Here is a 57,671-nt window from a genome sequence, read left to right on the forward strand (position 1 = left end):
CTGTAAACCCCGCCGGTTTAGTGGAACTAAATGATGAAGATATGTCTTCTGTTTCTGGTGGTTGTACAACCTGTGGAGACCCTTTCCACACACCAATTCGCTCTTGTAAAAACCTCATTGGTGTGGAAGAAATTAGCATCTAATTAGGGATATTTCAGGGTATTCAACTTTTTTGTAAACTATAGGAGCAATAGGTGATACCATTTTCCAGAATTGGAGATTTGATTTGTAACTAATCACTATTTCTGTAAGTTGGTAGTGATATAAAAATAGTTGAATATCCTGAATAAACAATTTCATTGATGCGATCGCACAGACTACTTTACAATTTGTAAACTTGGTGAAGCTCCACATTACTACTGTGGTATATTCCACAGTAACGGTTCTGATGGGGAACAGCCATCAGAGGAAACGGGGAAAGCCTGGTGTGAATCCAGCACTGTCCCGCAGCTGTAATGAAGTTAACACTTCAAAGTCAGAATGCCCGCCGCAATGACAACCTACTCCCATCTGCGAGGTACGGATGAATAACACAATTAACACTCTCTTCATCAAACAGTATCACTGTCTCATAGAGTCAAATATAGGCGATACCATAGAAATTTCTATGAGATTGTAGAGTTTTTCCTACACATATCAATAGCTATTTAGAAGGTGATAGATACAAACCTTCACTTCGCATATTGACATTATCCCCTTCCATAGCCAGCTTTGCTCATGCTTGCACGAAGCGCGAGGCTAATTCATTGTTTTGACTTTTGACTTCCGCGAAGCGGTACTAGCTTGTAAAATGCGCCAAAAAATGATAATAATAATCATTATTATCTTCCTGCTGGCTGAAAATTTTTTGCTGACAAACAATTTTTATTTATACAGGGTCTCAATTACCAATGCGTACTCAGTTTATTGCCAGATGGGGAACTAGAATACTGGTTTCCAGTTTGACTGTTGCATCCGGGATATTATGGGAAAATTGCCCCACCATAGCCACAGAAGTTACACCAAATTCAGAAAATTCCGCCCAAGACTTGCAACAGATAGCACAAGCAGAAGAAGAAGAAGAAGAACCTGATATAGAACTGACAGTTATTGATACACTCCTCAACGAACCCGTATTTTCACCATTTCGTCGAGAAGGAACAGTCAAAGATTCTACCCGTCCGGTTTACGTCATTACTGGGGAAGAAATGGAAGCGCAAGGTGCAAGAACAGTTAGAGAAGCACTGCGATTTTTACCGGGTATTTTGGGTGATGGTACTGTTGGAACAGAAGTTAACGCTTTAAGTGGTCAATTTATTCGCGGTTCTAACACCGGACAAGTCTTAATATTATTAGATGGAAGACCAATTAATAATTTAGGTGGTGGAGGTTTCGACCTTTCAGAATTTACCAGTAATAATATTGAAAGAGTTGAAGTATTACCTGGAGGTGGTTCAACTCTCTATGGTTCAGATGCAATTGGTGGAGTAATTAACATTGTTACCCGTCGTCCTACAGATAAAATTACCACCACAACTAAAGTGAACATTGGTTCCTATGGACTCAACCAACAAAGCATTCAAAATAGTGGCAAATCAGGTAATATTTCTTGGGTTGTTGGTTATAACCGTACCCAAGCACAAAATAATTATCCCTTTAGCATTCCTGAAGCTAATTTTCAAGGAACAAGAGAAAATAATGATGCACTGTTCAACAATTTTAATATCAAATTAGAAGCCAATTTAGACAAACGTAATACCTTAGCTTTATCAACTTTATACTTAGGGAAAGAACAGGGAACAGCGGGAGGTGTACCCATTCCCACACCTCAATTTGGACAGGGATTTTTTAACTCTCTCACTAACAATAATCGTAAATACACAGACCAAGTTCTGACCGATTTAACCTGGAACTCTAAATTAGGAAAAGGAGATGATTCACTACTAACTGCGAGAGTTTACGCCGACTTTATCAACAATCGTTTTGATAATCGGACTGGTGCAATCACATCTCAAAATCGCTTTGATACTCAACAAGATTCCTATGGTGTGCAAATCACCCATAATTGGAATGTTGCCAAAAATCAAACCTTAGTTTATGGCTTTGATTATCGTAATACTAATGTACAAAATACTTCCTTTAATTACGGCACAAATACTTTACGAGTAAACTATGATGATGGTATCAGTCAAGGGGCAGTTTTCGGTAGATATGACATTCAGTTTTCTCCTAATTTGAGCGTAAATTTAGGAGTGAGGCAAGACTTTAGTAGTTTAGTCAATGGTTCATTTACATCTCCATCTGTAGGGGCAAAATTCGCAGTTTCTGATGCAACTACCCTGAGAGCTAACTACATCAAAAACTTCCGCGCTCCCACAATTGCCAATTTATTTAATAATAATCCGACTAATGTTGGTAATCCTGAACTCAAACCCGAAAAAGGCGATAGTTTTGATGTGGGGATTGACCAAAAAATAGGCAATATTGGCTTATTGCGATTGACTTTTTTTAGCAACCGTGTTTCTGACAACATTGCTTTTACAAGACTCACTCCACCTGTGAATGGTAATACAGGAACTTGGGAAAATATTGGTTTAGTCCAAACTCAAGGAATTGAAGCATCATTAAATTTACAACTGGCAAAAAACTTTTATACTTTTGTCAATTATACCGCCAATGACCCACGTATTTTAAGAAGTGGTAATCCCGCAGAAGTTGACAAAGAATTACGTTTTGCAGGTGCTGATAAGTTAAATTTTGGGGTGTCTTATGAAAATCCCGAAGGTTGGTATTTGGGGTTACTGATGAATTCTTTAAACGGATATCCAACCAATAATACAAATACAGAATTTCTGCCCGGATACACTACTTTTGATATGAAGATGCGTGTGCCAATTAATGATAGGCTAGTGTTGACTGGTAGCTTGGATAATTTGTTTAATCAGCGTTATCAGTTATTTCCTGGTTTTCCTGATGGGGGTAGGGTTTTTCAAGTGGGTTTGAGTTCTAGTTTTTAATAATTATCTCACGCAGAGGCGCAGAGGCGCAGAGAGAAATTAGAGGGTTTAATTATGAGGAGGATATGTTATGGCTGAGTTTAATTGTTGGGTGCAACCAGTTAATAAGGTGGAAACAGAAAATCTATCTACGGGTGGATATGTTGAGTATGAATATTTTGATTGTGGGAGTGATGTTTTAGCTTCGTTAATGTATACTTTATTTGAGCAAAATTGGCAGCAGGTGGGAATTGCCCATATTGTTCAAGGTAGTGTTTTAGAGTTGGAATTTAATGCACCTCCAAAACTATGTATTCTCTATGATGGATATTTGACGGTGGCGGCTGAAGGGTGGCATTTACACTTGTGTATTGATACTAATTTTGGTGGTCCTTTGTGTAAAACTCCTGTGGAGGTGAGGAAGCAGCGTCTAGTTTCTCGTGCGGCTTTTTATCGGCGGTTTAATCTAGAAGGAAATCCTAGAAGTTGGGGAATTCAATTTTGGAATGGTGCTGATGAACAATTGATGACGATTTTATTACCTAATCCTTTGGTAGATGGGGAAAATTTATTACCGGAGGGGAAACCTAATTTAGATAAGTTAGCACTTTATCAAGAATTGAGAGATATTTATGTGTTAGGGATTAAACCAATTCCCTTTAATAAAAATCCTCTCAAACATTCTTATATTTCAGTTTGTACTTCTACTCGCTGTCTTCCTTCTCGCAAATGGCAACCTACTTTTGAGGCGTTAAAATCATCTGTGGAAAATGCAGGTTTAGATATAGAAGTGAGAACTTCTGGTTGTTTAGAAGTTTGTCAATTAGGTCCTGTGGTTTTCTATTCTAATGATAAAACTTGGTATACTCGTGTTAACCCTAATGTGGCAGAAAATATTGTTAATGAACATTTAGTTAAGGGTAATAAGGTGGCTGAAAATTTATATCCACCGGAAAAGGTTTAATTCATTTTGCGATTTAGCATTTAGTAGGTTAGGTTTGATGAAATAAAGCCCAAAAAATGCCAAAAAAATGTTGGGTTTCACTTCGTTCAACCCAACCTACAATATTTCAATATTTAACTAATATTTAGCACGAATGAAATTTATCAAACTTCCTTATTCAAAGTTAATCTTTTTTTTCTGTCAAGTTTTTTTGATAGCCACGTTTATTATTGCCTGTCATAGTACGAATAATACTATAACTAACCAAACGACTAATAACGCCTGTATTCAAAACTATAACCCTAATCAAGATTATTTCCCCACCAAAGCTAAAATTAACTATGCTACAGGTTTCACGGTTGAATATCATAATCATTACAAATTAGTTACGATTAAAAATCCTTGGCAAAATGCTAAAACTCAGTTTCAATATGTTTTGGTTCAGTGTGGAACTCCCACACCTCCAGGTTTTAATCAAGCACAAATTATCGCAGTTCCTGTTAATTCTGTCGTGGCTTTATCTACAACTCATTTACCCCATTTAGATAAATTAGGATTGGTAGATAAATTAATAGGTATTAGTAATACCAAACAAGTGAATACTCCGGCTGTAATTGAGAGAATTAAAGCGGGAAAAGTTACCACAGTAGGTAATAATTCCAATGTGGATATAGAAAAATTATTAGAATTAAATCCTGATTTAGTAACAACTTTTGGTACAGGAAATTCTCAAACAGATAGTTACGGTAAGCTTACTGAAGCTGGTTTGAAAGTGGGGATAAATGCTGAATATATGGAAGATACACCATTGGGAAGAAGTGAATGGTTAAAATTTACTGCTTTATTTTTTAATCAAGAAGAAAAAGCTGAGAAGATATTTCAAGAAATAGCCGATAAATATACACAAATAGCTGAGAAAGCTAAAGCTGTAAAAAATCGGCCGACGGTATTTATTGGCTTTAATTTTAAAGGTACTTGGTTTATGCCTGGTGGTAAAAGTTATGTGGCTAAATATCTCAATGATGCAGGAGGTAATTATCTTTGGAATGATGATAAATCTAATGGTAGTTTACCACTTTCTTTTGAAGTAGTTTTAGACCGTGCAGCTAAAGCTGATTATTGGTTAAATTCTCGCCAAAGTTGGCAGAGTTTAAAAGATGTCGTTGCAGAAGATAGTCGCTATGGTGATTTTCAAGCTGTAAAAACTGGCAATATTTATAATAATAATGCCCGTGTCAATGCCGATGGTGGTAATGATTATTGGGAAGGAGGAATTAGTAACCCAGATATTGTACTGGCAGATTTAATTAAGATTTTACACCCAGAATTGTTGCCGGAACATCAACTATTTTATTATCGCAAACTACCAAAATAATGTTTATGAAAGCCGTAAAAAGATATTTTAATCTTCACTTATTGATTCCAAATAATCTTTCCATGAGAGGTTTATTATGGGGATTACTAATTGTAGCTTTGCTGTTAATATTTCTCTTAGATTTGGCTTTGGGTTCAGTCTCGATTCCTGTTGATGAAGTTGTCAATATTTTACTGGGAAAACAACCAGAAAAGATAACTCACGCCAATATAATTCTCAAATTTAGATTACCAAAAGCTGTAACTGCAATTTTAGCGGGTGCTGCTTTAGGTGTGAGTGGGTTACAAATGCAAACATTATTTAAAAATCCGTTGGCTGGTCCTTTTGTATTAGGAATTAGTTCTGGTGCAAGTTTAGGTGTGGCCTTGGTGGTGTTAACTGCAAGTGTGACTACACCAACTTTATTAAATAATTTGGGAATCATTACTGATTTTGCATTAGTGATAGCTGCTAGTGTGGGTGCGGGTTCGGTTTTGGGTGTGATGTTGGTTGTTTCTCGTCGGGTGCGAGATACAATGACGCTGCTAATTTTAGGTTTATTGTTTGGTTATGCTACCAGTGGAATTGTGAGTATTTTATTGCAATTTAGCACTAGAGAACGGATGCAAAATTATATTATGTGGACGTTTGGTAGTTTTGCTGGTGTGACTTGGAAGCAGTTAATTGTGTTAATTCCAGTGATACTTTTAAGTTTATTAATGGCGTTGTGGCAATCAAAATCTCTGAATGCACTTTTGTTAGGTGAATCTTATGCAAAAAGTGTAGGTCTAACAGTGCAAAAAACTAGATTTTCTATTATTACCAGTGCTTCGATTTTAGCAGGTGGAATTACAGCTTTTTGTGGTCCGATTGCTTTTTTGGGGGTGGCGATTCCTCATTTATGTCGGAGTTTGTTTAATACTTCTGATCATCGGATTTTAATTCCCAGTGTGATAATTTTAGGGGCAATTTTAGCTTTAATTGCGGATTTGTTTTCTCAATTAGCAGTAAGCCAAATGGTTTTACCTTTAAATGCAATTACGGCTTTAATTGGTACTCCTGTGGTGACTTGGGTAATTTTAAGGCGTAATTCCCGCAAGTCTTTTCCATCCTAATTAAGTAGCCATCATGAACTGCGTACACCAGGAGGGATGAAAATCTATTTTCAAGTCAGGTAAACAGAAAAATTTAAAGGTATGTGATGAAAAGTAAAATCGCCCAAAACTCTCTTCCTGTTCCCTGTTCCCTGTTCCCTGTTCCCTAACCCAACAGATATGAGTAATGCGATTTTAACAACCCACAATTTAACCATTGGTTATCAAACATCTCGAAAAAATTTTCGGTGTGTTGCGTCGGATATTTCTGTTTCTTTGCAAGTTGGGGAGTTGGTATGTTTATTGGGTCCTAATGGTGCGGGTAAATCTACATTATTGCGATCGCTGGCCGGAATGCAACCACCTGTAGCCGGGGAAGTGCGACTTTTAAATGATAATATTTACAAATTAGCACCCCAAGATTTAGCGAAACGGTTGAGTTTAGTTCTCACAGAAAAAGTTGATGTGGGAATGTTATCCGCTTATACTTTGGTAACTTTGGGACGACATCCTTATACTGACTGGTGGGGAAATTTGACTGCTGAGGATGAAGCGATAGTACACTGGGCAATTAAATCTGTAGGTGCATTAAATTTAGCCTCCCGTCAAGTTAGTGAACTCAGTGATGGTGAACGACAAAAAATTATGATTGCCCGCGCTTTAGCACAGTCTCCTATGGTAATGTTACTGGATGAACCAACAGCTTTTTTAGACTTACCCCGGCGAGTAGAAATTATGCAATTGTTGCGTAATTTAGCCAGGGAAACTAAACAAGCAATTCTCCTTTCTACCCATGATTTAGATTTAGCTTTGCGGTTAGCTGACCAAATTTGGTTATTAGATTCTCATGGAATTTTACAAGTAGGCGCACCGGAAGATTTAGTATTAAGTGGTGCATTTGCGAATACTTTCAAAAGTGAAGGTGTGGAATTTGATATGTTTTCTGGTGAGTTTAATTTATATACACCATTCAAAGGAGAAGTTCAAGTAATTGGTGAGGGTATAACGACTATATGGACTATTCGCGCTTTACAAAGGGTAGGTTTTCAGGTGAAAAAATGTGAAAATTTATCTCTTAATCAAAACGCTATAAAAACACAATTTTTCGTAGAAGTTATATCAAAATCTCAAGCACCTTTTTGGCAAATTACAGCTATCAATAATTACAAAGATGTGTATGTTTATGATTCATTATATGCAATGATTAAATTTTTATGTGATATAAATTAGTGTTAACTAAAATAATGGTGAATACTAAAGCTGTCTGTTTTAGGTTATCAATAGATATTTTTTAACAATATGAATCAAACAATTCCTACTTTTTTACCAACAGCAAAATCAGATGAATACTTACCTAACATTGGTATTTGGACAAGATTAGGAGGATTATTTTTAGTTGGTTTTGTTGGTGCTGCTGTGACTATTTCCGCTTTCACAAAATATCAGCAAACTGTCAAAGCATCTGCTATTGTTCGTCCTACTGGTGAAGTGCGAATAGTGGAAGCTGCCATAGAAGGAACTGTTAAAAAAATCTCTGTTAAAGAAAATCAAATAGTCAAACAAGGTGATGTTTTAGTAATTCTGGATGATACCCAATTACAAAATCAAAAAAATCAACTTCAAGGAAATATGCAAAAATCTCAATTACAATTTGCACAATTAGATGCTCAAATTCAGGCTTTAAATCGGCAAATTGCGACAGAAACAGAAAGAAATCAACGCCTTATTGCATCTGCTTTAGCTGAACTACAGGGTACAAAAAGAGATTATCAAGAGAGAAAAGTGGCTGTTAGAAGTGAATGGGAAGAAGCACAAGCTAATATAAAGATTTCTCAAAATGAATTACTGCGAGTAAGATTAGAATTGCAGTCAATTCAGGCTAATTTAGAAAGTGCAGAAGCAGGATTAAAAGCCGCAATAGTCAAACGTTTACGTTATGAAGATATCGCTAAATCTGGTTCAATTTCTCAAAATCAATTAGAAGAAGTTCAACTAGCTGCAACTCAACAAGCACAAATTGTAGAATCACAAAAAGCAATATTAGCAAGTCAAAAACAAGTTATTCAACAAAAACAACAAGCTTTAACATCTGCGATCGCTAGAAGCAAAAAAGCTGATTCATCTCTCAATCCTAGTAATGCAGTAATTTCCATAGCTGAAGAAAAAATAGCTACTGAACGTGCTAATGGTAAAACTAATTTAGCTCGGTTACAGCAGGAAAAAGAAAGTTTAGTTCAACGTCAAATTGAACTTCAAGATCAGATAAATAATACCCAAAAAGAACTCAAACAAGTTTTAACACAAATTCAAAAAACTGTAATTCGTGCAACTGCAACAGGAACTATTTTAAAATTAGATTTGCGAAATCCTGGACAGGTGGTAAATTCAGGTAGTTCTATTGCTCAAATTGCTCCTAGTTATACCCCATTAGTAATTAAAGCTCGTGTCACTGCTGCTGATATTAGTAAAGTCTTTGTTTGTGATGCTCAAGAAGCGGTAAATTGCCAAATAGGCAAAGTAAAAATGCGATTTTCTACCTATCCTTACCCTGATTATGGTATACTTGAAGGTGCAGTGAGGTCAATTACAGCAGATGCGATTTTACCCCAGGATAATAACACAGGAGAATCTTATTTTGAAGTGACAATTGAACCCGAAAAGCTGCATTTGCAAAGAGATTTACAAAAATATCCCATTCAAGCAGGAATGGAAGTTATGGCGGATATTATTGCTGAGGAAGAGACTGTATTAACATTTATTCTGAGAAAAACCAGATTACTCACAAACTTCTGAAGTTTTTACTACTGCACAAGTTTTCATAATTGCTGTATTCACATAAAGAATACTGATTTTACAGCAGCTTTGTAAGAATTTTTGGTAGTCAAGTTTAGGTAATGCTTATCCTTCTTTTATCAAACACAACTTCAATAAACCAAGCAATGCAATTGCTTGTTAATTCTTGCCTGTCAAGGGCTGCCTGTAGGGTAGGTGAGATAAGGATGTTCGCCTAATACAATTGCTCACTTTCTATCAAATATTTAGGGCTTGCGGAGAAAGTCTTTTTGTGGAGGCAGGCAAGAGGCAAGAGTTTGAGCTATCTGTTAGTAGGGTTTGCTGAAAAGGGGGAAAAGCGATTAGAAATCGCGGCTACACAGACAAAACCCACCTTCGTGGGTTCAAAAGTCAGAATTTTTAATTAACCTCTTCCCTATCCCCTTCTTACTGTCACCTGTCACCTTAAATTAACTATTTTTCCCAGTAGTAGAAAGTCCTTCTACTATTAACGAAGGAGTGTAACAAGGACCATTCCAATCTGCATCGCCACCGATTTTAGTGATTTGTTTGAGGGCTGTGTAAACATTACCAGCAATCATTGTATCTTTAACTCTGCCAATTATTTGGCCTTTTTTTACCAGATACCCCAAATCAATATTAATGGAAAAATCACCAGAAATTCCGCCACTTTCTCCTAATATTTGATCGACAATTAAACCCTCATCCATATCTTGAATTAATTCTTGTAGAGATGCAGTACCAGGTTGGATCAGGAAGTTAAATAAACCAGGGGTGGGATAACTACCCAAACCAGGACGAAAACCATTACCGGTACTACCCGTATTTAATTGTCGTCCAGTGGTGCGATCGCTGTAAAAATGCCGTAAAATTCCGTTTTCGATAAATATCAAAGACTTGCTAGGATTACCCTCATCATCAAAAGGACAACTGTAAGGACCGGCTTGGGGGTCTTGGTAAAGGGTGAGAGTAGGTGCAACAATAGGTTGACCTAATCTTTCCGCCCAAGGAGAAGCTTTTTCTAAGACCTGTTTACCATTTAAAGCCGCTTGAACAGTTCCCCACAGCATATCCGCAGCTTTAGAAGTGAACAACACTGGAAGACGACCGCTAGGAGTATAAACGTTTTCTTGCGCCCAATTTAATCGCTGTAAAATTTGGTGAGCTACTTTATCGGGGTTGAGTTCATTTCGCTGGGTTTGTCCATCAGCAACGCTTAAAAAATCATCACCTCTGACCCATTCTGCGGCCATATAGCAGCTGAGGGTCGTGTCAGTATAATGACAATCTAAACCTTTACTATTTATCAACCTAGTATTTTCAACATCACATTCCCAGTCACTAGTACAGAGAACATCAGGATAGACATCACGAACAATAGCGATCGCCTCTTTACCCCAGTCTATGAGTTTTTGTACTGGCACAGACTCCCCCAAATCAGGGTAAGATTTCCCAGAACTACTATTGAGTTCTACTGTTTCCGGTTGATTTAGTTGACTTAACGCAAGAGCTTTTTTCACCATCACCTGCGGATCTACAGAACCGTAAGCCACAGCAAGTCCGGGACAACCGTTTCGCCATAGTCGCAGTGCAGTACCTTCAGATTGACTGGTTTCTAGTTGTTTCAGGCGGTTAGCCTCAAAAAACACAGGACGAGAAAGCGATCGCGACTGATACACTTCCGCAACCTCCGCGCCAGATTTAATGGCCAGTTCTAGCAGCTGTTCCGCTAGTGTATCTTGTGACAAATTTGCAGAACCCATTTACCTTGATGAATTGTGGATTTTGGATTGTAAATCCCAGATAGACCAGTCCATTATCCCATCAGCGTGCCTCAACAGTTGTAATTTTAGTGGTAATTGGTAATTGGTAATGGGTAATTGGTAATTGGTAAAAATAAAATTGATTACCCAGTCCCCAGTCCCCAGTCCCCAGTCCCCAGTCCCCAGTCCCCAGTCCCCAGTCCCCAGCTATAAATTCACCTCTTGTAACAGCCAAAAACCAGCAAAAGATTGAGCTTGGGAATCAGACTGTACACCGATAAAATGCACTCCATTGGCTGTTTGCTTGGCTTGAGCAAAACCTTGAGCTTCTTTAAGCAGTTGAGGAGTTCTAATATTTGCCACAACCCAGCTTTCTGTAGCACCGGTTTCTAAAATTAATCTGTCTCCTTGCTTAGTGTCAAAGTGCAGATAAGCCATTTCCAAACCAGACATCCACCCAGCAATGGGTAAAGCCCTGGGTGAGAAAATCAAAATCCCTGGAATGCGGGTTTCTGGGGATAATTGCGCTATTTCTAAAGGAAATGCTTCACCAAAGGCAATTTCCCACTCTGGCATATCTGCAAAATCACTGGCTTCTAATGTCACAAATGCCCATTGTTTACCTTCTAAGGCATCTGGTAAACGTTGAGGTAAAGGTCTATCTAACCGCACGGAAGGATTACCCCCCCCTTGATATCCTGCTTCTTGGGGATAAACTTCCTCCATCCGCTGCTGTAGCCATTGGTTAAGCATCAAAGTTCGACGACTAGGTAAAGCCGGAATACCCACATCCTGACAGGCTTTAGTAATCATATTATTCATTTGGCGACGGAAGAAGCGGATTTTGATTGGTGCTTCCCCAGCTTTATTAATCGCTTCCTGTAATGCCGTCCGCAACCAAACTGAATTAACTTGGGTACTAGGGCAATATTGAGCATAGCGAAACAAGGAATCAGTCTTAGTGCGGACATCTAAGGGACTTTCACACACTAAAATTTCCCAAACTTTTTTTTGATTTGCGTCCAAAATCGGACGAGAGTAAAAATCGAGTTCCCAAATACTGCCCATGTTTTGCGGTGAAATCTGCCGAGTTTCTATTTTGTTATATTTTCACTGTACCAATCTACAGGAGCATTGAATCTTGATAAAGTCCCTTTTGTCTGATTTTATAAGACGAGTTGAAATTAGGACTAACACCAACACGACCTGAAAGACTTGATTTTCCATAGAGTTAATTCATGTAGCTTGCTTTTTGAAGGGAATTAACCCTACATTGCTCTTGATGCGTAAGTCCCAACAAAATTACAGCATCAGGCAATCATAATGTTGATATAGTTGCTAAGATTTAGCGTCAGCTACTCTATAAACAAATTAGTAATTTGTAAAGGAACAACGATGCGACTCTCACAAAAGTTATTTGTTACACTTCGGGATGATCCAGCCGATGCGGAAATTCCCAGTCATAAACTCTTACTCCGCGCTGGTTATATCCGTCGCATCGGTAGTGGTGTATATGCTTATCTTCCCTTAATGTGGCGGGTATTGCAAAAAATTTCTCAAATAGTGCGGGAAGAAATGAACGCTACCGGCGCTGAGGAATGTCTATTACCACAATTACAACCCGCTGAGTTATGGAAAGAGTCGGGACGTTGGGATACTTACACGAAAGCTGAAGGGATCATGTTTTCCTTGGTTGATAGACGGGAACAACAATTAGGACTTGGACCAACTCACGAGGAAGTAATTACTACAGTTGCCCGTGATATGATTCGGTCTTATCGGCAATTACCGCTGCATTTATATCAAATTCAAACTAAATTCCGTGATGAAATTCGCCCCCGTTTTGGTTTGATGCGCGGTAGAGAATTTATTATGAAAGATGGTTATTCTTTCCATGCTGATGAGGAAAGTTTAAAGAAAACTTACCAGGATATGTACACCGCTTACAGTCATATCTTACGCCGTTCTGGTTTAGCTTTTCGGGCTGTGGAAGCTGATTCTGGTGCTATTGGTGGTTCTGGTTCGACAGAATTTATGGTGTTAGCCGATGCGGGAGAAGATGAAGTTCTCTACACTGAAGATGGCAAATATGCAGCGAATGTAGAAAAGGCGGTTTCTTTACCTGCGGATGGGGAAATTTCACCTTTTACTACTTTTGAAAAACGCGAAACTCCAGGAACTGACACAATAGAAAAACTTTGTAGTTTTTTAAAATGTTCGCCAACTCAAATTGTCAAAAACGTTTTATATCAAACTGTTTATGATAATGGTTTGAATGTTTTGGTTCTGGTGAATATTCGTGGTGATCAGGAAGTTAATGAAGTCAAATTACAAAACGAATTAACTAAATTAGCATCCCAATTTGGCGCTAAAACTGTTCTTTCTTTCAGTGTACCCACTCAAGAAATAATTGCCACTTGGACTGCAAAATCTTTACCTTTAGGTTACATTGCTCCCGATTTAGGCGATGATTATATTGCTGGAAGTAAGCAGGTAAATTCAAAATTTGTGCGGTTAGTAGATCAAACCGCTGTGGAATTAAATAACTTTGTCACTGGTGCAAATGAAACTGGTTTTCATGTTGTGGGTACAAATTGGGGTGAGCAATTTAAGCTACCTGAATTAGTAGTAGATATTCGGAAAGCAAGACCAGGCGATCGCTCTCTTCACGATTCAACTCAAACCCTACAATCAGCTAGAGGTATTGAAGCCGGTCATATCTTCCAACTCGGTACAAAATATTCTGAAGCGATGGGTGCAACTTATACCAACGAACAAGGGGAAGAAAAGCCTTTAATTATGGGCTGTTATGGTGTGGGTGTATCTCGGTTAGCACAATCAGCCGTAGAACAATCCTATGATAAAGATGGGATAATTTGGCCAGTGGCGATCGCCCCATATCACGCCATTGTCACCATTCCTAACATTAAAGATGCCCAACAAATCGCAGTTGCGGAAAAACTTTACACCGAACTCAACAAAGCCGGAGTAGAAACATTATTAGATGATCGAGATGAACGCGCAGGAGTTAAATTTAAAGATGCTGATTTAATCGGTATTCCCTTGAGAATAGTCACAGGTAGAGCGATTACAAATGGGAAAGTTGAAGTAGTAAAACGGGCAACCCATGAATCTCAAGAAATCCCTATTGAAGAAGTTGTCAATACTCTAAAACAATGGGTTAAGGATGCGATCGCCGGATAATTGAGTAAGTTTGTAGTTGGCACTTTAGAGTTAAAGCACCAACTACGAAATATAATTAAACTGCTTTTGGTTCGACGTAAGTATTCAGCTATAGCAATCTTTCATACCCAGATCCCCGACTTCTAAGATCAATTTATCATTTATGGACACAATCAACAAAAGAAGTCGGGGATCTTATCACCTCACCTGAATTCACCCAGATCCCCGACTTCTAAGAGCAATTTATCATTTATGAACACAATAAACAAAAGAAGTCGGGGATCTTATCACCTCACCTGAATTCTTACGGTTCGATTAAATTTTCGATCCCTTGAATAACGGTTGCAGATTCAATTTTGTCACCAGCTTTGAGAGTATCTAAAATCTCTCTACCTTCTGTCAAATAACCAAAAACTGTATAACGGCCATCTAAAAGATTGCGTCCAGCAGGAGTAAGTTCTGGTTCAAACAGAAAGAAGAAAAATTGAGAAGAAGCACCATCTACATCACCTTCAGGACGTGCCATTGCTAAAGCACCAAAGGAAGAAAAAGGCAATACTGGCATATCAAGATAACGCCCAGCATCTTCGAGAGTAATACCATAAGTTGGTTCTTTCTCCCCTTGTACCAAAATTTCTAAAGGAATAGCCCGATATTTACCTGTTTTGGGATCAATAAAACCGACTTCTTTACCTTCTGGATCTCCGGTTTGCAACACATAAGATTCTTCAGAACGGGTAAATTCTAAACCATTATAAAAACCCCGTTGCACTAAATCAACAAAGTTTCCGGCAGTCACAGGGGCGCTATAACCATCTACTACTACAGTTAAATCCCCTTTATTTGTTTTAAAGGCAATAGTAGCCCGACCTTTGAGTTGAGGTAAATTACTGTACTTAGCAGGGACTTCAAAGGGAAATTCTTTCACCATTGACTCTTCTAGCAAGCTGACGAGTTTGAGTAATTTAGCTCTGCCTTCCAGAATAGGGTCTTTTTGTTTGTTTTTGACTACTTCTTGCAGTTCTGCTATGCCAGATTTTAACTCAGTTATCCAAGCTTCCGCTTGGGGTTGGCGTTCTTGGGGAACGCTTGTTAAGATTTGGGAGGGTTTATCAAGAATCCGTGATGCTTGGCTGAGGTCTCTGGAAACTGCACCCCAACGCTTATTAGCACGCAGTTGGTTAGAAATATCTTCTAAACTAGCTTGCAGTTTGCGTACTGGTTTGTTATCGATTGGGAGTGCATACCGTAACAAAGCTTTACCATCTGTAATGGCATTACCAGCAGGTAGGGCAGCGTGACTTGAGGAAGTCCAAGCAACTGTGCTTATGCCTACAATGATTGTTACCAGCAGTATGATCTTGAGGCTGTATTTCAGCCAGGATTTTATGAAGTTAAACATGGAATTTCTCAAATGCAGCATCAAATTTTTGACTGGAAGTAACCCATCATTAATCTTCCCATATTGCGGATTGGTGATGGGTAATTGGTAATTGGTAATTGGTAATTGGTAATTGGTGATGGGTGATGGGTGATGGGTAATTGGTAATTGGTAATTGGTAATTGGTAATTGGTAATTGGTAATTGGTAATTGGTAATTGGTAATTCTTCCCCCGCTTCCCTATTCCGTGTTCCGTGTTCCGTGTTCCGTGTTCCGTGTTCCGTGTTCCGTGTTCCCAATCCCCAATCCCCAATCCCCAATCCCCAATCCCCAATCCCCAATCCCCAATCCCCAATCCCCAATCCCCAATCCCCAATCCCCAATCCCCAATCCCCAATCCCCTGTCACCTGTTCCCTAATTACAGGTACAATAAATGCCGACTCTCTTCCCAAATTTGAAAGTTTCATGATTTCTAGTAACGACTTTCGACCCGGTGTTTCTATTGTCCTAGACGGGTCTGTATGGCGAGTAATTGAGTTTCTCCACGTTAAACCAGGTAAAGGTTCTGCCTTTGTGAGAACTAAACTGAAAAATGTCCAGAGTGGTAGCGTGGTAGAAAAAACCTTCCGGGCTGGGGAAACTGTACCCCAAGCTACTTTGGAAAAACTGACAATGCAGCATACCTATAAAGAGGGTGAAGAATTTGTCTTTATGGATATGGAAACTTATGAAGAAGGTAGGTTAACTACTGCACAAATTGGCGATCGCGTAAAATATCTGAAAGAAGGTATGGAAGTCAACGTTATTCGTTGGGGCGAACAAGTGCTAGAAGTGGAACTACCTAATTCTGTGGTTTTGGAAATTGTGCAAACTGACCCTGGTGTTAAAGGTGATACTGCCACAGGTGGGACAAAACCAGCGATTGTAGAAACTGGTGCAACTGTGATGGTTCCCCTATTTATTTCTCAAGGTGAACGGATCAAGATAGATACTAGAGAAGATAAATATTTAGGCAGGGAATAAGCCGCATTTTTGTGGATATCCAAGATCAATTTCCAGCCCTTGTCATCCAGCCAGGTAGGAGAAATGAACAATCTCCCGTAATACCCAGAAATAAATAACATTTCTCGGTATTACCTCCTGAATGGGAAAAATGAACAACATTTAGCCCTGCTCAAGTTTATTGATCAATCTCAGTTATCTGGTATCCATGATCAAATACTTATTCAGTGCCACACTTAAAATTTTGATTTTACGGTTAGGTCGAGGTAAAAAATACTGTGCCATTAGACTTTAATGAAATCCGCCAACTATTAGCAACTATTGCACAAACGGACATTACCGAAGTATCGCTCAAAAGCGATGATTTTGAGCTAACAGTGCGTAAAGGTGTCAACAATTCTGTACTGTCGGTAGGTCAAGCAACGCTAGGCGGTATGGTTAGTGGGGGTTTGACATCGGTTTCACCAACGGGCAACCAGACAGCACCTACGCAACTACCGGAAACAGCAACAAGCCGTGATAATTCTGCGGCTACGGTACAATCACCTTTAGGCGTGAATGCTTCTTCAGCTAGATTGGTAGAAGTGCAGTCACCGATGGTAGGAACATTTTATCGCGCATCTGCACCAGGTGAAGCGCCATTTGTAGAAGTGGGCGATCGCGTTAAGGTTGGTCAATCAGTCTGCATTATCGAAGCCATGAAACTGATGAACGAAATTGAAGCCGAAGTCTCTGGACAGGTGATGGAAATTCTTGTTCAAAATGGCGAACCTGTAGAATATGGTCAACCTTTGATGCGAATTAATCCCGATTAAGTATTAATATCTATACGATCAAATGAGTCTTTGTGAAAACTCGGAAATACTTACGGTGATAAATAAAAATTAGTCATTAGTCATTAGTCATTAGTCATTAGTCCTTTGTTGAATAGCTAATGACCAATGACAGCTGACTAAAGAGGATAATTTTTGTTAAAGCTAGTCCGAGTTAAAGGTTGTTCTATTTCCACTCCTTCACCACCTAAAACTTCCAAAGGCTTGCCGTTAACTTCAATGTACACCTTAGCGTTAGGATTTAAAGTTGTAGCAGTGTAGACAACCTGACCGACACGACCAACCATTGAGCTACTACCACCACCACTAGTAAAATCTGCTGATAGATTCACATGAACTTCATTATTTTCCACTTTCATTCCTAGCAGCTTAGTTCCTTGGGGAATAGTTGTGGAATCTGTCCCTTCAGTTGGACCTGCTAACAAGGTTTGAAAGGCGGCTTCTAAAGCTTGGTTAGGCTGTGCAGCAGCAATTTTTATAGGCTGAGGAACTAACTCAAAGCTTTTTTCCGTTGGTTTGAGCCAATATATGTTAGCAGTTTGTTCATTTCCTGGTTGAGTAGTTAATGGCTGTTGTGGCTGTCTAATGCTTTGGGAAGGGTTTCCTGGTGTGGGAATTTCAGGAGTTTGGGAAGTCAACCAAGCTACCCCACCACTTACCGCCACAACCGCAGCTGAGACAGCCGCTATTACACCTGAAGAAACGTTACGGTTAGTTCTTTGTTGGTCATTCATATATAAAACCTACTTGACAAAGGGCTGAAATAGTTTTGACGAGAGGAGCAGCCTGGTTAAAGACGATACAGATGCTGGGGGAGTTTCTTAAAATCTAGAGATGCCTTAATATGTGAAAGTTCTGCTAAATTCGTATTTTGCCTGTTTTAGCAATATCTAAATCATGCACCCATAGTAACTTTATCTCATCTTTAATTTTAGGCTGACTGTTCTAGCCCGTCACCTGAACTTTGATGTAAATATAATCAATTCTTGAAATACGCATACTAAGCGGGTGTATGGAAAGATATTTAATACCCCTGCTTCCTCATCTTGGGTGAAATTCAATATCCCTGTTCCCTAAAACTAAAAAACTTTGTACCTCACTCACGAGCATGGGAACTGCTATATAACTATTTTACACGGAAATTGTGTAATTAGTTACAGTCAATTTCGACTTTCCAGGTGGTCGGTGCAATGGAATTTGCTAGGATTGCAAAAATTAGCTAATTTTGGTTTTTCTAGCCTCTAGCAAGCTGTGAGGACAATAAAAAAGCCATCAGATAATTTTACTCATTTATTAGTCGTTGGTTGTGAATTTTCAAGTAAAAGCTATTTATTAGGTGAGAATCTACAGATTTTGAGAAAACTTGACATCCTTAAATTTTTTCAGCATTCATATTGCATATTGCCAAAAAACGTTATAAATTGTTAAGTTATAGGGGAATAATTTAATTAGCAGTTTCAAACAGTCAATCCTAGTCAAGTAAATATACTGTCAGGGGTTTAAACTTCATAGAAGCCTGAAACAGCATTAGGGATATATTTTTATTTGGTAAAGCATGATCCTTTATTTTATCGTGGGATAATGCAGAATCTAACAATATATCATGATATCTTGTTGTAATTGTTCTCATGCCAATTTTTATTGATTGATCTAAATAACTAGATGACGTGGATTCACGGCAAGATAATTTATAAAAAGCAAATTAACTATCAATTAATTTGCTAATATTCGGCAATTGCAACTGTTCTTGTGTGAAGATTGTTATTGATGATTGATATTTGCTATTTTCCTAATCATCTTTTTGATGATAAAAGCAAATACTAATCTAATGATAACTAAAGGCGCATCTACCACCAATTTACTATCTAAATGGAGTTATTCTGGCGATGCAACTAAATGAATTAAACACAAGTGAAAATATAGAAAAAGAGGCATGGCAAGCCTTAGAGAATTCAATTCTCTACTATAAAGACCGTCCTGTTGGTACTTTAGCTGCTTATGATCCATCGGTAGAAGCTCTGAATTATGATCAGTGTTTCATTAGAGATTTTGTTTCTTCGGCATTAATTTTTCTGATTAAAGGGAGAACAGATATTGTTAGAAATTTCCTAGAAGAAACATTAAAGTTACAGCCTAAAGAAAGAGCATTAGACGCATATAAACCCGGTAGAGGTTTAATTCCAGCCAGCTTCAAAGTTGTATCTATCAATGGAGAAGAACATTTAGAAGCAGATTTTGGAGAACACGCGATCGCTAGAGTCACACCAGTTGATTCTTGTTTGTGGTGGCTAATTTTATTACGTGCTTATGTCGTAGCTACAAATGATTATTCTCTAGCTTATCAACCTGAATTCCAAACAGGAATTAGGTTAATTATGGAAATCTGTTTGGCTAATCGCTTTGATATGTATCCAACGCTGTTAGTTCCAGATGGTGCTTGCATGATTGACCGACGCATGGGTATATATGGTCATCCGTTAGAAATTCAAGTTCTATTTTTTGCCGCATTACGTGTAGCGCGTGAGCTACTAATTTGTAAAGGTAATCAAGATATTGTGGAAGCAATTGATAACCGTTTACCTTTGTTATGTGGGCATATCCGTAAACATTATTGGATCGATATTTCTCGCTTGAATGCAATTTATCGTTTTAAAAGTGAAGAATATGGTAAAGCAGCTGTGAATCTATTTAACATTTATGTAGATTCTCTGCCTTATTATGAATTAGATAAATGGCTACCTAGAAAAGGTGGTTATTTAGCAGGTAATGTAGGACCATCTCAATTAGATACTCGTTTCTTTTCCCTCGGCAACTTAATGGCTATTATTGCCGATCTTTCTACAGAAGAACAATCCCAAGGGATTATGACTTTGATTGAAGAAAGATGGGATGATTTAGTGGGAGATATGCCCATGAAAATCTGTTTTCCAGCTTTAGAAAATGAAGAATACAGAGTTGTGACAGGATGCGATCCTAAAAACATACCCTGGTCTTATCATAATGCTGGAAGTTGGCCAGTTTTAATGTGGATGTTAGCCGCAGCTGCAATGAAAACCAATAAAACTGCTATGGCCAGAAAAGCGATGGAAATTGCCAAAGCGCGTCTAAGTGAAGATGAATGGCCAGAATATTACGACGGTAAAAAAGGTAGACTAATTGGTAAACAAGCGCGGAAATATCAAACCTGGACAATTGCCGGATATTTATTAGCGCAGGAACTCATAGATAATCCTGATTATTTACCATTAATCAGTTTTGGTAAATTACCTCCAGAAACTATTTCTAGAGCTTGTGAGTTTGAGGTGGGCAGTTTAGATCCTTATATGTCTTTATGATAGATGTAGGAATTTTCAATTACATCAACAAAATATCTGTTGACTGTGGTTGAACTTCTACTAATCGGAAAAACTGCCCAAGGTAAACAATATTTTTTAGCTCCTATAAGACAATATGGGGCTTTTTTTATTTTATTTATAAATAGCTTTCAGTGACACGTTAAAAAGGATATCATGATAAAAGAATAGGAAAAAACCAAAAGCAACAAATTTTTTCTCCATCAAGCAGAATATTCCTGACTAAACAAACTCATAAAAAGGGCGCGGTTACTCTATGAAAAAAGCAGAAATATCAACATTAGAATTTCTAGAGAACCAGGCTTGGAAACTCCTAGAACAGTCAATTACTTATTATCAAGGTCATCCTGTAGGAACAATGGCTGTTTGCGATCGCACAAAACCTGTCTTAAATTTTGATCATTGCTTTATTCGTGATTTTGTGCCATCGGCTTTACTTTTTTTGATCAAAGGTAGATATGATATTGTTCGTAACTTTCTAGAAGAAACGTTAAAATTACAACCGAAAAAAAATCAATTTGATGCTTATACACCCCGTAAGGGTTTAATCCCAGCCAGCTTTCAAGTTGTATTAATAGATGGAAAAGAATGTTTAGAAGCAGATTTTGGTGAACAAGCTATAGCCAGAGTTACACCAGTCGATTCTTGTTTATGGTGGATTATTATTTTACACGCTTATGTGAAAGCAACAAAAGATGTAAAATTTGCCATGCAGCCGCAATTTCAGCAAGGCATTATGTTAATAATGGAACTTTGTTTAGCGACTCGGTTTGATATGAACCCAACGCTATTAGTTCCCGATGGTGCTTGTATGATTTACCGTCGTCTGGGTATTTATGGCTATCCTTTAGAAATTCAATCTTTATTTTATGCCGCTTTACGTGCAGCACGCAAATTGTTAATTTGTGCTGGTGATGAAGAAGTTGTTACAGCTATTGATAATCGTTTACCTTTATTAAGAGATCATATTCGTCATCATTATTGGATAGATATGAAAAGGCTCAATGTTATCTATCGGTTTAAAAGTGAAGAATATGGACACACAGCAGTCAATCAATTTAATATCTATGCAGATTCAATTCCCTATAATCATTTATCTGTGTGGTTGCCAAAACATGGGGGTTATCTAGCCGGAAATATTGGACCTTCTCAATTAGATACTCGGTTCTTTTCTTTGGGAAATTTAATGGCTATTATTTGTTCTTTAACTAATGAACGTCAATCTCAAGCGATTATGAATTTGATTGAAGAACAATGGGATGACTTAGTAGGAGAAATGCCCATGAAAATCTGTTTCCCGGCTTTAGAAAAAGAGGAATATAAAATTTTTACAGGTTGTGATCCTAAAAATGCACCTTGGTCATATCATAATGGTGGGAATTGGCCAGTTTTGTTATGGTTTTTAACTGCTGCTGCTCAAAAAACAGGGAGAACTGATCTTAGTGAACGTGCTATTGAAATTGCTCAAGCACGTCTGAGTCAAGATGAATGGCCAGAATATTATGATAGTACGAGTGGTTCATTAATTGGTAAGGAAGCGAGGAGATATCAAACTTGGACAATTACAGGTTTTTTATTAGCAAAAGAATTAATGCGAAATCCTGAATATTTAGAGTTAATTAGTTTTGGGGAATTTGATATTGAAAAGGATGAACGATTTTGTGATTTATAATTGTTAATACATAAATTTTTTACCAGTTTTTTTTCATGACTAACCCCCGTCAACTTGCATTTACCGCACTCAAAGAAGTACACAAAGGAGCTTATGCTGATGTCGCTCTTGATCGTGTATTACAAAAGTTTAAATTACCCGACAATGACCGTCGGTTAATGACAGAATTAGTCTATGGCTGTGTCAGAAGACAAAGCACTTTAGACGCTATTATTGACCAACTCGCTACCAAAAAATCACAACAACAACCACCAGACTTGCGGACAATTTTACATCTCGGTTTATATCAACTCCGTTATCAAGAAAAAATCCCTGATTCTGCTGCTGTCAATACCACAGTTGAACTAGCAAAAGCAAATGGTATTTCTGGTTTAACAGGGTTTGTTAATGGGTTTTTACGTCAATATCTCCGACTTTTAGAAACATCATCAGAACCTTTACAATTACCAGAAAATCCTGTAGAAAGATTAGGAATTTTACATAGTTTTCCTGATTGGATAATTGGAGTTTGGTTATCACAATTGGGTTTTGAAGAAACAGAAAAACTCTGTCAATGGATGAATCAAACCCCGACTATTGATTTAAGAGTAAATATTCTTAAAAGTGACATAGAAAAAGTAGAATCAATTTTTAAAGATGCTGGTATTTTAGTGAGCAAAATTCCCCATTTACCCCAAGCTTTAAGATTAATTAGTAGTACGGGAGGTATTCAAAATTTACCTGGTTTTAAAGATGGTTGGTGGTGTGTGCAAGATAGTAGCGCCCAGTTAGTTGGTCATTTGCTTGACCCCCAACCCGGTGAGGTGGTAATTGATGTCTGTGCAGCACCTGGGGGAAAAACCACCCATATTGCAGAGTTAATGGGGGATAATGGCAAAATTTACGCTTGTGATAAAACTGCTTCTCGTTTACGCAAACTTACTGAAAATTCTAAACGTCTGAATTTACAATCTATCGAAGTCTGCACGGGGGATAGCCGCAATTTTACCCAATTTCACAACATTGCTGACCGTGTATTATTAGATGCTCCCTGTTCTGGTTTAGGAACTATGCACCGTCACGCTGATGCGCGTTGGCGACAAACTCCGGCTTCTGTTAAAGAACTTTCCCAACTGCAAAAAGAGCTATTATCACATACAGCAGATTTTGTCAAGCCTGGAGGTGTTTTAGTTTACGCAACTTGTACGCTACATCCAGCGGAAAATGAGGAAGTAATTGCGGAATTTTTAGCAACCCATCCCCATTGGCAAATTGAACACCCCAGCTTTGATTTTCTAGATATTTCTACCCCAGGGTGGTTGAAGGTATGGCCTCACCAACAGAATATGGATGGTTTTTTCATGGTGCGCTTAAGAAAAACTAAGGATTCCGAGTGAATACTGCTAACGATTGTACCATTTGATGAAAGACCGAATCTACTGGAGGAGGCAGCAATGGTTAATCATTCTCAAGTTAAAAACCTAGTTAAAATCCTGATTGGAGCCGCTTGGATTGATGGTAGAATCCAGCCAGAAGAAAGACAATATCTGCGGGAAATAGCTCAAGCGAAAGGTTTGGCTAGTGATCCAGAGATTAAGCCTTGGCTGTATGAATTAGTACCAGTCAAACCAAGTCAATGTTATGAATGGGTGAGGGAGTATTTAGGCGATCGCCCAAGCTTAGAAGAGTGCGAAAATCTCATTGAAGCTATCAGTGGATTGATTTACAGCGACGGTGAAGTTGCTATTGAAGAAGCTAAACTTCTGACCACATTGCAGGAGTTAAGTAAATCCCATGATTCAACTCAACCAGTTTATACCCCACTGCTAAAACAAATTCAAAAGCTTTACCGCCGTTGGGTGGATGTTCAAAATTAGGGACTGGTGACTGGGGAGATGGGGAGATGGGGAGATGGGGAGATGGGGAGATGGGGAGAAAGATTCACCTCCTGACTCCTGACTCCTGACTCCTTGAACTCCTATGATTCTTTATCAACTTTAGGGACAAAATCAGGACGATCTTTGCTTTCCCAACCTGCGGGACGTTTTGAGTTGTACCAAGCAATTGAACCGATGGTGACAGCCGCAATAAAACCAACTACATACACTAAAGTAAAAGCTAGTGGAAAATGGGGACCGGCTGCTACTGGTGCTGCTGTTTCAAGTAATAAATTCATGAGTATATTATCCTACCGTCTGTAACACTTCTTAACACAGTATAAAACGAGATGATCATCTACATCTGCCACCAGTGGGAAATATTACTCTCCAGAGGAGGAAGATGAAGAACCGGGTTTGAGTCTTTCCCGCCAAGAAGGTTGTGCTGAGGAAGATCCAGAGGAATTATTTTTTACAGCAGGTGCAGAATTTTTTTGCCGTCTTGAACGAGATGATCCCGAAGTAGAATTATTACCTGACTGCTGAGAATTATAGCGCCTTCCTCTTCTGGAACTGGTATCTTCCTCTTGTTTTCGGTAACGCCTTCTACGTCTTGGGGTGTAATCTGATTGCTGTTCTACTTCAGTGTTATTGCGTCTGCGTCTGCGTCTGCTGGATGAATTATTGTTATCCTGATCTGAGCTTTCATCACTATTAGAAACTGAGCGATTGAGAATTTTTTTCGGTTTGATGGGTTGGGCTTTAATTGTCCCTTTGCGATTTTCTAATTTAGGTCGTTCAGGAAACTTTTCTACTGGCATTCCCTCTACCGCTTTTTTCATAAATTCATGCCAGGTATAAGCGGCGCTAGTGCTACTACCATAAGTAGGACGGTTATTATCATTACCTAGCCAAACCCCTGTTACTACCTGGGGAATATAGCCAATAAACCACAAATCACGGGCTTCGTCGGATGTACCAGTTTTCCCGGCTACTTGTCTATCATTTAATTGGGCAGCAGCACCAGTCCCATTTCTGACTACGTTCCTAAGCATCCAGGTCATAATGGCGGCGCTATCAGCATCTAAAGCTCGTTTAGATTGAAAATTGGCTGACCAGATGATATTACCCTGACGGTTGAGGACGCGACGAATCCCATGCACCTCTGTATGTAAACCTTGGGTAGCAAAAGAACCATAAGCACTGGTTAATTCCAGTAGATTTACTTCATTAGAGCCAAGAGCTAAAGAGTAGGTAGGCTTGAGTTCTGATTTAATTCCCATATCCTGAGCCAGTTTAATGGTTGGCTCATATCCCACATCTATTAATAGCTTGACGGCAATTGTGTTAATAGAACGGGTGAGGGCATCTCTTAAGTTCATCGAGCCATAGAATTTTTCACTGTAGTTTTTTGGTTCATAACCATCTACTACTAATGGTGCATCTAGATAGCCATCGTAGGGACTTTTGCCTGTAGCGATCGCCGCAGCATAGACAAACCCTTTAAATGTCGATCCTGGTTGTCGCTGTGCCTGAGTCACACGGTTAAACTGGTTTTTACCAAAGTCTTTACCCCCTACCATTGCCTGAATTTCACCATTGCGGGGATCGATAGCTACTAAAGCTGCTTCTTTAAAATTTGCCCAACTACCTTGAGTTTTAAGAGTTTTAGTAACTGCTGCTTCTGCTGCATTTTGCCAAGTCGGGTTTAAGGTAGTTTCTACTACTAATCCTCCTGCTGCTAACACATCAGGCTTCACATATTTTGGTAATTCTTGCTGAACGTAGGTAGTAAAATAAGGGGAATCAACTTGAAACCGTCTGGGTAAATTGCTGTTGACGGTGAGGGGTTCTTTAATTGCAGCTTGCTGTTGTTCTGGTGTAATTACTCTATCTTCCAGCATCCTTTGTAACACCAGATTTCGCCTTTCTATGGCTGATTGAGGATTTTTATCTGGGGCGTAAACGTTGGGAGCAGGGGCTAATCCGGCAATGGTGGCCATTTCTGACAAGGTAAGTTGATCCACCGATTTACTAAAATATATCCAAGCCGCATCTCCCACACCGTAAGCGCCAGAACCTAAATAGACCAGATTCAGGTAACGCTCTAAAATATCGTCTTTGCTAAGTTCTTGCTCAATTTTCTGAGCCAGCCGGATTTCTTTGAGTTTCCGCCAAATTGTTTTTTCTTGAGTGAGGAAGAGAATTCTTGCTACTTGTTGAGTGATGGTACTGCCACCTTCAACCACATTTTGCGATCGCAAATTATTCACAAATGCCCTGAGTATCCCCTGACTATCGACACCATTGTGTTGCCCAAATCGGCGATCTTCAGCAGCAATGAAAGCTTTCTTTAAATTATCTGGGATTTTCTCTAGCTTTAGCTGTTCCCTAGTCACTTCGCCTTGTTGTTGGAGAACAGTACCATCACTAGCTTTGATAGTTAGTGTCTGCTCTCGCATCACCGCATTGAGTTCCGATTTATCTGGCAAAGAACTATCTACTACCCCAATACCATAATTAAAGGCAATGATTCCGCCACCTAAACCTAAACCTGTCCAAAACCAAAACCGACGATAAAAAGGTTTATCAGTCCTACCAATTCTGGCAACCATCCCAGATGATACAGTCGTCACCTGGTTCAGTAACTGTCTTGCCTTCACCAGCATTGTCGGTGGTAAGTTGTCATCTGTTGACTCCTCATTTTTATGATGATTCTCAAGTGGCAAGAGCAGTTTCTCCTTGTCAGAGCTACTTAAATTTATTGATTGATCGCTAAAGGCGAGGGTTTTTGTGCTAATCGCACTAATTCATAATATCTTATAAAGAATCAATCAAATCAGACTGCAAAATCTAATTACTTTCCAAACAGTTAGTCAACTTAGCTTCTGAACATGATTAAATAATTTTTGGGACATTTAAAACAATTGGAAAAGTCTGTAACTGATGAAGCAAAACTGATCCCCCAGCCTCTAGAGCGAGCATTAGTCCAAGCAAGTATGTCTAAAAAATTGGCAAGAAGCGCCATTGCTCTTGGCAGTAATATGGGTGATCCCCACAAAATCTTAGCAGCATCTCTGGAAACTTTAACCCAAACACCGGGCATTATTCTGGAAGCAAAATCCAGTTACTATAGAACCAAGGCTATTGGTCCACCCCAGCCAGATTATTTGAATGCTTGTGCCATCTTGCAAGTAGAAATGCCACCGCAAACCTTGTTAGCAACATTGTTGACAATTGAACAGAATTTTGGGCGTGTGCGTCGAGAATATTGGGGACCGCGAACTCTGGATTTAGACTTGTTGTTATACGATGATTTAATCTTAAATGAGCCAAATCTCCAGATCCCCCATCCTGGGATGTACCAACGAGCTTTTGTATTAGTCCCATTGGCAGAAATTGCTCCAGATTGGAGAGAACCTTTATCTGGACAAACAATTGAGAATCTGTTGCAAAATGTAGACCGTTCTGATGTACACTTAGTTAGTGATTAATCAACAACTTTCATAATTACCAATCACTCAACGCAAAAAAGCCCTGATTTCATCACACCATCCCGTATATATTCTGTGTATCTACAGACAATAGAATTTAACTATGCCACTAGGTAGAGAATTACCACAGCTACTCAAGCAACGTTTATTTCATAAAGGACGCAAGTTTGACTTTGAAGTTAATCGCTTGCGTTTACCCAATAAATCTGAAGGAGAATGGGAGTGTATTCGTCATCCTGGTGGCGCTCTGGCTATTCCTGTCACCTCTGAGGGTAAACTTATCCTTGTGCGTCAGTATCGCTTTGCAGTTCAAGGCAGATTGTTAGAATTTCCAGCAGGAACTATAGAACCTAATGAAGAACCCTTGGAAACAGTAAAAAGGGAAATTGAAGAAGAAACTGGCTACCGCGCTCATAAGTGGGATAAAATAGGCGAGTTTTTCTTAGCTCCTGGTTATTCCGATGAAATTATCTATGCTTTCTTGGCTAGAGATTTGGAAAAGCTGGAAACACCCCCACAGCAAGAAGATGATGAAGATATGGAAACAGTATTTTTGACTCCTGAAGAATTAGAAACAGCTATTCATGAAGGACAACCTGTAGATGCTAAAACTATAGCCAGCTTTTTCATGGCTCGTTCGTTTTTGATGTAATTTCCTGCTTGATTCTCGAAGTGTCGGCACAAAATAATCCACAGGCTAACCATTCATTATTGAAGGTTAGTATCTCCTATTTAACGGAAACGGGTAGAAACATAATCACGATGGCGATAATCAAAAGAATGATTGATGATTTTTTTGGTGGGAGCAAATTCTAGAAGTTGCCCAATGTGATTTTCATTGTAGTGAAATAAAGCTGTAAAATCTGATAATTTAGAAACTTGCTGGATGTTGTGAGAAACAAAGACAATTGTTAATTCCGAACGTAAACATTCGATCAGTTCTTCAATTTTGGCAATAGCAATGGGATCAATTCCTACACCCAATTCATCCATGAGGATAATTTGCGGTTTGACTGCTAAAGCACGGGCAATACACAAACGTTGTTGTTGTCCACAAGATAATTCTAGAGCAGATTTATGTAGTTTATTTTTGAATTCTTCCCAGAGATCGGCGGCTTTAAGTGCTAACTCAACAATTTCATCTAATTCTACTTTGGGATGCCATCCGATTAGTTTTACTCCATAAGCAACATTGTCATAAATGCTCATGGGGAAAAGATTTGGTTTGGCATAAATTGTAGTAATTTGACGACGTAGCCGATTTAAATTAACACGACGACCATAAATATTTTGTCCAAAAAATTCTACTATCCCTTCAATGTTTACTTCTCCTTCTAATTCACTCATGCGATTGAGAGATTTCAGAAAAGTAGATTTTCCGCAACCGCTAGGTCCCATAATGGCGATGATTTTATTTTGAGGAATATCCATTGACACATCTTCAATGATTTTTTGATGGTCGTAATAAAAGCTAAAATTTTTGACTCTGATGGCAGGAATTATTTTACTCATGCTGACAAAACGGATATAACAACTATTATTTGAGAAACATAGTAAAAATAAACATCAAAAATAAAAAGTTAGTGCTAACATTTGATTATGCTACTACATTGATTGAGTGACTGGTGTGTAAGATAGATAAACAGCAATTATTTGCTTATTAGGTGTTTGCAGCAGTTTATAAGTGTAAGTAGATGTATCTTGTATTTTTTAGAGAATTTCAATCACTAATTTCTACCATATTACTGTGTATGGTGACATAAAAATTAACACATTCAAAAATCAAGAAAATAAAGATTTTATGTTAAGACGCTTAAGTTTTGTAGTTACTACTATTATGTGCTGGCATCTGTGCAGTTTTGTCACACTAGCAGAAGGTAAAAAGCCTGAAGAAATGGATAAGTTTCCTCCTGGTCCATTGGAGATGACCACACCTGATCCTCTGGTCAGAGATACAGTGAAAAAACAGCCGTTAACTGCTGAAGAACTGCAAAAACTAGAAATCGCATTAAATGAGTTAAATCAAGAAGCTACAACTAAATTACAAGCGGGTGATCAGGAAACAGCTTTTGCTATTTGGAACCGAGAATTACGACTGCGGCGCTTTTTAGGTTCATTAGCTGAACTTGAAGCATTATCACGGGTGGGTGCGATAGCGCAGCGCTCCGCAGGAATCGCTTGGCAGGAAAATGAACGCCAGCAGGTAAAATATATTACTGACAGATTGCAAGTAATTGAAAAACAGATGTTGACTCAAAAAAGCACTGATTTAGAATTATGGCGATCGCTTGCTGAAGCTTATCAAAATGTGCGTATTCCTAAACTGGCTGTAGGAGCTTATCAGCAGATTTTAACATTAGTGAAAAAGCAAAATAATAATACTGCTGAATTAGAAACTCTCAAGAAAATTGGGGAATTATCTCTAAGTTGGTTTGATTATTCCCAAGCAGCTACAACTTACCAAGAATTGTTAAATTTAGCGATAAAACAAAATGATCAGCCAAATGAAATTGTGTATTTGCAACAACTAGCTTATATTTATGAACAGGGAAAACAGCCCCAACAAGCAATAAATGTCTTGAATAAGTTAGCAGCAATTTACACTAGAGAGAATAATTTGACTCAACTTCCGGCTTTAAAAATAGCCATAGCGGAAAATTATCAATCTGTAGCCAGAGAAAATCCCAATTTATTGCAAGAAGCATTTAATAATTATCAAGAAGCTTATGTAACAGCTTGGAAATTAGAACAATATGTCAGTGCTAGTGAAGCTTTGCAGAAATTAATTAAGCTGTACCGTTCCCAAAACCAAATTGATGAAGCTTTGCAAGCTAGTCAGATTTTATTAGAAACTGAAAAACTAACTACTAATTTTTATGGTTTGATGCAAGCTTATGATCAAATTGGGCAATTGTATTTAGAAAAAAAAGAAGATCCACAAGCATTAATAGCTTTTCAAAAAGGATTAGAACTAGCCCAACAACTCAAACATCAAGAAACATACTTTACTCAGAAAATTGAAACCTTATCAAAAGGTAACTTGTAATTAATGACCAATAATTCCTGACATTGCAGGTAGATGGGTTAAAAATTTCAATAGGGTTTTCACATCTTTTCAATGATAGGACAAATTGTTTCTGATTGGTTTTTGGTTTGGGATTCAGGTATATTTTCCCATCCTTGAAGTAGTCGTGATAAATCTTGTTTTAAAATTAGTAGTTGTTGAATTTGTTCATCAATTTCTGTTAACTTGTCTTGCAGTTTTATTTTGATATGTTCACAAGGTAATTCACCTTCATCATGAACATTCAAAAATTCTTTGATTTCCGATAAAGTTAACCCTAAATTTTGAGCGCGTTTAATAAATTTCAATCTCATGAAAACATCTGTTGCAAATATTCTATATCCTCCTTCTGTTCTTCCCGATACTTTAAGTAAACCTAATTCTTCATAGTAGCGAATGGTTTTTATTGGTACACCGCTTTCCTTTGCAACTGCACCAATGAGTTTTAGACTGTCTTGAGTTAACATCATCTGACTTACCACTCTAGTTAAACTTCTAGGACTTACGTAAGTGTCACACCAAAAATCTGGTGTAGGGTGCGTCAGATATCAAAAATACATTTATTTGCAGGATTTATGCAGTCTGACGCACCCTACCAATATGTCAGTTGCGTAAGTCCTGACTTCTACTTAATCATAAACTCTCCAGTTGGCTAGAAAGTTAAGAATTAAAAGTTAAATTTTATTAAACTTCTATTTTTTATAATTTGGGTTTCCTGATTAAAAACCACCATAATTCCATACCAATTAATGCTAATCCTCCTAATGATACAGCCGTTTTAATTGATAATGGTTGTTCGATAGTTTGAAATTTTGCTGTTTGTTTTTTCTCTGTTGCATGATGAGGATTAGCTATGGCTGTAGTAGTCGCTAAACTCAACATTAATCCATAGGTAGCAAGATTGCTAATAATTATCTTTTTGTTTAACATTTTTGACCTCCTTTAAATAATTGCTTTGGGTTGAAAATTACGCAGTCGCAAAGCATTTGTTACCACAGAAACCGAACTAAAAGCCATTGCTGCACCAGCGATAATTGGGTTTAATAACCAACCAAACATAGGAAAGAGAATACCAGCCGCAATAGGAATACCCACAGCGTTATAAATGAAGGCGAAAAATAGGTTTTGTTGAATGTTTCTAATGGTAGCGCGACTGAGTTGAATGGCGGTAATAATCCCTTGTAAATCACCAGAAATAAGTGTAATATCACTAGCAGCGATCGCAATATCTGTTCCTGTCCCAATTGCAATACCTACATCTGCTTGCGCTAACGCTGGTGCATCATTAATTCCATCTCCAACCATCGCTACAATTTTTCTTTCTGTTTGTAATCTTTGAATTGTGGCTGCTTTTTGGTCAGGACGCACTTCAGCAAATACTCTATCAATGCCAACTTCACGGGCAATTGTATTAGCAGTACGACTATTATCACCTGTTAACATTACCACTTCTAAACCCATTTTTTGTAAAGCTTTAACAGTTTGTGGGGAAGTGGGTTTAATAGCATCAGCAATACCCATTAATCCTTGAATTTTACCATCAATAGCCATCAAAATTACTGTTTTTCCCAAATACTCTAAACGCTGTTTAGATGCTTGCAATTCTTGGATATTAATTTCTAATTCTGCCATCCATTTTTCTGTACCAATTTGTACAAGATGATTATCAACTAAACCCTGAACTCCACTTCCGGTAATTGCTGCAAAATCTCTAACATCTATCAAATCAATTTCTTGATTTTGAGCATATTTAACTACAGCTTCTGCTAAAGGATGTTCTGAATTTCTTTCCAAAGAACCAGCTAGTTTTAGTAATTTTATTTCATTACTTGCGGCTGTCCCATTAACAGTGATAAAATCTGTAACCGTGGGTTTTCCTTGGGTAATAGTGCCAGTTTTATCTAACACTATAGTTTGGATTTTATGGGCTAATTCTAGACTTTCTGCACCTTTAATTAAAATCCCATTTTCTGCACCTTTTCCTGTTCCTACCATTACAGATGTAGGTGTTGCTAAACCCAAAGCACAAGGACAAGCAATAATTAAAACTCCCACTGTGGTAATTAGTGATAGGGTAAAGTTGCCTGTAAAGTTAAACCAAATAATAAAAGTCAGCAGAGAAATTGCTATGACCGCAGGTACAAACCAACCTGTTACTTGGTCTGCTAATCTTTGAATAGGGGCTTTAGAACCTTGTGCTTGTTGTACTAATTGAACGATTTGCGCTAATACCGTATCTGCACCCACTCTGGTAGCTTTAAATTGAAAACTGCCGGTTTGATTAATTGTTACTCCAATGACTTCATCTCCTGGATATTTTTTCACGGGTACACTTTCCCCGGTAATCATAGCTTCATCAATTGTTGATGTTCCTGAAATTATTTCACCATCGACGGGGATTTTTTCCCCAGGACGAACTAAGATTACATCACCAATTTGCACTTCTTCTAATGGGACATCAATTTCTTGACCATTGCGAATTAATCGGGCTGTTTTCGCCTGTAAACCTACTAATTTACGAATAGCATCGGAAGTTTGTCCTTTAGCGCGATTTTCAAATAGTTTACCTAATAAAATTAAGGTAATGACTATAGCAGCAGTTTCATAATAGACATCTGGTGTTAATCCTTGATTGATGAAAAAATTGGGTAATAATGTAGCAAAGACTGAATAAAAATAAGCCGCACTTGTTCCCAATGCAATCAAAGTATCCATTGTGGCTGCATGACGTTTAAAAGCTTTCCAACCATTGATATAGAAGGAATAACCACACCAAAATTGCACAGGAGTAGTTAAGATTAATTGCGTCCAAGAATTATGTAACCATGCGGGAATAAATGGTAAATTTAATCCGGTCATCATTGGTAATGAACCGATTAATAATAAACTACTAATGATTCCTCCCACTGTCAGTTTTTGCGTTAATTGGCGTAATTCTTGCTGACGATATCTTTTTTCTTTGTCATCTTCTCCTAGTAGAATTTGCTGTTTTTGCAGTGGGTAAGCTGAATAACCTGCTGCTTCTACGGCGTTTTGAATTGTTGGTAAATCTGTAATTTGGGGGTTATATGTAACTATGGCTTGTTCTGCACCAAAGTTAACAATACATTTACTGATACCTGGTAGAGAATTAATAGCATCTTGAATACTGTTAGCGCAAGATGCACAACTCATCCCGCGTAGTTTGAGGGTGGTGGTTTCCATAACTGGATTTGAGGATAATTAACAACTGATATCATCTTCCATCCTCCAGTTAACTGGAGAGTCAAGGGGTAAGGGGAAAAATTTTTGATTGATTGATTTATTGATGTCTGCTTGACTCTTAAAACGAGTTTTTCTTGTTCCCATACTCTGTATGGGAATGAATGATCAAGGCTCTGCCTTGAATAACAATTAAATTAGAGTCAGAGACTCAAAGATTGCATTCCCAGTCGGAGACTGGGAACGAGATAACAAGGTATTACTCCTGACTTCTGACTCCTGACTCCTGACTCCTCTTATAACTATCCACCGCCACACGCAAATTACCCTGATGCGCTGCTAAAAGTTCCTCACCTGCGGTTTTATCTAAATCTGTCCAGTGCATTAATAAAGCTAGTTTCACCCATTTACCACTGCGTTCTAATAAAAAACCTGCGGCTTCTCGACTTAAACCGGTTAAATCTTGTAAAATTCTCAAAGCGCGATCGCGTAATTTTTGATTTGTAACCGCAACATCCACCATTCTATTACCGTAAACTTTCCCCAATTTCACCATCACGCTGGTAGAAAGGATATTTAAAGCCAGTTTAGTAGCAGTACCCGCTTTCAAACGAGTTGAACCGGCTAAAATTTCTGGACCTGTTAACAAACGAATATCAATATCAGCATCAAAATCTACTTGTTCAGCAGGAACACAGGCAATAAAAACAGTTAAAGCTCCCCGTTGACGAGCAGCATTTAAAGCACCGTGAACATAAGGAGTAGTTCCCCCAGCGGTGATACCGACGACTACATCGAGTTGGGTAATGTGACGTTGGGCGATCGCACTTTCTCCATCTTCTGCCAAATCTTCCAAACCCTCAGAACTGCGTAACAGCGCCCCCGCACCACCCGCAATAATGCCCTGTACCAACTCTGGGGGTGTGCAGAAAGTAGGAGGACATTCAGCCGCATCTAATACCCCTAATCTGCCACTTGTTCCCGCACCGATGTAAAATAACCGTCCACCTTGATGTAAACGTTCCGCCGTGCGTTCAATAGCTGCTGCCAACTCAACCTTAGCCCCAGCCACCGCAGCTACAGCTTTTTGGTCTTCGTCATTAAATAATTCCACCAACTCCAAAGCATTGAGTTGGTCTAAATTCAGACTATTAGGATTTACCTGTTCTGTGAGAAGATGCCCGCGTTCCTGCAAGTTTGTCATGTTTGTTAGTTGTCAGTTGTCAGTTGTTATTCTTCCCTGTTCCCTGACTAACTACAATAACCCTTCTAATCGGCGACGGAGACTGTCTAGATCAGAATCAGAAATTTCCGTTTCTGTCTCCCTTGGTGGACTGGGACGGTAGGAATCATTATTATCCTGGGTTTTAGCGTCTGCTTGCCAATCAGTTTCGTCTACATTCAATTCTGGAGGCGTAATGACCAAATTACTATTTTCTGGAACAACTTCCCAGTCAAAGCCCGCACCTTCACAAAATTCCTTGATATCGTCAGCATTCATCATCTCCACTGTCGGAGTTGGGAAATCTTGAGCTTCTAACATTAAACCAAAGCGTGTGGCATCATCTTCCGACTCGAACATCATGATTTTATTACGATTACCAACCCGAATCGAGTGAATCCCTTCATTGTCAGTGCCAGCATTAAAAATTAGTACAAAAACACGCATCATTCATCCTTTGAGTTCACTTCTATATTATTTATATTTAATCAGGGAACTGGGGACTGGTGACTGGGGACTGGTGACTGGGTTGAATTTAACTTTTGCCTTCTGCCTTTTGCCTCTTTGCTTTTCCCACTGGTAACTGATAACTGTATCCTAGAAGTGGCATAGTTCAAAATTGTGCTAATTATAAATAGCAGTTTGCCAATTATATCCGGCAATTTCAAGAGTGAAAACCTATGTCTAACTCTTCCAATCAAGATTCTCGCACCCTAACCACAAGCCCTAAACGCATCTGGTTGATGATATTGAGTCGTGGTGGCATGACTTTAGGAGCATTGTTGCTGCTCTTAATCATCGGTGGTATTTGGCGGTTACGGGATTTTATCCAAACAGAGTTAGCACCCTTAGCACAAAAAAATCTTACCAATACCCTTAACCGTCCAGTCGAACTCGGACAAGTCAAAGAATTTTCTCTAACAGGGGTCAGGTTTGCTGCTTCAGCTATTCCCGCAACGCCTACGGATACAGATCGAGTAACTATAGAAGCTGTAAATGTAAGCTTTGATCCGTGGCAGTTAGTTATTAATCGCCAACTCAAATTAGATGTCACTCTCATTAACCCAGATATTTATGTTGAACAGGATCAACAAGACCGCTGGATTACTACTACTTTAGCCCCACCAGGAAAACCAGGACTAATTAGAACTGATTTAGATAAACTGCGCTTTCGTAATGCCAGGTTAGTGTTAATAGGAAATCAGAGAACCGGGGTAGAAGGGGAAGCAGACAAAGCAGGGGAACAGAGAAGAAATATTAATTTCTCAGTCCCCAGTCCCCAGTCCCCAGTCCCTGTGGTATTTTCTGGATTATATGGAACTGCCCAACTGTTAGAAAATAACAAACTGATTAAGTTTGACGTAGCAGGAAAACCAGAGAATGGTGGTAATATTTTCCTTGAGGGAAAGATCCGCGCTCAGTCAACTTTAGAAGGTAATTTAAGGGTAAAAACGCAAGATTTACTGGCCGCAGATGTTACTCGTTTGATTAAATTACCACTAAATTTACAAGCAGGTCGGGTAAATGGTGATTTACAAATTCAATTGACACCAAAAAAACCGACTTTATTAGATGGCTCTGCTGCTTTACAAGGGGTAACGCTGCAAATACCAAAAGTACCTCAACTATTAAGCAATACTCAGGGAAATATCAAGTTTCAAGGATTGGCAATAGAGTTAGATAATCTAGTTAGCAACTATGGCAAAATTCCCTTAGTGGCAACAGGTATAATTGACCGAGAAAATGGCTTTAAATTAGCAGGAAGAGTCAATGCGGTAAGTGTTTCCAATGCCCTAGAAACTCTCAAGGTTAAGTCACCTTTTCCTGTAAGTGGGGTGGTGAAAGCAGATTTACAGATGTTAGGAAATATTGAAGAACCTATACTTTCAGGAACTGTTACTAATATCAAAACTGCCAAAATTGATCAAGTTGATTTTCAGAAAGTTAGTAGTAAATTTGAGCTTTCCACTCGTGATGATCTGCTTACTTTTAAAGATATTCAAGGAAAAACCACATTAGGGGGTGAAGTTACCGGATCGGGAAAAATTGAACTAGCTAAAGTACCACAAATCAATGTTAATTTAACTGCTCGGAATGTGCCAGGGGATGCGATCGCTAAACTTTATAATGATCAGATTAACTCGACATTAAAAATCGGTACTGTCTCAGCTACAGCTAACATCAGCGGTGCAGCGAATAATGTTCAAACTCTAGTGAAATGGCAAGCTCCACAAGCCACCTATGCTGCTACTGGTGAAACAATTATCAACCCAGATCGGACAGTTGACTTTCGTAATGTCGCTCTCAATATTGCTGGTAATGTGGTGCGGGTTTATGGTAGTTATAATCCTCAAAGTTGGCAAGCCGTCGCTCAAGCTTCTGGTGTGAAATTAACACCTTTTATTAAAGAAGAACTACTAGAAAATATCTCTTTACAAGACGCAGCATTTAACGGGAAATTACTCATATCAGGAACTTCGGAAAAATTTCAAGTTACTAATATTCGTCCTGAAGATGCAAATATTAATATTGCTGGGGGGAAAATTGCTATTTCTCGGCTTCAGTTAGAAGATAAAAACTTTGTTGCGGATTTAATAGCTAAAGATGTCCGGTTGGGGAAAATCTTAAAACAATCTCCCCCAATTTTAAATAATCCCATTGCAGGTAAATTTACTATTGCAGGTAATACTGAAAACTTCAATATTAAAACTTTAGGTGGCATTGGTGAAGGTAGTTTAAAAGTTGATAATGGCACAATTACAGCTAAAAATATTCAAATTAGTAATGGTCGTTATCAAGCGCAAGTTGCAGTTAACAATGTACCTGTGCAGAAATTAACAACACTTCCACCTCAATTACAAGGTCTATTAGTTGGTCAATTTAATGTTGCCGGTGCTGTTGAATCTTTTCAAGCGCAAACTATCCAAGCAACTGGTCAAGCGAAGTTAAATATCGCAGGGGGAACAGTTACAGCGTCTAATATTCAAGTTGCTGATGGTCGTTACCAAGCTGTAGTTAATAGTTCATCTGTGCAGTTAAATCGTTTAAATAAACAATTACAAGGTCAATTTGCAGGTCAATTACAAGTGGCAGGTCTTTTAAGTTCTGCGAAATTAGCTGATGTGCGTGCTGCGGGTCAGGTACAATTTAGTAAAGGTATTCCGGGAATTAATTCTCCCTTAAATGCAGTATTATCTTGGAATGGACAACAGCTAACTATTCCCCAAGCGAGAACCCCAAATATTAACGCCAGTGGTTATATTTTAGCTAATGCTCAACAACCAGGTATACCCAAAATTACGCAATTAAATCTGAATGTTCAAGCGCAAAATTATGACCTGAAACAATTACCTTTTAAATTACCTAATGCTGTAAATGTGGCAGGAAAAGCAGATTTTAAAGGAAAAATCACAGGGAAAATCACAGCCCCAAATGTTGTTGGTGCGTTGGGTTTACGAAATTTACAAGTTCAGAAATTTGCCTTTGAACCATTATTAACTGGTAACATTAATTTAGTCCAAGGACGGGGTTTAAATTTAGATGTAGCAGGTAAACGAGATAGAATAGCTGCTAAATTTAATGCTAATAATCAACCTAGCGCCTTTTTGGTACAGTGGCAACAAGCATTAGCAACAGGTGCAGCTAAAGGCGATAATTGGACGGTGAAAGTTAATAATTTTCCCTTACAAGCTTTGAATTTTACCTTACCGAATAATCCAATTTTAGGTCAAGGTGGATTAGCGGGTTTGTTAACTGGAGATTTGCAAATCAATCAAAAGACATTAGCCACTAGGGGAAATATTGCGATCGCACAACCAAAACTTGCTAGAATTAGAGGCGATCGCTTCACCACTCAATTAAATTATAGTAATAATACAGCCACCCTCACAAATAGCGAATTTATCGCCAAACAAAGCCGTTACCTCTTTGATGCTGCTGTTAAACAAACTACCAAAGGTCCCCAACTCCAAGCCAAAATTAACATCGACAAAGGCAACATTCAAGACTTGCTTACCGTCGCACAGATATTTGAAATCCAAGATTTACAAAGAGGTTTAAAACCACCAAGCTACGGCACATCTACGGATTTAATCACCAATTCACGAGGCTTACCAAATCAACCTTTATTAACTCAAATTCAGCGTCTAGCAGAAATTGATGCCCTGATAGCAGCAGCAGAACAAAAACGATTAGATGCTCAACCAATCCCCGATTTAAAAGATTTAAAAGGCATTTTCAATGGAGAAATTGCCATCAATACCGCCACAAAAAACGGACTAGCAGTGCAGTTTAGCCTCCAAGGACAAAACTTTACTTGGGGTAGAGAAACAGAACCTAATCGTTTTTATCGGGCTGAAAAAGTCATTGCTGAAGGTAATTTTGAAAAAGGAATTTTACGGTTACAACCTTTACGCATCGAAGCTAAAGACAGACTTATAGCCTTCACTGGTAATATCGGTGGAGAAGAACAATCAGGAAAATTAATAGTCAATAGATTCCCCATCCAACTATTAAATAACTTCGTCAGACTCCCAGTGGGAATTACAGGTAATCTTAACGTTGATGCAGCTTTAGCTGGTAGTATTAGCAATCCTAAAGCTAGAGGACAATTAGACATCACAGAAGGAACTCTCAATCAAAAACCAATCGAATCAGCTACCGCAGGTTTCAGTTATGCCGATGGCCGCTTAAAGTTTGGTAGTCAGGTTGTAGCTGTTGGACCTGAACCGGTAAAAATTACTGGTGATATTCCTTATAAATTACCTTTTGCATCTGTAGAACCAGATAACAATCAAATTACTCTGGATGTCAAAGTCAAAAATGAAGGATTAGCATTATTAAACCTGTTCACTAATCAAATAGCCTTCGAGAACGGAGAAGGAGTAGTAGATTTAACTGTGAGAGGAACTAGACAACAACCATTAGTTAAAGGTATTGCCTCTCTGAATAATGCTACATTTGTAGCTCAAGCATTGCAAGGTAAACTAACCAATGTTTCGGGAACAGCAGAATTTGATTTTGATAAAGTATTAGTAGAAAACCTCCAAGGTCAGTTTAGCAACGGTAAAATCGAAGCTGCTGGAGAAATTCCCATTTTTAACAGTGAAAGCATAACAATAGATAATCCTCTTGCTGTTAACCTAGAACAATTAACATTAAATCTCAAAGGATTATATCAAGGTGGTGCTAGTGGTAATTTAGAAATTACTGGTTCTGTCCTACAACCTACAATTGGCGGTAATATAGAATTATCTAATGGTCAAGTTTTACTCACAGAATCTGATAACGCTACTTTATCTAAAAACCGTTCTGATTTATCAATTCTAGCAGCTAATAAACAAAACAAAACCAGTGATGTAGAAACTGGAATCACAAGATTAAATAACTTACTAATTAAGCTAGGAAAAAACGTGCAAATAGCGCGGCCACCTGTTTTCAACTTTCTAGCATCTGGTGATTTAACTGTCAGTGGTTCTTTAAGTGATCCTTTACCCATAGGAACTATCAGATTAACTAAAGGGGGTGTGAATTTATTTACTACTCAATTCAATTTAGCTCGTAACTATCAACATACTGCAACTTTTAGAACTTCGCAACCACGTGATCCTGAATTAGATATTAAACTCTTTGCTAAGGTATTAGATGGCATCCAAACTAGTGATTTGAGTAGACAAATTTCTACAGGTTTATCAGCATTAGAAAGTGTGCGTGTGGAAGCCATAGTTAAAGGTCCTGCTAGTCAACTAAATGAGAATTTAGAATTGAAAAGTAGTCCCACACGTTCACAAACAGAAATTGTGACTTTGTTAGGAGGTGGTTTTGTAGACACCCAAGGACGTGGTGATAGTACATTGGGTTTAATTAACATTGCCGGTTCGGCTGTTTTCAATAATTTTCAATCTGCATTTAACCAGATTGGTGATGTTTTTGGTTTAAGTGAACTGCGGATATTTCCTACTATTCTTTCTGATAAACCTGAAGCCGGTAAAAGTAGCTCTAGTTTAGAATTAGCATTAGAAGCCGGTGTTGATATTTCTAGCCGATTTTCTTTTTCTAGCATCAAAATTTTAACAGCTAGTGACCCCTTCCAATGGGGTATTAATTACAGAATTAATGATGAGTTTCGTGTCCGTGCTTCCACCAATTTAACTGATGATAGTCGTGCAGTTGTTGAATTTGAAAGACGGTTTTAACACGGATAACTGATAACTGAATTCTTCCGTTTTAGATGATTTGGCAATACTCTGATGAGACACTAATAAAGTAGAACTAATACCCAAGATAGTGATAGCTGAAGTTAAGAATTTCATGATTAGTAATTTACATCCTACAAACTAGGTTTTTTCCAACAATCAAATAGGATTCCTGTATTATTAGGACTTACGCAAGTGTCATACCAAAAATTTGTTGTAGGGTGCGTCAGATATCAAAAATACGTTTATTTACAGGATTTATGCCGTCTGACGCACCCTACCAATATGCCAGTTGAGTAAATTCTAATTATATCTAAAAATCAGAGCTATTTATCTCATGTTGAAACTTAACCTAGTACAACCCCAATGGGTAGAAAAATCTGAAAACTTGTATTTCCTGGTTCAGATTTAAGTTTGATTTGCCCATGATGTTTATCAACGATAATATCATTAATAATATCTAAACCCAAACCGCTACCTTTACCCACTCCTTTGGTAGTGAAAAATGGTTCAAAAATCCGATTTTGAATTTCTGGGGGTATACCCAGTCCATTATCAGCAATTTCTACAATTAAATATTGATCATTTCGAGAAGTACGGATATAAATATTTCCCTTTCCTTCTAAAGCATCCACAGCATTATCAATTAAATTTGTCCATACCTGATTTAATTCACTACCAGATGTTTGAATAACAGGTAAATTCTGTTCATATTCTCGTATTATCTCAATCCCACCTTTTAATTTATGACGAAGCATAGTCAGAGTATTTTCAATTCCTTCATGAACATCAACTTGATGAACTTGAAATTGATTTGTGTGAGCATAAGATTTAACAGATTTGACTAATTCAGAAATGCGAATATTACTTTGTTCAATTTCTTTAATTAGAGTTGTAGTTATTAAATTAGCAGCTAACCAATGAATGACATCATTAATAGCATCATCAGGAATTTGAGAAGTGAGAAATTCTAGTTTTTGACTATCTAAACCAGCATCAACTAAGATTGAAGTAATTTCCCAACCTTGATTTATTTTATGTTCTTCTAACCAGTCTGTAATTTCATCTTCCAGATCGTTTTGTTGAAGTAAATTAATTTTAGTAGTAGAAATATTAGCTTGTGCTTGACTTTGGAAATCAGCTAAAAAATCTAATTGTGCTGGAGTAAATGAATATTGATTTAGTCGTAAAGCTAAAATTTGTGCTTCCTGAAAACGAGTTTGTAATTCTTCTGCTACCCTTGCTCCTGCTGCGGCTGGATTTTTCAATTCATGGGCAATTCCAGCAGATAATTTACCCAAAGATGCGAGTTTTTCCTGTTGTTGTAATTGTTGTTCAACCGTTTTTGTTCTTGCTGCAAAAGTGGAGATAACTATATCAGCTAAAGGTGGAAAAGTAGCAATAATTTGTTTAAAAGTTTTGAGTTCTAATTTGAGTACCCGACTCGCTAAAGTTGCATATCCACTAGCAATAGAATCAGCTTCTGTGAGAATAGAAAGCTCACCAATAAACTCACCGCGTTGATGTTGAGCAAGTATTTTTTCTTGTCCTCCTATTTCCTTTGTTATCCTAATTTCTCCCTCTAAAACAACGTGAAAATCATAACTCCTATCTCCTTCTTTAAATAAATAATCACCTACATTCAAATTAATCTCAGTTCCATATTTTTGTAGATGCTGTAAAACTTCATTTGATAACTTAGGAAAAAGAGTAGGAGAATTATTGGATTCTTGCAGCATAAAAACCTCATTCAAAAAAGCGGAACGATTCTACATATTGATGATGATTCTCTAAAATTTTATTGATATTAAAAATTTTTGAGACGTTATATATAACGTCTCTACATAATTTAATTGCTTTCAATTAACAGGGTAAGTAATTGTATTAGCATTAGTCAAAGTCACCAAAATTTTGACTCTTAACAAGTAAGCAATACAAAGTGAGATGGTATTCACCATTGCTAGTCCTTGTAAAGCTCAGTACACTAGGTTGCCACTACCACGTAATTGTCGCAAAGAATTGATACAAAATGGACAGTCACATTTAAATATTCTAATTGCAGCCTCGCTTTCTTCTTCCGTAAAATCCAGTTCTGTGACTGTGCTGTCAGATGGCTGTGCTGCGAGTACCATCGACTTTGGTGCAGGAGCAGCTTTTGGATCTCTCTCAGAATCGCGAATACACACAAAATCTTTAAGGCCGTGGGGATTAGTAATACAGGTACTATTATCATTGGTGTGTATTAATTGCTGGTTAAGATTAACACTAGCATGAGCCGGATTGATTATCCCTAGTGTAGACATTAATGAGGTAAAAATGGAAGACGTGGCAAACAGATTAAGTATGAGCTTCTTATTCATAAATTTCCTAAAATTCCTAAAATGAAGATAACTGACCGTCTAGGTTATGCGATTTACTATCAAAAATCAAGTACATTTTGAAAACTGCTCATCTAACGTAAATTGCTAGTTAGGAGTTTTTGAATTTTGAATTTTTCCCTATCACACTTAAAGTCATACAATTTGAATTATTCTTTAATCTCAACGGGAAGACGAACTTGAAAACAAGTATTACCGGAACAAGAGGTAAATCTGATATCACCTTTATGTTTACCAACCACAGTTCGGTAAACGAAATCCAAACCTAATCCTTTACCTTGTCCCACACTTTTAGTAGTAAAGAAAGGTTCAAAAATGCGGGATTGAATTTCTGGTGATATACCGTTTCCATTATCAATAATTTCTATCAAAACTTGTTCATTTTCGCATTTAGTCCGAATAGAAATTTGACCTTGATGACAAATCGCATCTAAAGCATTCTCAATCAGATGAGTCCATACTTGATTTAACTCACTACCATAGGCACTAATTCTAGGTAAATTACCGTATTCTTTAGTGATGATTACACTATCTTTGAATTTGTGTTGCATCATTTTCAGGGTACTTTCTAATCCATCATGAACATTCACCTCTTGCAGAGGGGCGCGATCCATGTAGGAATAATCCTGAAGTGCCTTTACAAGCTCCGAGACACGGGCTGAACCTGCTTCTAGCTCAGAAAGCAACCCCAGCCCTGTTAAAGTGGCTTCTAGCCAAGATAAAATATCTCCTAAAGACTGATTTGGTACTTGCTGGATAATTTTGTCAATGTCTTCACCATTGAGTCCCACACTCACCAAAGTAGGAGCTAATTTCCAACCATTCTTAACACCATGATCTTCTAACCAATCGATTAATTCATCTTCTTGATCGCATCGAGTCAAAGGAGCAATTTGAGCAGATTTTTGTTGACGTGCAATTACATCTTTTTGCAAAGAAGCCAAGTATCCAATTTGTTCTTTGTTCAGTTGCTGTTGACTAAGTTGAATCACCAAAGATGGTAAATTTTGAAACAGCTTTTGTAGTTCCCCAACACCGCGTCTTACCGCAGCCATTGGGTTATTCATTTCGTGAGAAAGTCCAGCGGACATTGTTCCCAAAGCTGCTAATTTTTCCCGTTGCTGGGACATAGATTGTAATTCCTGTAACCGCTGTGCCGTTGTTTGTAGAATAGAAGTAGTGACGCTAGGCATTGTAGCCAACATTTGCCAAAAGATATCTTTTTCCAATTCCAAAATATGACATGGTTGCACAGCTGTACCAGTACCTGGTAATTTGCTTTCTCCGGTTAAAAGTAGCAACTCACCAAATAAAGTTTTCGATCCATAATTTACCAAAACAATTTTTTCATTACCTATTTGTTGAGTAATTTGCACTTCACCGTCAATCAAAATAAAAACTTGATCAGCGGGATCACCAAAAGCCCGATGAATCTCACCAGCTTGAAGCCAAACTTCTTTTCCTTGTTCACACAACCAACGTAATTGTTCGTCATTTAAACTGGCAAACAATTCCACTTGACGTAAAACTTCTATATCCAACATTGCAATTAGACATCCCCAACAACAATAAACATCTAAAAAAAGAACAATTCATCTGTATTTTATCTGCGTTTATCTGCGTCCATCTGCGTTTGAATAATCCTATAAAACCTTAGCCAGATATTGATGAATAAAACTCACACAAATAGAACCTTCTCCAACGCCTGAAGCCACCCGTTTTATAGAACCATGATGAACATCACCAACTGCAAAAATACCGGGTACGCTAGTTTCTAATAAATAAGGATCTCTATCTGCATACCATCCTTTGGGACGTTTACTATCTTTTAACAAATCTGGACCAGTGAGAATAAAACCCCGTTCATCTCGTTCTACAATTCCTTCTAACCAGTCAGTATGAGGAACTGCACCGATGAAAATAAACAGGGAGTTAGCTGCAACAGTTTCCTGTTCACCGGTGACACTATTGAGAATAGTTAAAGCTTCTAAACTATCTTCCCCTTTGGCTTCCACTACACTGGAATTGAGTTGAACAATGATGTTTTCTGTTGCACTAATCTGATCAACTAGATACTGTGACATTCCCTTACCCAGATTGTCTGCACGGACTAACATATGCACTTGTTTGGCAAATTTACTAAAGTGCATGGCAGCTTGTCCGGCGGAGTTTGCACCCCCAATAATGTAGACTTGTTCGTTGCTACATTCCATTGCTTCGGTCATGGCTGCGCCGTAGTATACACCGCGACCTGTGAGTTTTTCAATGCCGGGGACGTTTAACCGTCGCCAGGATACCCCCATTGCCAACATTAAGGCATGACAAGCAATTTCTGAACCGTCTTTAAGGATGGCGTAACGATAGAAACCATCGATGCGAATTCCTACAACCTCTTGGGGGGTGAGAATTTCTACACCAAAGCGTTTGGCTTGGGTAACTCCGCGTCTGGCTAAATCTGCACCGCTAAGACCGACAGGAAAGCCTAGATAGTTCTCAATTCGGGAGCTTGTACCGGCTTGTCCTCCGGGGGCTTCTCGTTCGATCATCACAGTTTTTAGCCCTTCTGATGCACCATAAACTGCGGCGGCTAAACCGGCAGGTCCGCCACCAACAATAACTAGGTCATAAAATGGTTGTTTGGCTTGGGTTTGCAGTCCTATTTTTTCGGCGACTTGGATGTTACTAGGTTTAACTAAACGTGATCCGTCTCCCAGAATAACGAGGGGGAGGCTGAGTTTGTTTTCACCGCTGTAGTTGAGTAGTTCTTGTGCTTCTTTGTCGCGTTCAATGTCTAACCACTGATAGGGTACTTGGTTACGGGCGAGGAAATCTTTGATGTTATGGGAGTCAGGGGACCATCTATTACCGATGACGCGAATACCTGCAAAGGGTGGATGATAGGAGGCTAACCAGTCATCTAGTAAATCGTTGAGGATGGGGTATAATTTTTCTTCTGGTGGGTCCCAAGGTTTGGTTAAATAGTAATTGATATTGGTTTTATTGATGGCGGCGATCGCTGCATCCGTATCAGCGTAAGCCGTGAGTAATGCGCGTTTGGCTTCGGGAAAGATGGTGATTGCTTCTTGGAGAAATTCTATACCAGTCATTTGCGGCATTCTTTGATCCGCTAGGAATAAGGCGACTGTCTCGTTACGTAATTTTAATTCTTTGATGGCTTCTAGTGCCTGTGCGCCTGACTCTGCGCGTAAAATACGGAAGCGATCGCCATATTCTTTTCTGAGATCACGAGCGATCGCTTGTAATACTTGCGGATCATCATCCACAGTCAGAATCATTGGTTTAGCCATAATTTTCTCTGTATTTTTGCCAATTATTATGGTAATAAAAGTCTACTTAATAGATTTTTTCTCCGTATAACCTTCTAAAACTCGATTACCCATAATTAATTACAATAGCCGAATATGGAGATTTTTATCCGACATCCTATCATTAAAACTGATCATTTTTTGCAAAATTCATATATATTTTTTCCTATGGAAAATCCGGGGGAACGTAGGATAAATTCACGTAATCTTCATAAATAAACTCTTACAGTATTTACTGAAGTCGTATTACTATGTTTGAATACCTTCAGTTTTCTGCAATTGGCTGTGTAGATTCGGAATCTATACTTTGAGAAGGTTCACAAACAGAAAGGTCTGTTGTGAGATGAAGTAGATCGAGTTGCTTCATTTTTTGAGTTTTGGAAATTGTTGATTAGACATCTCCAGAAATTTAATGTCCCTCCAACAACCGGAGCATTTTAGGTTAAATTTCCGAGGTGTCTATTGCATTTGCAAGAAGTAATACCTACGAGCAAAGTTTGATAATTTGAGTTTGCAAAGCGAGTTTTTCATCTACACCAGATTTCAGCATTAGCTCTAGTTCCAAGAGCATTTTCAAACTATTTTTCAGCTTGTTTACACAACAATTAGCAACCTCTTGGCGTATGTAATACAAGCGTTTGGGATTTTTCACGTCTGCGAGTTGGGCTATTGTATTGTCGTCTTGACACCCGGTGATGATCATCTGTTTGACTGTTAGCCAAGTGCGAAAGGTAGTAGTCAGGGTAGCGGTAATCTTTAAAGCTGGTTCGTTAAAGTTAATTAAGCGTTCAACAAATTCTAATGCTTGAGCAATGTTACCCAAGCGAATGGCGTTGGCTAGTTGTAAACTATTAGCAGCACTTTCTGAGACTAATTCTTTCACCATATCTTCATTGACTGTTTTACCCAAAGCATAGGTTTTGAGCTTTTCTAGTTCGGTGAATATCAGTCGTGTATGATTGCCTGTGTAATCAATTAATACTTTGTAGGCATCGGTGGTGAGTGTTACACCTATTTCGTCAGCTAAAGTACGAGTTTGCTGTATTAATGCTTGGGTTTGCCATTGGGGAATGAGAGGAAATTCTTTTACCTGTGCGTATTCCAGTAGGAGTTTGACTGATTTATTTCTCGCGTCAGGTTTGTGAGTGTTGGTGATAAGGAGGGTATTTGTTGAGGGAATTTTGGGGAGAATGGACTCCAACTGCAACAAAATTTCTTTTGAACCAACTCCCAGTAATGTGCTGTTGGGCAAATGTACTAATCGTCCTCCACTCCCAACTGGTGGTGTCATGATATCGGATAATGCTTGAGGAATGGTTTCTTTAGATTCTGGGGGGTATTCTGTATAGTTGAAGTCTGCCCATTGTTGATCTAGAGTGTGGGTTTTTAGTTGTTTGATGGCGCGAGTTAGAAAGAATTCGTTTTCACCAAAGTATAGGTATGTTGGCATTGTAGTACGGCAATACAATTGTCGTACATGAGCGTTAGCTCTAAATATACTATGATAGGAGTTCAAAATTTGCCCTGCATCGAAAAAGGGCAGACTTTTGGCAGGTCTTAAATAGTAAAAATAAAAGTAACAAGGTATAATAATATGACTAAGCAGTAGCTAATAAAAACTTATTTCTGGGCTGTTGTGAAAACTGCTGGCATCAAAACTAACTCTGGACTACAAACACTATAAAAACAATTGGTATTATTATGTCAACAGAAAAACCATCAATTAAAGTAACCGATATTGCCGAATATATTCGTTATAAATCATGTGATCGCCGTTTCAAACTGAAGTTGAATAATTCCGAAATCGCTAAAGAATACAAGTTTATCTACAACTTGATTCAAGCAACTTCTTTAGATCTAGTTTTAGAAGCAGAAGGTCACAGAAGAGAAAAAGAATGGAAAGATTCACTTGAAAAAATGGGGTTACGTGCCTTAACTCAAGGTGATAAAAATTCAGATTCAGTGCAACCAACTAATTGGAATAACTTTGTTGAAGAGTTAAATAAATTGCCAGTTGGACAAAAAGCTTATGGACGAGAAATATCCATAAAAGGAAATCTGGGTGAGTTTAATATTAGTGGAACAATAGATTTTGCAATTATTTTATGGGAAAAAAATGAACCTAAATTGCGATTAGTGGAGTGCAAAGCATCTCGAAAAGATAGAACTTATCATCAAGTACAAGTTGCTGTATATCGAATGATTGTACGTCAGTTGATAAAAGATAATCCAGTCACTATTAATCAAGTAGAACTGAAACCTGAAAATATTGAATGTGTTGTTGTTAGAATTGATGAAAATACTAATAAAAGCCAAGATATTCTTCAATCTAAAGCTCTAAACCTGGATATTATAGAATCCGACATCAACCGTTTATTAGCTTCTGATGGTTCATTATACCGGATTGTACAAGCTAACTTAGCTGACTTAGATTATGAGTTAGATCAAAAATGTAGTGATTGTACATTGAGTGTTCATTGTTTGGCTGAAAGTGCTAGAGAACGTCGTTTAGAATTATTAGGACTAGATTCATCAATTGTGAAGTCTTTACATAAAGTAAATATTAATAATATTGATGATTTAGCTAACATTGATTTAACAGGAAATCAAGCTATTCAAATTCAACAAGATATAAGTTTTACAGAAAATTTAGAACTTCTTAAATTAAAGGCAGAAACTCGTAGACATACCCTTCCTGATGGAGATTCTGATCCAGATACTTATGATGTACAAGCATTACCAAATTATTCAGGGGGTCAAAGTCAACTTCCACAACATACAATTAATGAAGAACGTCTGATCCGTATTTATCTTTCTGTTGAATATGATTATGTTGAAAATAGAATAGGCGCGTTAGCTGCTCATGTCACGAAAAGTAAAGGAAAATTAGATCCGAAATTTATACAAAATGAAGACGGAAAATGGCAACCTCACACAAACCTTAAAGAATATATAGAAGAAGGACATGATGAAAATAATAACCCTATTTATAAAGAAAAAGAACTGGAAGGTGAAGATTTAATTGAATCTCAAACATCTGCATGGACAGGAGACTATAAAATAGATACTGGTTCTGAAAGACAGTTAATACAGGGTTTTTTAAGAAAATTAGTTGGTAGAATTGCAAAAGTAGCTAGAACAGAAAAAGCACCAATTCATTTTTATGTTTGGTCACGCCAGGAAATGACTCAACTGGTTGAAGGGTGTTCTCGTGTTGATTCTCAACTTCTAAGTAATTTGCGAGAATTACTGGGTTGTCGTGAAAGTTTAGAACAATTAATTTATTCTTGTCTTTATGATGAAGTAGATCGTCGTTATGCTTTAGGATGGACAGGAAGAGATTTAGCAGTTGTAACCTCCCTCAAATGGTTTGGGAGACGTTATCACTGGAAACGGGACATTAATGGACAACAGATTAATTTAGATCAGGCTTTTTCTCAAGATGTTTTTGACTTTAAAACTAATTTAGAAATAGATGATAGTAATCATCAATGGGCAACACCAAATTCTGAAAGTACCCATAAACATCCGTTTGAAGTTAGGCTCAGATATTTTAATTCGTTGAGTGCAGCTTATTGGCGTGCCTTGTGGGATAAACTTCCTAGCCCTAATGATCCAAACCTTGCACTAAAAGTACAAAACTTAATTAAAACCTACAACGAAGCAAATAAACCTAATTACTTAGAAGAGTATTTTCGCGCTCGTACTCATGCTATTAGGTGGATTGAAGAAGGAATTAGGTTTAAAAATTCAGATATAACTAAAGAATCTTTAGTTATTGCTGATTTATCTAAATTCAACTTAGGTATAGATGGTGCGGCTCAAGCAGCTATAGATTTTTTACGTTTAGATCAGCACGTTAAAGTAACAGATTGGATTGCAAGTCATTTAATACCACCTATATATCGTATTTCTTTGGGGCGAACAATACCTGTCAAAAATGTAGTATTCCAGGGTAACAACAAACTAACAGCAGAAATTAGTTTTGATGGATATAACATCACTTCTGAAGTCTTGCAAGCTAACTGCACAATTGCTCAAGATTCATTTGTGCGGCTTAGTCCTAGTTCTGATGATCCACATAAAGGTCAAACAATCAATCAACTTTTGTACGGTGGAAGCACCTGTGTTGTGAAAGAAATTAACTGGGATAATAAGCAGATAGAGCTTTCTGTTATCCCTGGTCAGTCACAACGTTATCAACTTTACAGTAAGTCTTATCAAGGCATAACAACACAAGTTTTCCAAAACGCAACTTTAGATGAAAGTCCTTCAGATTTTGTAGCTGGAAGAGTTGATCAAAAACTACAAAATAGTCAAGGAAATCATGTTTGTCAATGGTTAGCTCCGCAAAATCAACAAGAAAATATACAAATTCCAGCACAAACTCCTATTTTACCGAATGACCTAGAACAATATGAAAATCTACTTCAGACTTTATCACTACCAAACAATAAAATATTAGACGATAAGCAAAAAGAAGCAGTTATCAATGGACTAAATACAAGAATTCAACTGTTGCAAGGTCCACCAGGAACTGGTAAAACAGAAACAACTGCGATCGCTACTTTTATTAGGATTCTAGCGCGTCGTTCTGCTGGTGATATTGTTATTATTACGGCTCATACTCATACGGCTGTAGACAATTTACTTTTACGATTAGATAATCTTTTACCAGTATTGCAACAACACGCTGCAAAGTCTGGATTTTCTGTTCCATCAATTCAGTTAGGTAAAGTGTATTCTAAAGAAATTAAGACAACAGGTGGAAGTATAACTGATTTTTCCGCAGAATCTTGCTTTAATAAAATTAAGGATTTACGAGGTAAAAAAACAGTTAAAAAAAGAACTTATTATAACCATATAGCAGTTATTGGTGGAACAACAGGTGCAATTTTAAAAATGTTAAATACACTGCAAGCGGCTGCAAGTTTTTCTGAATCTTATCCTCAAGGTTTTCAAACAACTACTCTAATTGTTGATGAAGCAAGTATGATGGTATTCCCTCACTTTTTGGCTTTAGCTACATTAGTCAGAAATGATGGTGAGATTATGTTAGCAGGAGATCCACGCCAACTTGCTCCTATTGTTACCCATGACTGGGAAAAAGAAGATCGTCCTCCTGTTGTATTTTACCAACCTTATGTTAGTGCCTACCAAGCAATTCAAAATCTAAAAGAAAACTCAGAAGTTTTAGTAACTGATGAAGCAATTTTACGTTCATCTTTAGATAATTCTTTTCGTTTACCTTATGAAGTTCGTAAACTGATTGATCCTCTTTATCAAAAAGATGATATTCAACTAAAAGGGAGAGAAAAAGATAAAAATCCAGAAGGAAAAGAGATTGCCGGAAATTGGGAACAGCTTTTACAAGGAACAAAAGGACTTTATCTTGTTTTGCATTCTGAACGTGAATCAAAACGTAGTAATCAAATTGAAGTAGAAATAATCAAACAGATTCTTGAAACTGGAGGAGAACTTCCTGATAGTTCTACTGCAATTCTTACACCACATCGCGCTCAAAGATCACTACTAAAAACAGAATTAGCAACTTATGGAAAGGTTGTAGATGTAATTGATACTGTCGAAAAAGTTCAGGGTGGTGAACGTGATAATGTAATTGTTTCTGCAACAGCAAGTAATCCATCAGCAATTAGCAAAAATGTGGAATTTATTCTTAGTCTCAATCGCTCAAATGTTGCATTTTCAAGAGCTAAAAAACGTTTAATAATAGTTTGTTCTAAAACACTACTGGATTATATTCCAACAGAAATTGAAAACTATCAAGAAGCCATTCTTTGGAAGAATTTGCGTTCCGAATGTTCAAAACGTATTTTTACAGAACAAATCGCTGGACACACAGTTGATGTGTTTACAAATCCTTGAAATGGGAGATAGCCGCAGATAACACCAAAATGTGACAGGTTGATAATAATTATAGATAATATGAGTACCTAAAAATTATAGGCGATCGCCCCATTACCGTAGACGATCGCCTTCATTATCAGTACAATCCCCCACTCAAAACAGACTCAACTGCTTTCCCACATCACCTTAAGGCTCAACAACCGAAAGTAACTCATCTCGTTTTTTAGCCATCAACTCCAAATAATACCCACCAGAATAGGCTTCAGAATTAGTCAATCCCGTAATCCCTTGATAAAACGTCACAACATCCCCAGTATTACCCAGAACCAAAAGAGCCTTTTCACCCTTCTTAATTTTCCGAGTAACCTGTAACTGTTCCACAGGAAAGTCACCAGAACGAATAACCTTGGTTAATTCCTGGTAATATTGTTCTGCCTTAGCCTTTGACAGAAGATATTGTGTCAAGTAGTTCAAAGGAAACTCCTTTTCTAGACGAGAACGATCGCGTTTCCGCCATGAACCCTTAGTAGTAATTTTACCATCTTCATGCCAGAGAATATAATTCTTAGCTCCTCTAGAGGGAACAAACATCGCTTGAGCAAGAATTTCCAACTCAATTTTGATACCAGTAGGTAAAGCATTTTGCAGCTTTTCAAATATCAGCAGAGGTTCAGAGTGGGAGAAGAACACACCATCAGTATCACTTTCAACCTGGATACCTCCCGCTTTTTCAATCACATCAATCATGAATCGCAGAATCCGTCTACCATAGGCTGTAACCAGTGCAGCAGCTTCCATATCGTTAAAACCAACACCAGAAGTCCCATAAAAGCCAAACAACGAGTTGATTAACACTTTGAGAGCAGCTTCAGCTTGTTTAGCAGCTAAATCTCCAGCTTTTCCTAATTCTTTGAGTCTGAGTCGTTCCCTGGTGAGATAATCGAGAATACTTAACCCCACTCGTCGCGTATCTTTGCGGGAGCAAATCCCATATTTAAGCATAATGCTGGGATACAGACTGGAAACATCAATTTTGGCAATGTGTTTGTGTAAACCTGGTACAGAAATTACCAGTCCTCCCTCAAATTTCAACTTCGGATCAGCAGTTGGTTTGTAACCTGGATATTGTCTTTCTAAAACTCGCTGCCATTTAGTACCATTACCAGTCAGCGATAGTTGTTGTAAGTTCATACCTGGTACTATCAGCGATTCATAGTAATAGGAAGGAACTAATTTATCAGCAATTAATTTGGTATCTTCTAGGTCATAAATTAGGTATTTTCTGATTGTTTCCCATCCTTGAGAACCTGCACCTTCACCCCAACAATGTTGAATTTCTTGGGGTGTTAAAACCAATCTAGCAGATTCTCGCAATCCCATTTCTATGACTGCACTTTTTAGGGAATGTTGATATAATGCTTTATTGACAAAATCCCATCTGAGGACACAAATATAAACATCAATATGTTGGCTGTTGCTGATGAATATTTCGGAAATATTTAGGGTTTGCTGAATAAAACTAAAACCGTTTATTAATAAGGGTTTTGCGAATTTTTAGAACAAAAAAGTGCAAGGGTTTGGCAAATTGAGTCTCAAAACAGTTGCATTTTTCCTTGTCGGATATAGGAAATTAAGTATATCCAGATGGCTGAAACTGTTCCCTGTTCCCTGTTCCCTGTTCCCTACCCTCACAGACAACTTTTTCAGCAAGCCCTATTTATATGCTTTATTGATACTTGATTATTAAAACCATAAGTTTTAATTTACTCTGAATGTAGTTTACTTATGTTACTTTTTGAAGTGCGGAATGTGGGATTAATGATATCTCTATTCAAGAGAGCGATCGCAAATTTCGACAGTGATTAACCTGTTAATTTACCGTCCATTTGGAGAACGGGAAAAAGAACGGCAGCGGATGGTAGAAAGTTCGAGATATACGAGAATAATCAACCCAAATTACTACCATCTTGCTGATTTATAACTAATCGCAAAACTGATAAACCCAAAATTATTAAAAATAACACCAAACCAATTGTACAAGCATAGCTAATTTCTAAATTATTAAATGCCTGTTCATACAAATAATAAACAATTGTCTTGGAACTATTCAGGGGACCACCTCCAGTCATAATATAAACCTCTTCAAAAACTTTAGTAGCAGAAATTGCCGAAATTACCGCTACCAAAGCTAAATAAGGCTGCATTAAAGGAATGGTAATATCTAAATGTTTACGAATACCATCTGAACCATCAATTGCAGCAGCTTCGTAAATATCAGCCGGAATAGATTGCAATCCCGCTAAATAAATTACCATATAATATCCTAGACCTTTCCAAATAGTTACAGCCATAACGCTGGCTAAGGAAATTGGGATAATTCCTAATATTTTAGCTGGACTAGTTAACCAAGGAATACCTTCGGGAAATAGCCCCAAAGTTTTGAAAAATTGATTTAATAAACCATTCTCTGCATACAGCCATTTCCAAGCAATTCCTGCAACTATCATGGAAATTACTACAGGTGTATAATATGCAGTTCTAAACCAATTCATTCCTCGCAATTTTTGATTGACTAAAATCGCTAAAATTAGGGGTGCAATTACCAAAATTGGGACAACACCAACAAGATAAAGAAAGGTATTTTCTAAAGTTTTCCAAAAAACAGCATCTTTCCACAAACGCAGAAAGTTATCAAATCCCACTAATTTAGGTGCTTCCCCAATATCTTGATAACTCGTAAAACTAAGGTAAAATGCTTGCAGAGCCGGCCAGAACACAGTTAAACTTAATATAATTAAAGCTGGCAATAAAAATAAATAAGGCGTTAATTTTTGTTGAATAAAAATCCAGTTTTGGGATGTTAATTGCTTCATCATATCTCAATATTATATAGTGATCCGATTTGATTCATGTCCGCGTAGCGTGGCGAAGCCATATTTTTCGTTGAGGCAGGGAACAGGGAACAGGGAACTAAGTTTACGTAGGCAAAGGTTTTTGATTTCCCTTAACTGACAAGTATGGCATTATATAGGGCTTGCTGAACAATTATCATATCTATTAGGGCTTGGGAATAGGGATTGACGCTCCCTGTGCCTTATAGAGAGGAGAGACGGTCATTTCTCCACAAGCGTTAAAAATTCTCTGGCAACTGGCAGGGTATTGAAGGTATAAATTAGTCAAAATTCTAATTAAACTATCCCAGTACTTGGCTGTATCATGTCTTTCTCAAGAAAGCATAGTAATTTTATTGGTGGCATTTTTCTATAATAATAGAGGATCATTATCTCAATTCAAGATAATGTTATTAATAACTTGATATCAGGTCAGATGCAATTTATCAGAGTTTATGAATCAAATTTATGAGCAAAATTATGGAAAAACTATTTTTCAATTAATGTTACTGGCACTTAATTGATAGCTGATAACCGATAACTGATAACAGATAAGTGAAAAAAATAGCATCAGAATACAAAGCTAATTTACTAGTGGTTGATGATCATCCTGACAACTTACGTGTACTATCTGCAATTCTTGGGCAGGAAGGGTACAAGGTCAGAAAAGCAATCAGCGCAGAAGTTGCATTAAATACAGTTAAAGTTGAAATTCCTGATTTAATTCTGCTAGATATCAAGATGCCAAAAATTGATGGCTACACCATTTGTGCAGTGCTAAAACAAAATGATGCCACTCGTGATATTCCCGTCATTTTCTTAAGTGCCTTGGATACTACTGCTGACAGGGTAAAAGGATTTGAAGTGGGCGGTGTTGACTACATTACTAAACCTTTTCAAGCTGAAGATGTATTAGCGAGAATTAAACATCAACTTACTATTGTCAGACAGCGCCAGGAACTTTATGAGCATAATCAGAACTTAATTAAAGAAATTCAGTATCGCAAACAAATTGAATCCAAACTAAAATTGTTACTGACAACGATTAATTTAGTTAGTCAAGCCCCTAATTTAGATCATGCTATAGAAGCTGTTCTCCGGGAAGTTTGCCGGACGATTAATTGGGACTATGGCGAGGCTTGGATTACTAAACCAGATAATACGGGATTACAACTAGGTCACGCTTATTATAATTGTTATGATCAAGAATTAACAAGGTTTCATCAAGCAAGTTTAGCGTACAGTTTTCCCTATGGATTTAAACTTATAGGACGAGTTTGGTCAACTCAAGAAACAGAATGGATTGAAGATATTTCCCAAGTGCAGGAAAATGTATTTTCACGGATTAAACTTGTCCAGGATACAGGATTAAAGACTGTATTTGCTGTACCAATTACTATAGAAGGAAGGGTGCTTGTGATTATGTGTTTATTTCAGCGATCATCCTTACTATACAATCCAGAATTAGTAGAGTTGGTAAGTGCAGTTGCTCTAGAATTAAGTGGCTTTATTGGACGCAAAAAAACGGAAGAAGCTCTGAAACAAGCAAATAAAGAGTTATTAAGGTTGGCAAATATAGATGGATTAACAGGAATTGCCAACCGCCGCTGTTTTGATAAATCACTTTCTCGTGAGTGGCTAAGACTGAAAAGGGAAGAATCACCCTTGACACTGCTACTAAGCGATATCGATTATTTTAAATTATACAATGATTATTATGGTCATCAAGCGGGTGATGAATGTCTGCGGCGAATAGCCAAAGCAATAGCAGAAAGTTGCAAACGTCCTGCGGATTTAGTAGCTCGTTATGGTGGTGAAGAGTTTGCTATC

40 protein-coding genes and 1 riboswitch (1 of these 41 running past the window's edge) are annotated in these 57,671 nt (G+C 37.8%); of the genes, 20 read left to right on the plus strand and 20 right to left on the minus strand.

Going from position 1 to position 57,671, the window contains the following annotated elements; translation table 11 throughout:
- The 7 genes from VB694_RS04935 to VB694_RS04965 form a co-directional block, all read left to right on the plus strand.
- Positions 1-143, plus strand: a 143-nt coding sequence (locus VB694_RS04935) for a mersacidin/lichenicidin family type 2 lantibiotic (protein ID WP_323359367.1), incomplete at its 5' end; no start/stop codon positions are given.
- A gap of 220 nt (positions 144-363) precedes the next feature.
- A riboswitch (cobalamin riboswitch) is annotated at positions 364-507 on the plus strand.
- A 383-nt stretch (positions 508-890) separates the two neighbouring features.
- Complete coding sequence (locus VB694_RS04940; RefSeq protein ID WP_323359203.1) at positions 891-2,996, plus strand: TonB-dependent receptor; 2,106 nt, start codon at positions 891-893, stop codon at positions 2,994-2,996.
- A 70-nt stretch (positions 2,997-3,066) separates the two neighbouring features.
- Entirely contained in the window at positions 3,067-3,939 is an 873-nt protein-coding gene (locus VB694_RS04945) for a ferredoxin (RefSeq protein ID WP_323359204.1), read from the plus strand.
- A gap of 133 nt (positions 3,940-4,072) precedes the next feature.
- On the plus strand, positions 4,073-5,293 hold the full coding sequence (locus VB694_RS04950; RefSeq protein WP_323359205.1) for an ABC transporter substrate-binding protein: 1,221 nt from the start codon (positions 4,073-4,075) through the stop codon (positions 5,291-5,293).
- A 62-nt stretch (positions 5,294-5,355) separates the two neighbouring features.
- On the plus strand, positions 5,356-6,387 hold the full coding sequence (locus VB694_RS04955) for an iron ABC transporter permease (protein WP_323359206.1): 1,032 nt from the start codon (positions 5,356-5,358) through the stop codon (positions 6,385-6,387).
- A 159-nt stretch (positions 6,388-6,546) separates the two neighbouring features.
- Positions 6,547-7,596, plus strand: a complete 1,050-nt coding sequence (locus tag VB694_RS04960) for an ABC transporter ATP-binding protein (protein WP_323359207.1) — start codon at positions 6,547-6,549, stop codon at positions 7,594-7,596.
- Positions 7,597-7,665: 69 nt separating this feature from the next.
- The gene (locus tag VB694_RS04965) at positions 7,666-9,159 is read left to right on the plus strand and encodes a biotin/lipoyl-binding protein (RefSeq protein ID WP_323359208.1); all 1,494 of its coding nucleotides are present in this window, start codon (positions 7,666-7,668) and stop codon (positions 9,157-9,159) included.
- A gap of 449 nt (positions 9,160-9,608) precedes the next feature.
- Here the strand turns inward: VB694_RS04965 and VB694_RS04970 are convergent, their stop codons facing one another.
- On the minus strand, positions 9,609-10,922 hold the full coding sequence (locus tag VB694_RS04970) for a TldD/PmbA family protein (protein WP_323359209.1): 1,314 nt from the start codon (positions 10,920-10,922) through the stop codon (positions 9,609-9,611).
- Positions 10,923-11,129: 207 nt separating this feature from the next.
- Positions 11,130-11,990, minus strand: a complete 861-nt coding sequence (locus VB694_RS04975; protein WP_323359210.1) for a Tab2/Atab2 family RNA-binding protein — start codon at positions 11,988-11,990, stop codon at positions 11,130-11,132.
- Between the two features lie 327 nt (positions 11,991-12,317).
- Between VB694_RS04975 and VB694_RS04980 the strand changes: the two genes are divergently transcribed.
- On the plus strand, positions 12,318-14,126 hold the full coding sequence (locus tag VB694_RS04980) for a proline--tRNA ligase (RefSeq protein WP_323359211.1): 1,809 nt from the start codon (positions 12,318-12,320) through the stop codon (positions 14,124-14,126).
- A gap of 283 nt (positions 14,127-14,409) precedes the next feature.
- On the opposite strand, the gene VB694_RS04985 is transcribed toward VB694_RS04980, so the two are convergent.
- The gene (locus VB694_RS04985) at positions 14,410-15,507 is read right to left on the minus strand and encodes a peptidylprolyl isomerase (RefSeq protein ID WP_323359212.1); all 1,098 of its coding nucleotides are present in this window, start codon (positions 15,505-15,507) and stop codon (positions 14,410-14,412) included.
- Positions 15,508-15,527: 20 nt separating this feature from the next.
- Positions 15,528-15,785 (minus strand): hypothetical protein, encoded by a 258-nt coding sequence (locus VB694_RS04990; protein ID WP_323359213.1) that lies wholly within the window; start codon positions 15,783-15,785, stop codon positions 15,528-15,530.
- 167 nt (positions 15,786-15,952) lie between these two features.
- On the opposite strand from VB694_RS04990, the gene efp reads away from it, so the two are divergent.
- Both efp and accB read left to right on the plus strand, forming a co-directional pair.
- Entirely contained in the window at positions 15,953-16,510 is a 558-nt protein-coding gene (gene efp / locus VB694_RS04995) for an elongation factor P (RefSeq protein ID WP_323359214.1), read from the plus strand.
- Between the two features lie 257 nt (positions 16,511-16,767).
- Positions 16,768-17,304 carry an acetyl-CoA carboxylase biotin carboxyl carrier protein gene (gene accB / locus VB694_RS05000; RefSeq protein WP_323359215.1) on the plus strand — a complete coding sequence of 179 codons (537 nt, stop codon included), beginning with the start codon at positions 16,768-16,770 and terminating at the stop codon, positions 17,302-17,304.
- Positions 17,305-17,441: 137 nt separating this feature from the next.
- Here accB and VB694_RS05005 read toward each other — a convergent pair whose 3' ends face one another.
- A complete protein-coding gene (locus VB694_RS05005; protein ID WP_323359216.1) occupies positions 17,442-18,056 on the minus strand; it encodes a GerMN domain-containing protein in 615 nt (204 codons plus the stop codon).
- Positions 18,057-19,208: 1,152 nt separating this feature from the next.
- On the opposite strand from VB694_RS05005, the gene VB694_RS05010 reads away from it, so the two are divergent.
- The 4 genes from VB694_RS05010 to VB694_RS05025 all read left to right on the plus strand — a co-directional run bounded on the left by VB694_RS05010 (position 19,209) and on the right by VB694_RS05025 (position 24,203).
- Positions 19,209-20,657 carry a glycoside hydrolase 100 family protein gene (locus VB694_RS05010; RefSeq protein ID WP_323359217.1) on the plus strand — a complete coding sequence of 483 codons (1,449 nt, stop codon included), beginning with the start codon at positions 19,209-19,211 and terminating at the stop codon, positions 20,655-20,657.
- A gap of 274 nt (positions 20,658-20,931) precedes the next feature.
- The gene (locus tag VB694_RS05015) at positions 20,932-22,347 is read left to right on the plus strand and encodes a glycoside hydrolase 100 family protein (protein ID WP_323359218.1); all 1,416 of its coding nucleotides are present in this window, start codon (positions 20,932-20,934) and stop codon (positions 22,345-22,347) included.
- A 35-nt stretch (positions 22,348-22,382) separates the two neighbouring features.
- Positions 22,383-23,723: a 16S rRNA (cytosine(967)-C(5))-methyltransferase gene (locus VB694_RS05020; RefSeq protein ID WP_323359219.1), complete on the plus strand. Its 1,341-nt coding sequence runs from the start codon at positions 22,383-22,385 to the stop codon at positions 23,721-23,723.
- Positions 23,724-23,780: 57 nt separating this feature from the next.
- Positions 23,781-24,203, plus strand: coding sequence for a TerB family tellurite resistance protein (locus VB694_RS05025; RefSeq protein ID WP_323359220.1), 423 nt, complete (start codon positions 23,781-23,783; stop codon positions 24,201-24,203).
- A gap of 101 nt (positions 24,204-24,304) precedes the next feature.
- Here the strand turns inward: VB694_RS05025 and psb35 are convergent, their stop codons facing one another.
- Together psb35 and VB694_RS05035 are read right to left on the minus strand one after the other, a co-directional pair.
- Entirely contained in the window at positions 24,305-24,502 is a 198-nt protein-coding gene (gene psb35 / locus VB694_RS05030; protein WP_323359221.1) for a photosystem II assembly protein Psb35, read from the minus strand.
- Positions 24,503-24,586: 84 nt separating this feature from the next.
- Positions 24,587-26,872 (minus strand): penicillin-binding protein 1A, encoded by a 2,286-nt coding sequence (locus VB694_RS05035; RefSeq protein WP_323359368.1) that lies wholly within the window; start codon positions 26,870-26,872, stop codon positions 24,587-24,589.
- Between the two features lie 330 nt (positions 26,873-27,202).
- On the opposite strand from VB694_RS05035, the gene folK reads away from it, so the two are divergent.
- Positions 27,203-27,697 carry a 2-amino-4-hydroxy-6-hydroxymethyldihydropteridine diphosphokinase gene (gene folK / locus VB694_RS05040; RefSeq protein ID WP_323359369.1) on the plus strand — a complete coding sequence of 165 codons (495 nt, stop codon included), beginning with the start codon at positions 27,203-27,205 and terminating at the stop codon, positions 27,695-27,697.
- 103 nt (positions 27,698-27,800) lie between these two features.
- Complete coding sequence (locus VB694_RS05045; protein ID WP_323359222.1) at positions 27,801-28,349, plus strand: NUDIX hydrolase; 549 nt, start codon at positions 27,801-27,803, stop codon at positions 28,347-28,349.
- Positions 28,350-28,429: 80 nt separating this feature from the next.
- Here VB694_RS05045 and VB694_RS05050 read toward each other — a convergent pair whose 3' ends face one another.
- Positions 28,430-29,209, minus strand: a complete 780-nt coding sequence (locus tag VB694_RS05050) for a phosphate ABC transporter ATP-binding protein (RefSeq protein ID WP_323359223.1) — start codon at positions 29,207-29,209, stop codon at positions 28,430-28,432.
- A gap of 289 nt (positions 29,210-29,498) precedes the next feature.
- Between VB694_RS05050 and VB694_RS05055 the strand changes: the two genes are divergently transcribed.
- A complete protein-coding gene (locus VB694_RS05055; protein WP_323359224.1) occupies positions 29,499-30,743 on the plus strand; it encodes a hypothetical protein in 1,245 nt (414 codons plus the stop codon).
- Positions 30,744-30,802: 59 nt separating this feature from the next.
- Here the strand turns inward: VB694_RS05055 and VB694_RS05060 are convergent, their stop codons facing one another.
- The 5 genes from VB694_RS05060 to VB694_RS05080 all read right to left on the minus strand — a co-directional run bounded on the left by VB694_RS05060 (position 30,803) and on the right by VB694_RS05080 (position 35,631).
- Complete coding sequence (locus VB694_RS05060; RefSeq protein WP_323359370.1) at positions 30,803-31,228, minus strand: heavy metal-responsive transcriptional regulator; 426 nt, start codon at positions 31,226-31,228, stop codon at positions 30,803-30,805.
- 232 nt (positions 31,229-31,460) lie between these two features.
- Positions 31,461-31,691, minus strand: a complete 231-nt coding sequence (locus tag VB694_RS05065; RefSeq protein ID WP_323359225.1) for a hypothetical protein — start codon at positions 31,689-31,691, stop codon at positions 31,461-31,463.
- Positions 31,692-31,703: 12 nt separating this feature from the next.
- Positions 31,704-33,965, minus strand: coding sequence for a heavy metal translocating P-type ATPase (locus VB694_RS05070; protein WP_323359226.1), 2,262 nt, complete (start codon positions 33,963-33,965; stop codon positions 31,704-31,706).
- A gap of 256 nt (positions 33,966-34,221) precedes the next feature.
- On the minus strand, positions 34,222-35,166 hold the full coding sequence (gene murQ, locus VB694_RS05075; protein WP_323359227.1) for an N-acetylmuramic acid 6-phosphate etherase: 945 nt from the start codon (positions 35,164-35,166) through the stop codon (positions 34,222-34,224).
- A gap of 51 nt (positions 35,167-35,217) precedes the next feature.
- Positions 35,218-35,631 carry a DUF3110 domain-containing protein gene (locus tag VB694_RS05080; RefSeq protein WP_323359371.1) on the minus strand — a complete coding sequence of 138 codons (414 nt, stop codon included), beginning with the start codon at positions 35,629-35,631 and terminating at the stop codon, positions 35,218-35,220.
- Positions 35,632-35,864: 233 nt separating this feature from the next.
- Here VB694_RS05080 and VB694_RS05085 point away from each other — a divergent pair, with 233 nt between their 5' ends.
- The gene (locus VB694_RS05085; protein ID WP_323359228.1) at positions 35,865-41,378 is read left to right on the plus strand and encodes a translocation/assembly module TamB domain-containing protein; all 5,514 of its coding nucleotides are present in this window, start codon (positions 35,865-35,867) and stop codon (positions 41,376-41,378) included.
- Between the two features lie 347 nt (positions 41,379-41,725).
- Here VB694_RS05085 and VB694_RS05090 read toward each other — a convergent pair whose 3' ends face one another.
- The 5 genes from VB694_RS05090 to holA all read right to left on the minus strand — a co-directional run bounded on the left by VB694_RS05090 (position 41,726) and on the right by holA (position 48,532).
- Positions 41,726-43,117 carry an ATP-binding protein gene (locus VB694_RS05090; RefSeq protein ID WP_323359229.1) on the minus strand — a complete coding sequence of 464 codons (1,392 nt, stop codon included), beginning with the start codon at positions 43,115-43,117 and terminating at the stop codon, positions 41,726-41,728.
- Positions 43,118-43,354: 237 nt separating this feature from the next.
- Positions 43,355-43,738: a hypothetical protein gene (locus VB694_RS05095; RefSeq protein ID WP_323359230.1), complete on the minus strand. Its 384-nt coding sequence runs from the start codon at positions 43,736-43,738 to the stop codon at positions 43,355-43,357.
- A 167-nt stretch (positions 43,739-43,905) separates the two neighbouring features.
- Complete coding sequence (locus VB694_RS05100; protein WP_323359231.1) at positions 43,906-45,300, minus strand: ATP-binding protein; 1,395 nt, start codon at positions 45,298-45,300, stop codon at positions 43,906-43,908.
- Positions 45,301-45,399: 99 nt separating this feature from the next.
- Positions 45,400-47,064, minus strand: coding sequence for an FAD-dependent oxidoreductase (locus VB694_RS05105; protein ID WP_323359232.1), 1,665 nt, complete (start codon positions 47,062-47,064; stop codon positions 45,400-45,402).
- A 502-nt stretch (positions 47,065-47,566) separates the two neighbouring features.
- Positions 47,567-48,532 carry a DNA polymerase III subunit delta gene (gene holA / locus VB694_RS05110; protein ID WP_323359233.1) on the minus strand — a complete coding sequence of 322 codons (966 nt, stop codon included), beginning with the start codon at positions 48,530-48,532 and terminating at the stop codon, positions 47,567-47,569.
- 251 nt (positions 48,533-48,783) lie between these two features.
- On the opposite strand from holA, the gene VB694_RS05115 reads away from it, so the two are divergent.
- Positions 48,784-52,968, plus strand: coding sequence for an AAA domain-containing protein (locus tag VB694_RS05115; protein ID WP_323359234.1), 4,185 nt, complete (start codon positions 48,784-48,786; stop codon positions 52,966-52,968).
- 168 nt (positions 52,969-53,136) lie between these two features.
- Here the strand turns inward: VB694_RS05115 and VB694_RS05120 are convergent, their stop codons facing one another.
- Positions 53,137-54,330: a DNA polymerase domain-containing protein gene (locus tag VB694_RS05120; protein ID WP_323359235.1), complete on the minus strand. Its 1,194-nt coding sequence runs from the start codon at positions 54,328-54,330 to the stop codon at positions 53,137-53,139.
- A 566-nt stretch (positions 54,331-54,896) separates the two neighbouring features.
- Positions 54,897-55,823, minus strand: coding sequence for a sugar ABC transporter permease (locus VB694_RS05125; RefSeq protein WP_323359372.1), 927 nt, complete (start codon positions 55,821-55,823; stop codon positions 54,897-54,899).
- Positions 55,824-56,396: 573 nt separating this feature from the next.
- Here VB694_RS05125 and VB694_RS05130 point away from each other — a divergent pair.
- A protein-coding gene (locus tag VB694_RS05130; RefSeq protein ID WP_323359236.1) for a diguanylate cyclase domain-containing protein crosses the window boundary here: on the plus strand, positions 56,397-57,671 show its 5' portion. The gene runs 252 nt beyond the window's last position; 1,275 of the gene's 1,527 nt are visible here — the first part of the coding sequence; it begins with the start codon at positions 56,397-56,399; the stop codon falls past the right edge of the window.

The organism is Anabaena sp. UHCC 0451 (assembly GCF_034931405.1).
Taxonomy (GTDB): domain Bacteria; phylum Cyanobacteriota; class Cyanobacteriia; order Cyanobacteriales; family Nostocaceae; genus RDYJ01.

What these genes read in the sequence shown, in the direction of transcription:
- VB694_RS05120 (WP_323359235.1), bottom strand. Translation starts at nt 54,330, where the DNA reads ATGGGATTGCGAGAATCTGCTAGATTGGTTTTAACACCCCAAGAAATT.
- VB694_RS05015 (WP_323359218.1), top strand. Translation starts at nt 20,932, where the DNA reads ATGAAAAAAGCAGAAATATCAACATTAGAATTTCTAGAGAACCAGGCT.
- murQ (WP_323359227.1), bottom strand. Translation starts at nt 35,166, where the DNA reads ATGACAAACTTGCAGGAACGCGGGCATCTTCTCACAGAACAGGTAAAT.
- VB694_RS04945 (WP_323359204.1), top strand. Translation starts at nt 3,067, where the DNA reads ATGGCTGAGTTTAATTGTTGGGTGCAACCAGTTAATAAGGTGGAAACA.
- VB694_RS04975 (WP_323359210.1), bottom strand. Translation starts at nt 11,990, where the DNA reads ATGGGCAGTATTTGGGAACTCGATTTTTACTCTCGTCCGATTTTGGAC.
- VB694_RS05050 (WP_323359223.1), bottom strand. Translation starts at nt 29,209, where the DNA reads ATGAGTAAAATAATTCCTGCCATCAGAGTCAAAAATTTTAGCTTTTAT.
- VB694_RS05115 (WP_323359234.1), top strand. Translation starts at nt 48,784, where the DNA reads ATGTCAACAGAAAAACCATCAATTAAAGTAACCGATATTGCCGAATAT.
- VB694_RS05060 (WP_323359370.1), bottom strand. Translation starts at nt 31,228, where the DNA reads ATGTTAACTCAAGACAGTCTAAAACTCATTGGTGCAGTTGCAAAGGAA.
- VB694_RS04970 (WP_323359209.1), bottom strand. Translation starts at nt 10,922, where the DNA reads ATGGGTTCTGCAAATTTGTCACAAGATACACTAGCGGAACAGCTGCTA.
- VB694_RS05035 (WP_323359368.1), bottom strand. Translation starts at nt 26,872, where the DNA reads ATGCTGGTGAAGGCAAGACAGTTACTGAACCAGGTGACGACTGTATCA.
- VB694_RS04955 (WP_323359206.1), top strand. Translation starts at nt 5,356, where the DNA reads ATGAGAGGTTTATTATGGGGATTACTAATTGTAGCTTTGCTGTTAATA.
- VB694_RS05010 (WP_323359217.1), top strand. Translation starts at nt 19,209, where the DNA reads ATGCAACTAAATGAATTAAACACAAGTGAAAATATAGAAAAAGAGGCA.
- VB694_RS04950 (WP_323359205.1), top strand. Translation starts at nt 4,073, where the DNA reads ATGAAATTTATCAAACTTCCTTATTCAAAGTTAATCTTTTTTTTCTGT.
- VB694_RS04985 (WP_323359212.1), bottom strand. Translation starts at nt 15,507, where the DNA reads ATGTTTAACTTCATAAAATCCTGGCTGAAATACAGCCTCAAGATCATA.
- VB694_RS05045 (WP_323359222.1), top strand. Translation starts at nt 27,801, where the DNA reads ATGCCACTAGGTAGAGAATTACCACAGCTACTCAAGCAACGTTTATTT.
- VB694_RS04965 (WP_323359208.1), top strand. Translation starts at nt 7,666, where the DNA reads ATGAATCAAACAATTCCTACTTTTTTACCAACAGCAAAATCAGATGAA.
- VB694_RS05105 (WP_323359232.1), bottom strand. Translation starts at nt 47,064, where the DNA reads ATGGCTAAACCAATGATTCTGACTGTGGATGATGATCCGCAAGTATTA.
- VB694_RS05095 (WP_323359230.1), bottom strand. Translation starts at nt 43,738, where the DNA reads ATGAATAAGAAGCTCATACTTAATCTGTTTGCCACGTCTTCCATTTTT.
- VB694_RS05090 (WP_323359229.1), bottom strand. Translation starts at nt 43,117, where the DNA reads ATGCTGCAAGAATCCAATAATTCTCCTACTCTTTTTCCTAAGTTATCA.
- VB694_RS05025 (WP_323359220.1), top strand. Translation starts at nt 23,781, where the DNA reads ATGGTTAATCATTCTCAAGTTAAAAACCTAGTTAAAATCCTGATTGGA.
- VB694_RS05085 (WP_323359228.1), top strand. Translation starts at nt 35,865, where the DNA reads ATGTCTAACTCTTCCAATCAAGATTCTCGCACCCTAACCACAAGCCCT.
- VB694_RS04960 (WP_323359207.1), top strand. Translation starts at nt 6,547, where the DNA reads ATGAGTAATGCGATTTTAACAACCCACAATTTAACCATTGGTTATCAA.
- VB694_RS05020 (WP_323359219.1), top strand. Translation starts at nt 22,383, where the DNA reads ATGACTAACCCCCGTCAACTTGCATTTACCGCACTCAAAGAAGTACAC.
- VB694_RS04940 (WP_323359203.1), top strand. Translation starts at nt 891, where the DNA reads ATGCGTACTCAGTTTATTGCCAGATGGGGAACTAGAATACTGGTTTCC.
- efp (WP_323359214.1), top strand. Translation starts at nt 15,953, where the DNA reads ATGATTTCTAGTAACGACTTTCGACCCGGTGTTTCTATTGTCCTAGAC.
- psb35 (WP_323359221.1), bottom strand. Translation starts at nt 24,502, where the DNA reads ATGAATTTATTACTTGAAACAGCAGCACCAGTAGCAGCCGGTCCCCAT.
- holA (WP_323359233.1), bottom strand. Translation starts at nt 48,532, where the DNA reads ATGCCAACATACCTATACTTTGGTGAAAACGAATTCTTTCTAACTCGC.
- VB694_RS05080 (WP_323359371.1), bottom strand. Translation starts at nt 35,631, where the DNA reads ATGCGTGTTTTTGTACTAATTTTTAATGCTGGCACTGACAATGAAGGG.
- VB694_RS05005 (WP_323359216.1), bottom strand. Translation starts at nt 18,056, where the DNA reads ATGAATGACCAACAAAGAACTAACCGTAACGTTTCTTCAGGTGTAATA.
- VB694_RS05100 (WP_323359231.1), bottom strand. Translation starts at nt 45,300, where the DNA reads ATGTTGGATATAGAAGTTTTACGTCAAGTGGAATTGTTTGCCAGTTTA.
- VB694_RS04980 (WP_323359211.1), top strand. Translation starts at nt 12,318, where the DNA reads ATGCGACTCTCACAAAAGTTATTTGTTACACTTCGGGATGATCCAGCC.
- VB694_RS05065 (WP_323359225.1), bottom strand. Translation starts at nt 31,691, where the DNA reads ATGTTAAACAAAAAGATAATTATTAGCAATCTTGCTACCTATGGATTA.
- VB694_RS05070 (WP_323359226.1), bottom strand. Translation starts at nt 33,965, where the DNA reads ATGGAAACCACCACCCTCAAACTACGCGGGATGAGTTGTGCATCTTGC.
- VB694_RS05125 (WP_323359372.1), bottom strand. Translation starts at nt 55,823, where the DNA reads ATGAAGCAATTAACATCCCAAAACTGGATTTTTATTCAACAAAAATTA.
- VB694_RS05055 (WP_323359224.1), top strand. Translation starts at nt 29,499, where the DNA reads ATGTTAAGACGCTTAAGTTTTGTAGTTACTACTATTATGTGCTGGCAT.
- folK (WP_323359369.1), top strand. Translation starts at nt 27,203, where the DNA reads ATGTCTAAAAAATTGGCAAGAAGCGCCATTGCTCTTGGCAGTAATATG.